General features: G+C 45.1%; 51 protein-coding genes and 1 pseudogene (2 of these 52 cut by a window edge). 41 read left to right on the top strand and 11 right to left on the bottom strand.

What is annotated here, in order from left to right; genetic code table 11:
• From thiC to BK120_RS25135, 13 genes are all read left to right on the top strand, one after another.
• Positions 1 to 737 carry the 3' end of a phosphomethylpyrimidine synthase ThiC gene (thiC, locus tag BK120_RS25195; RefSeq protein ID WP_076270259.1) on the top strand. 1,027 nt of this gene lie to the left of the window's left edge, so the window shows 737 of its 1,764 coding nt (coding positions 1,028–1,764); the start codon falls outside the window, past its left edge; its stop codon occupies positions 735 to 737.
• Entirely contained in the window at positions 730 to 1,797 is a 1,068-nt protein-coding gene (locus tag BK120_RS25190) for a ThiF family adenylyltransferase (protein WP_076270258.1), read from the top strand. Before thiC ends, BK120_RS25190 begins: the two co-directional genes overlap by 8 nt.
• Positions 1,798 to 1,840: 43 nt before the next feature.
• The gene (thiE, locus tag BK120_RS25185; RefSeq protein WP_076270312.1) at positions 1,841 to 2,695 is read left to right on the top strand and encodes a thiamine phosphate synthase; all 855 of its coding nucleotides are present in this window, start codon (positions 1,841 to 1,843) and stop codon (positions 2,693 to 2,695) included.
• A gap of 5 nt (positions 2,696 to 2,700) precedes the next feature.
• A complete protein-coding gene (locus tag BK120_RS25180) occupies positions 2,701 to 3,519 on the top strand; it encodes a thiazole synthase (RefSeq protein ID WP_144376854.1) in 819 nt (272 codons plus the stop codon).
• The gene (thiO, locus tag BK120_RS25175; protein ID WP_076270256.1) at positions 3,519 to 4,667 is read left to right on the top strand and encodes a glycine oxidase ThiO; all 1,149 of its coding nucleotides are present in this window, start codon (positions 3,519 to 3,521) and stop codon (positions 4,665 to 4,667) included. The genes BK120_RS25180 and thiO overlap by 1 nt, the downstream gene beginning before the upstream one ends.
• Positions 4,668 to 4,853: 186 nt before the next feature.
• Positions 4,854 to 5,894, top strand: a complete 1,041-nt coding sequence (locus tag BK120_RS25170) for a FecCD family ABC transporter permease (protein ID WP_076270255.1) — start codon at positions 4,854 to 4,856, stop codon at positions 5,892 to 5,894.
• A 2-nt stretch (positions 5,895 to 5,896) separates the two neighbouring features.
• Positions 5,897 to 6,928 (top strand): FecCD family ABC transporter permease, encoded by a 1,032-nt coding sequence (locus tag BK120_RS25165; protein ID WP_076270254.1) that lies wholly within the window; start codon positions 5,897 to 5,899, stop codon positions 6,926 to 6,928.
• A gap of 157 nt (positions 6,929 to 7,085) precedes the next feature.
• The gene (locus BK120_RS25160; RefSeq protein WP_076270253.1) at positions 7,086 to 12,938 is read left to right on the top strand and encodes a WIAG-tail domain; all 5,853 of its coding nucleotides are present in this window, start codon (positions 7,086 to 7,088) and stop codon (positions 12,936 to 12,938) included.
• Between the two features lie 213 nt (positions 12,939 to 13,151).
• Positions 13,152 to 14,540 carry a glycosyltransferase family 2 protein gene (locus tag BK120_RS25155; RefSeq protein ID WP_076270252.1) on the top strand — a complete coding sequence of 463 codons (1,389 nt, stop codon included), beginning with the start codon at positions 13,152 to 13,154 and terminating at the stop codon, positions 14,538 to 14,540.
• A 64-nt stretch (positions 14,541 to 14,604) separates the two neighbouring features.
• A complete protein-coding gene (locus BK120_RS25150) occupies positions 14,605 to 14,895 on the top strand; it encodes a nucleoside-diphosphate sugar epimerase (protein WP_076270251.1) in 291 nt (96 codons plus the stop codon).
• Positions 14,896 to 14,922: 27 nt separating this feature from the next.
• Positions 14,923 to 15,267 carry an alpha-helical endospore appendage domain-containing protein gene (locus BK120_RS25145; protein WP_076270250.1) on the top strand — a complete coding sequence of 115 codons (345 nt, stop codon included), beginning with the start codon at positions 14,923 to 14,925 and terminating at the stop codon, positions 15,265 to 15,267.
• Positions 15,267 to 15,581 carry a hypothetical protein gene (locus tag BK120_RS25140; protein ID WP_076270249.1) on the top strand — a complete coding sequence of 105 codons (315 nt, stop codon included), beginning with the start codon at positions 15,267 to 15,269 and terminating at the stop codon, positions 15,579 to 15,581. Before BK120_RS25145 ends, BK120_RS25140 begins: the two co-directional genes overlap by 1 nt.
• The gene (locus BK120_RS25135; RefSeq protein ID WP_144376853.1) at positions 15,568 to 15,813 is read left to right on the top strand and encodes a hypothetical protein; all 246 of its coding nucleotides are present in this window, start codon (positions 15,568 to 15,570) and stop codon (positions 15,811 to 15,813) included. Before BK120_RS25140 ends, BK120_RS25135 begins: the two co-directional genes overlap by 14 nt.
• A gap of 81 nt (positions 15,814 to 15,894) precedes the next feature.
• On the opposite strand, the gene BK120_RS25130 is transcribed toward BK120_RS25135, so the two are convergent.
• Positions 15,895 to 16,902 carry a ketoacyl-ACP synthase III gene (locus BK120_RS25130; RefSeq protein WP_076270247.1) on the bottom strand — a complete coding sequence of 336 codons (1,008 nt, stop codon included), beginning with the start codon at positions 16,900 to 16,902 and terminating at the stop codon, positions 15,895 to 15,897.
• Positions 16,903 to 17,063: 161 nt separating this feature from the next.
• Between BK120_RS25130 and BK120_RS25125 the strand changes: the two genes are divergently transcribed.
• Together BK120_RS25125 and BK120_RS25120 are read left to right on the top strand one after the other, a co-directional pair.
• Positions 17,064 to 17,789 (top strand): YhcN/YlaJ family sporulation lipoprotein, encoded by a 726-nt coding sequence (locus tag BK120_RS25125; protein WP_076270246.1) that lies wholly within the window; start codon positions 17,064 to 17,066, stop codon positions 17,787 to 17,789.
• 233 nt (positions 17,790 to 18,022) lie between these two features.
• Positions 18,023 to 19,162, top strand: a complete 1,140-nt coding sequence (locus tag BK120_RS25120; RefSeq protein ID WP_076270245.1) for a hypothetical protein — start codon at positions 18,023 to 18,025, stop codon at positions 19,160 to 19,162.
• A 56-nt stretch (positions 19,163 to 19,218) separates the two neighbouring features.
• On the opposite strand, the gene BK120_RS25115 is transcribed toward BK120_RS25120, so the two are convergent.
• Entirely contained in the window at positions 19,219 to 20,298 is a 1,080-nt protein-coding gene (locus BK120_RS25115) for a glycosyltransferase (protein ID WP_076270244.1), read from the bottom strand.
• Positions 20,299 to 20,516: 218 nt separating this feature from the next.
• Between BK120_RS25115 and BK120_RS25110 the strand changes: the two genes are divergently transcribed.
• Together BK120_RS25110 and BK120_RS25105 are read left to right on the top strand one after the other, a co-directional pair.
• Positions 20,517 to 21,263, top strand: a complete 747-nt coding sequence (locus BK120_RS25110; protein WP_076270243.1) for an NAD(P)-binding domain-containing protein — start codon at positions 20,517 to 20,519, stop codon at positions 21,261 to 21,263.
• Complete coding sequence (locus BK120_RS25105) at positions 21,260 to 22,045, top strand: glycosyltransferase family 2 protein (protein WP_083682419.1); 786 nt, start codon at positions 21,260 to 21,262, stop codon at positions 22,043 to 22,045. The genes BK120_RS25110 and BK120_RS25105 overlap by 4 nt, the downstream gene beginning before the upstream one ends.
• Before the next feature lie 31 nt (positions 22,046 to 22,076).
• Here the strand turns inward: BK120_RS25105 and BK120_RS25100 are convergent, their stop codons facing one another.
• Positions 22,077 to 22,895 (bottom strand): UTP--glucose-1-phosphate uridylyltransferase, encoded by an 819-nt coding sequence (locus BK120_RS25100; RefSeq protein ID WP_076270242.1) that lies wholly within the window; start codon positions 22,893 to 22,895, stop codon positions 22,077 to 22,079.
• 231 nt (positions 22,896 to 23,126) lie between these two features.
• Here BK120_RS25100 and BK120_RS25095 point away from each other — a divergent pair, with 231 nt between their 5' ends.
• From BK120_RS25095 to BK120_RS25075, 5 genes are all read left to right on the top strand, one after another.
• Positions 23,127 to 23,849 (top strand): sugar phosphate nucleotidyltransferase, encoded by a 723-nt coding sequence (locus BK120_RS25095; RefSeq protein ID WP_076270241.1) that lies wholly within the window; start codon positions 23,127 to 23,129, stop codon positions 23,847 to 23,849.
• Between the two features lie 187 nt (positions 23,850 to 24,036).
• Complete coding sequence (locus BK120_RS25090) at positions 24,037 to 25,215, top strand: glycosyltransferase family 4 protein (RefSeq protein WP_076270240.1); 1,179 nt, start codon at positions 24,037 to 24,039, stop codon at positions 25,213 to 25,215.
• Positions 25,216 to 25,440: 225 nt separating this feature from the next.
• On the top strand, positions 25,441 to 26,352 hold the full coding sequence (locus BK120_RS25085; protein WP_083682415.1) for a CgeB family protein: 912 nt from the start codon (positions 25,441 to 25,443) through the stop codon (positions 26,350 to 26,352).
• A gap of 32 nt (positions 26,353 to 26,384) precedes the next feature.
• Complete coding sequence (locus BK120_RS25080; protein ID WP_076270238.1) at positions 26,385 to 27,716, top strand: glycosyltransferase family 2 protein; 1,332 nt, start codon at positions 26,385 to 26,387, stop codon at positions 27,714 to 27,716.
• Positions 27,717 to 27,740: 24 nt separating this feature from the next.
• Positions 27,741 to 28,820: a family 6 glucosyltransferase gene (locus BK120_RS25075; RefSeq protein WP_076270237.1), complete on the top strand. Its 1,080-nt coding sequence runs from the start codon at positions 27,741 to 27,743 to the stop codon at positions 28,818 to 28,820.
• Between the two features lie 79 nt (positions 28,821 to 28,899).
• Here BK120_RS25075 and BK120_RS25070 read toward each other — a convergent pair whose 3' ends face one another.
• The gene (locus tag BK120_RS25070) at positions 28,900 to 29,979 is read right to left on the bottom strand and encodes a hypothetical protein (protein ID WP_076270236.1); all 1,080 of its coding nucleotides are present in this window, start codon (positions 29,977 to 29,979) and stop codon (positions 28,900 to 28,902) included.
• A 221-nt stretch (positions 29,980 to 30,200) separates the two neighbouring features.
• Here BK120_RS25070 and rfbF point away from each other — a divergent pair, with 221 nt between their 5' ends.
• From rfbF to BK120_RS25035, 7 genes are all read left to right on the top strand, one after another.
• Positions 30,201 to 30,992: a glucose-1-phosphate cytidylyltransferase gene (gene rfbF / locus BK120_RS25065; protein ID WP_076270235.1), complete on the top strand. Its 792-nt coding sequence runs from the start codon at positions 30,201 to 30,203 to the stop codon at positions 30,990 to 30,992.
• A gap of 10 nt (positions 30,993 to 31,002) precedes the next feature.
• Positions 31,003 to 32,088 (top strand): CDP-glucose 4,6-dehydratase, encoded by a 1,086-nt coding sequence (gene rfbG, locus BK120_RS25060; RefSeq protein ID WP_076270234.1) that lies wholly within the window; start codon positions 31,003 to 31,005, stop codon positions 32,086 to 32,088.
• Positions 32,089 to 32,102: 14 nt separating this feature from the next.
• Positions 32,103 to 33,023 carry an NAD-dependent epimerase/dehydratase family protein gene (locus BK120_RS25055; protein ID WP_076270233.1) on the top strand — a complete coding sequence of 307 codons (921 nt, stop codon included), beginning with the start codon at positions 32,103 to 32,105 and terminating at the stop codon, positions 33,021 to 33,023.
• 44 nt (positions 33,024 to 33,067) lie between these two features.
• On the top strand, positions 33,068 to 34,951 hold the full coding sequence (locus tag BK120_RS25050; RefSeq protein ID WP_076270232.1) for a glycosyltransferase family 2 protein: 1,884 nt from the start codon (positions 33,068 to 33,070) through the stop codon (positions 34,949 to 34,951).
• Positions 34,952 to 34,972: 21 nt separating this feature from the next.
• Entirely contained in the window at positions 34,973 to 35,653 is a 681-nt protein-coding gene (locus tag BK120_RS25045; protein ID WP_076270231.1) for a putative nucleotide-diphospho-sugar transferase, read from the top strand.
• A gap of 14 nt (positions 35,654 to 35,667) precedes the next feature.
• A complete protein-coding gene (locus BK120_RS25040; protein ID WP_076270230.1) occupies positions 35,668 to 37,116 on the top strand; it encodes a glycosyltransferase family 2 protein in 1,449 nt (482 codons plus the stop codon).
• A gap of 109 nt (positions 37,117 to 37,225) precedes the next feature.
• Positions 37,226 to 38,332: a glycosyltransferase family 2 protein gene (locus BK120_RS25035; RefSeq protein ID WP_076270229.1), complete on the top strand. Its 1,107-nt coding sequence runs from the start codon at positions 37,226 to 37,228 to the stop codon at positions 38,330 to 38,332.
• A 58-nt stretch (positions 38,333 to 38,390) separates the two neighbouring features.
• On the opposite strand, the gene BK120_RS25030 is transcribed toward BK120_RS25035, so the two are convergent.
• Entirely contained in the window at positions 38,391 to 39,326 is a 936-nt protein-coding gene (locus tag BK120_RS25030; protein ID WP_076270228.1) for a GDP-L-fucose synthase family protein, read from the bottom strand.
• A gap of 194 nt (positions 39,327 to 39,520) precedes the next feature.
• On the opposite strand from BK120_RS25030, the gene gmd reads away from it, so the two are divergent.
• The 12 genes from gmd (at position 39,521) to BK120_RS24970 (ending at position 52,746) form a co-directional block, all read left to right on the top strand.
• Complete coding sequence (gmd, locus tag BK120_RS25025) at positions 39,521 to 40,594, top strand: GDP-mannose 4,6-dehydratase (RefSeq protein ID WP_076270227.1); 1,074 nt, start codon at positions 39,521 to 39,523, stop codon at positions 40,592 to 40,594.
• Positions 40,594 to 41,919 (top strand): sugar phosphate nucleotidyltransferase, encoded by a 1,326-nt coding sequence (locus BK120_RS25020; protein ID WP_076270226.1) that lies wholly within the window; start codon positions 40,594 to 40,596, stop codon positions 41,917 to 41,919. The genes gmd and BK120_RS25020 overlap by 1 nt, the downstream gene beginning before the upstream one ends.
• Positions 41,916 to 42,104 carry a hypothetical protein gene (locus BK120_RS25015; protein WP_076270225.1) on the top strand — a complete coding sequence of 63 codons (189 nt, stop codon included), beginning with the start codon at positions 41,916 to 41,918 and terminating at the stop codon, positions 42,102 to 42,104. Before BK120_RS25020 ends, BK120_RS25015 begins: the two co-directional genes overlap by 4 nt.
• Before the next feature lie 349 nt (positions 42,105 to 42,453).
• Positions 42,454 to 46,260, top strand: coding sequence for a phospholipid carrier-dependent glycosyltransferase (locus BK120_RS25010; protein ID WP_076270224.1), 3,807 nt, complete (start codon positions 42,454 to 42,456; stop codon positions 46,258 to 46,260).
• A gap of 105 nt (positions 46,261 to 46,365) precedes the next feature.
• Entirely contained in the window at positions 46,366 to 47,367 is a 1,002-nt protein-coding gene (locus tag BK120_RS25005) for a glycosyltransferase family 2 protein (RefSeq protein ID WP_076270223.1), read from the top strand.
• Complete coding sequence (locus tag BK120_RS25000; RefSeq protein ID WP_076270222.1) at positions 47,360 to 47,806, top strand: GtrA family protein; 447 nt, start codon at positions 47,360 to 47,362, stop codon at positions 47,804 to 47,806. Before BK120_RS25005 ends, BK120_RS25000 begins: the two co-directional genes overlap by 8 nt.
• A gap of 16 nt (positions 47,807 to 47,822) precedes the next feature.
• Positions 47,823 to 48,494 carry a class D sortase gene (locus BK120_RS24995; RefSeq protein ID WP_076270221.1) on the top strand — a complete coding sequence of 224 codons (672 nt, stop codon included), beginning with the start codon at positions 47,823 to 47,825 and terminating at the stop codon, positions 48,492 to 48,494.
• 125 nt (positions 48,495 to 48,619) lie between these two features.
• Positions 48,620 to 48,844, top strand: a complete 225-nt coding sequence (locus BK120_RS24990; RefSeq protein WP_006040330.1) for a helix-turn-helix domain-containing protein — start codon at positions 48,620 to 48,622, stop codon at positions 48,842 to 48,844.
• Between the two features lie 137 nt (positions 48,845 to 48,981).
• Positions 48,982 to 49,230, top strand: coding sequence for a hypothetical protein (locus BK120_RS24985; protein WP_076270220.1), 249 nt, complete (start codon positions 48,982 to 48,984; stop codon positions 49,228 to 49,230).
• A complete protein-coding gene (locus BK120_RS24980; RefSeq protein ID WP_076270219.1) occupies positions 49,227 to 49,610 on the top strand; it encodes a retropepsin-like aspartic protease in 384 nt (127 codons plus the stop codon). The genes BK120_RS24985 and BK120_RS24980 overlap by 4 nt, the downstream gene beginning before the upstream one ends.
• Positions 49,611 to 49,783: 173 nt before the next feature.
• Entirely contained in the window at positions 49,784 to 51,373 is a 1,590-nt protein-coding gene (locus tag BK120_RS24975) for a sensor domain-containing diguanylate cyclase (RefSeq protein WP_256711016.1), read from the top strand.
• Positions 51,374 to 51,435: 62 nt separating this feature from the next.
• Positions 51,436 to 52,746, top strand: coding sequence for a GHKL domain-containing protein (locus BK120_RS24970; RefSeq protein ID WP_076270218.1), 1,311 nt, complete (start codon positions 51,436 to 51,438; stop codon positions 52,744 to 52,746).
• Between the two features lie 53 nt (positions 52,747 to 52,799).
• Here BK120_RS24970 and ptsP read toward each other — a convergent pair whose 3' ends face one another.
• The 6 genes and pseudogenes from ptsP to BK120_RS24940 all read right to left on the bottom strand — a co-directional run.
• Positions 52,800 to 54,530, bottom strand: coding sequence for a phosphoenolpyruvate--protein phosphotransferase (ptsP, locus tag BK120_RS24965; protein ID WP_076270217.1), 1,731 nt, complete (start codon positions 54,528 to 54,530; stop codon positions 52,800 to 52,802).
• Between the two features lie 3 nt (positions 54,531 to 54,533).
• The gene (locus BK120_RS24960; protein ID WP_076270216.1) at positions 54,534 to 54,809 is read right to left on the bottom strand and encodes an HPr family phosphocarrier protein; all 276 of its coding nucleotides are present in this window, start codon (positions 54,807 to 54,809) and stop codon (positions 54,534 to 54,536) included.
• 27 nt (positions 54,810 to 54,836) lie between these two features.
• Positions 54,837 to 56,288 carry an N-acetylglucosamine-specific PTS transporter subunit IIBC gene (nagE, locus tag BK120_RS24955; RefSeq protein ID WP_076270215.1) on the bottom strand — a complete coding sequence of 484 codons (1,452 nt, stop codon included), beginning with the start codon at positions 56,286 to 56,288 and terminating at the stop codon, positions 54,837 to 54,839.
• A gap of 43 nt (positions 56,289 to 56,331) precedes the next feature.
• Complete coding sequence (locus BK120_RS24950; RefSeq protein ID WP_076270214.1) at positions 56,332 to 56,832, bottom strand: PTS sugar transporter subunit IIA; 501 nt, start codon at positions 56,830 to 56,832, stop codon at positions 56,332 to 56,334.
• Between the two features lie 12 nt (positions 56,833 to 56,844).
• On the bottom strand, positions 56,845 to 57,405 hold the full coding sequence (locus tag BK120_RS24945) for a PRD domain-containing protein (protein WP_076270213.1): 561 nt from the start codon (positions 57,403 to 57,405) through the stop codon (positions 56,845 to 56,847).
• A 264-nt stretch (positions 57,406 to 57,669) separates the two neighbouring features.
• Positions 57,670 to 57,671 (bottom strand): annotated as a pseudogene (locus BK120_RS24940) (catalase); its annotated part runs 1,564 nt beyond the window's last position; the annotation flags it as partial.

Here is a 57,671-nt window from a genome sequence, read left to right as displayed (position 1 = left end):
TATCATTCTCGCTCGGTGACGGCCTGAGACCCGGTTCTATTGCAGATGCCAATGACGCTGCTCAGTTTGCTGAGCTGGATACACTTGGTGAGCTAACGAAGATTGCATGGAAACATGATGTTCAAGTCATGATTGAAGGCCCTGGCCATGTGCCTATGCATTTGATTAAAGAAAATATGGATCGTCAGCTGGAAGTATGCGATGAAGCGCCTTTCTATACATTAGGACCGCTAACGACCGATATCGCGCCAGGCTATGATCATATTACTTCAGCAATTGGAGCTGCGATGATTGGATGGTTCGGCACGGCGATGCTTTGTTATGTAACACCGAAGGAGCACCTTGGCCTCCCGAATAAGGAGGATGTGAAGGAAGGCGTTATTACGTACAAAATCGCAGCTCATGCAGCTGACTTGGCGAAAGGGCACCGGGGAGCGAAGCTGCGTGATGATGCATTGTCCAAAGCTCGATTCGAGTTTCGTTGGCGGGATCAATTCCACCTGTCGCTTGATCCAGAGCGTGCGATGGCTTATCACGATGAGACGCTTCCGGCTGATGCAGCGAAATCTGCTCATTTCTGCTCCATGTGCGGGCCGAAGTTTTGCAGCATGCGAATCACCCAAGATATAAGAGAGTATGCCGCGCAAAACGATATGGAAACAACGGAAGCCATTGAAGCGGGAATGAAGGAAAAATCAGATGCATTCAAGGCGGCAGGGAGCAAGATTTATGGTTGATTCTGTTCTTGATGCTTTTGCCGATCGTTATTCGAGGCAAACGAGATTTGCTTTCATTGGAGAGGCAGGCCAGCGGAAGCTGGCCGATGCCTCGGTGCTTATCGTCGGTGTAGGCGCATTAGGCGCTTCGCTTGCGCAGCATATGGTAAGAGCCGGTGTCGGGGAAGTTAGGCTGGTAGACAGGGATTTTGTTGAGCCGAGCAACTTGCAGCGCCAAATGCTTTTTGACGAGGCGGACGCGCTAGCTGTGATGCCCAAAGCAGTGGCCGCTGCCAATCGGCTTCGCCAAATTAACAGCAGTGTAAACATTATGGCGACAGTAGCGGATGTGAATGCACAGAACATCGGATTTCTCGCTGGAGGAGTCGATCTCGTCCTTGATGGGATGGATAATGCAGCGACAAGGCTTCTGGTCAGCGACCAATGCTTTAGACAGCAAATCCCATTTGTTTATGGCGGGGTGGCTGGGGCGCAGGGCATGCAGGCAACATTAATTCCTGGAGAGACAGCTTGCTTGCGCTGCTTAATCGGAGCAGATGATATGGAACAGGAGGCAGATACTTGCGATACGGTGGGCGTACTCGCTCCAGCGGTTGAATGGATTGCATCTATGCAAGCAGCTGAGGCGATAAAATGGCTCACTGGCAATGATTCGGCGCTGCGTAAAACGTGGTTGAGCATTGATTTATGGTCATTTCGAATGCGGGAATCGGAGCTTCCGGCATTCAGTAACGAGTGTCCATTCTGTGGTCAAACGCCTGATGGAGCAACTGACGACAAGCGTTGTTTTGAAGCTGATAGAGCGGAAGACACTCAAATAAGCTCTACCGTATTATGCGGTAGGGATACGGTGCAGGTGACGTTAGGCAAGCCAATTGATTTAAAAGAGGTAGAGCAAGCTTTGAGAGCGCTTGGCTGCACGCTCACCGTGAATCGGTATTTAGTGAAAGCGATGATTACAAGCGGAGAGCAGCTGATTCTCTTCCCAGATGGACGAGTGCTTGTGCAGGGCACAGCGGATGCAGAGAATGCAATTAATCTCGTTAAAACGTTCTTATGAAATGGAAAAAAATGATTTGTTTGATGAAAGGTTGTGTTTGAGAATGAGTAGACAAGGCTGGCGGAACTTCAAGCTCTACGCCATTACAGCGAAATCCAATCACCCTGGTAGATCAGTCGTTGAAGTGATGGAACAGGCGCTGATTGGCGGAGCCCAAATGGTTCAGCTTCGCAACAAAACGGGGACGAGGGAAGAGGTGCTTGAAGAGGCCAAAGCCCTTCGAATACTAACGCGAAAATATAAAGTGCCTCTTATCATTAATGATTATCCTGATATTGTTCTTGAGACGGATGCTGACGGTGTTCATTTGGGTCAGGATGATATGCCAATTGCCAAAGCAAGAGAATGGCTTGGTGCTGACCGCATCATTGGCATATCCACGCATAACCTGCAGCAAGCGCTAACTGCTGAGCAGGAAGGAGCCGATTATATCGGCGTTGGACCCGTGTATCCTACCGAAACAAAGCCGGGCCGTACGGCTGTTACTACAAGTTATGTCAGGGAAGCAGCGCATCATATAACCATACCGTTCGTGGCTATTGGCGGTATCACACTCGAAAATGTTGATGTCGTACTAGCGTCGGGAGCGACACGGATATGCGCAGTTTCAGCCATTGTTGGCCATAATGACCCGGCTGGTGTTTGTCAGGCTTTCTTAAAGAAAATCGAAGCCCACCGTTCTGAATATGTTCTTCCAATTAAGACAGTGAAGATTAATGGACGCGAGGAGCAGACCAGCGCTAAAACAGTGGAAGAACTGGTCGTCCAGCTGGGACAACAACATAAAAAGCTCGTTATTGAGCTTAACGGTATGATCGTACAACGTGCAAGGTGGGCTGAAACTGAATTACTTGGCGGAAGCTCCATAGAACTTGTTCATTTTGTCGGAGGAGGCTGAATATTTTGGGAAATTGGGATCATGAAGATGTCCTTCTTATTGGAGGACATGCGCTGCGGTCGCGTTTTTTGTTCGGTACGGGGCGATTTCCAAGTCCTGCTGTACTGCAGCAAGCGCTTGAAGCGTCCGGTTCGGAGGTGATTACGTTCGCGGTTAGAAGGGTTAATCTAGAGAGTGTGGAGGATGATTCGGTACTTCAACACTTTGAAAATAGACAAATGCAATATTTGCCGAATACATCTGGTGCGAGAACAGCGGAGGAGGCTGTCCGAATCGCGCGCCTGGCGAGAGAAGCTGGGCTTGGCAACTGGATTAAGGTCGAGATCAGCGGAGACCATCGCACACTTTTGCCTGACCCTATAGAAACGCTGCGTGCTACGGAGCAGCTAGCAAACGAGGGTTTTATCGTTCTTCCTTATACATCCGATGACCCAATCCTATGCCGGAAATTAGAGGAAGCAGGAGCTTCAGCAATCATGCCAGGAGGTTCGCCAATTGGATCAGGGCTCGGATTGCTCAATCCCTATAACCTCGGACTTATTGCGGAGCAGTCAAGCGTTCCAGTCATCATCGATGCGGGTATTGGATCAGCGAAGGATGCTGCGGAAGCGATGGAGCTAGGCGCGGACGGCATCTTGGCTAATACGCCAATCGCTAAGGCACAGGACCCGATTATGATGGCTCGCGCGTTTCGATTAGCGATTGAAGCAGGGCGACTGGCATGGAAGGCTGGCCGCATACCGAAAAAACGGTATGCATCTGCAAGTAGCGATTGGGCGGGCTCATTATTTGAAACAGGAGTTAGTGCAGGAGGGGAACAATAATGCCCCAATCGGTAATTATACTTGGAGGCGGCATTATTGGTTTGTCTTGTGCCTTCGAGTCGGCGCGTAGAGGCATGAACGTAACACTTATTGAGCCAAGCGCGCTCGGAGGGCAAGCATCCGGCGCAGCGGCAGGCATGCTTGCTCCATTTTCAGAAAATACGGAGCAGCCCGATCCATTTTTTCAGCTGTGCCTAAACAGCCACCGCAGCTACCCGGCGTGGATTAAAGCGATCGAGGAACAATCCGGCATGTCGACGGAGTGGGTGCAGAGCGGCAGCATTAACATTTTTATGCATGAAGCAGACGTCTTGCCCATACAATCCAGATTGCAGTGGCAAAATGAATGGGGAGCCGAAGTTCAGCTTATTGATGCAGCTCAGCTTAGGAAGCTGGAGCCGATGCTTGCTCATTCGGCAATTGCTGGCGTATTTACGCCAAAGGAGAGCCATGTGTACGCACCAAAGCTTGTTGCAGCGCTTGAAGAAGCTTGCCGGAGGTTAGGTGTCGTCATCTTATCCCATGCGGGTAAAATTGAAGAGGTTGCGGTTCATCATAGCGGGGGAGTTTCTGTCCGAGCAGAAACGATGATAAAGAAGGTTCACGCTGATCGGCTAGTCGTCTGCGCGGGCGCTTGGTCAGGTGAATATGAACGATGGTTCGGACTCTCTGTTCCGATCCATCCCATTCGGGGACAAATCTGTTCTTACGAGCATCAAGAAACTGAAGTTCGACATATGATCTTCTCCAGCCAAGCCTATTGGGTCGGAAAAAGAAATGCTCGGCTCGTATGCGGTGCTTCTGAAGATGTCGCGGGCTTTGAGACGAGTGTGACAGAACGAGGCATCGGCCGCTTAATTCGCAGCAGCAATCAGCTTTTTCCATTTCTTAAAGGCAAAGAAACCGCGCATCGGTGGGCAGGCTTGCGTCCCGCAACGCGAGATGGAATGCCAATGCTTGGGCAAGTAGAGGGAATGCCAGCTGTAATTATGGCCGCAGGTCATTATCGCAACGGTATTTTGCTAAGTCCGATCACAGCTCATATTGTTGCTGATCTATTGGAAGAAAAACAGGGAGAACCGTCGATCAGCAGATTCTCTCCTAACCGCTTTACGACTATTGCTATGAGAGGAAGACTTTCTACTTGATAGGAAGCCGCATGAAGGCAGCACGAAAGATCTAAATTATTGCATTGAAAACATATGAAAAATCTGCTATATTGAAAACGAGAATCGTTATCAGTTGAGTAGGTTTTTTTTTATGTCTGGAAACAGACTTCCTTTTTGAAGCATTTTTTATCAACCAAAGTATACATACAGAAGGGTAGTTTTCAAATGTCTTCTCTATCAAGCAAGAAAGCGCTGGCAGGCACAAAGCTGCGCACACGGCCGCTAGTGGCTACGATTATTTTATTTGGCGGGTTAGCAGCACTCTTATTATCGCTCGCATTATCTATCTCTGTCGGTGCAGCAGATATCAGTCTCTCAACGGTGTGGGATGGCGTATTCCACTTCAATGAGGAAAACATTCAGCATCAAATTATTAAAGAGCTTCGTATGCCGCGTGCGTTAGCCGCTGCTTTGGTGGGAGCAGCTTTCGCTGTCGCAGGTTCTGTTATGCAAGGCATGACTAGAAACCCATTAGCAGACTCAAGCTTGCTTGGTATTAACGCGGGAGCAGGTTTTATGTTGGCGCTTTGCTTCGCTTTTTTCCCTTCGATATCTTATCTTGGTCTTATGTTTGTGTGCTTTGCGGGTGCAGCAGTTGCAATGGGACTCGTATACGGAATCGGCTCATTAGCAAAAGGCGGCCTAACACCTGTGCGGCTTACACTGGCTGGTGCGGCTGTAGGGGCATTGCTGCTTGCTATAACAGAAGGCATAGCGATTTATTATAAAATTGGTCAGGATTTGGCTTTTTGGTATGCTGGCGGGGTAGCCGGAACGAAATGGCTGCAAATTCAAATAGTATGGCCATGGGTAGTTGGTGGACTGCTTGGCGCCATCGTGTTGTCACGATCCATTACATTGTTAAGCTTAGGCGACGATGTTGCTGCAGGTCTTGGACAACGAACGGGCCTAGTAAAAGCAGCAGGCGTCATTATAGTCTTATTGCTGGCAGGTACCGCCGTTTCAGCGGTCGGCTCTATCGGTTTTGTAGGCTTGATTATTCCTCATATCTCACGATTCCTTGTTGGTGTCGACTATAGATGGATCATTCCATGCTCGGCGGTTTTGGGAAGTTTACTTATGGTGCTGGCTGATATTGGTGGGCGATTGATTAATCCGCCTCAGGAAGTGGCTATCGGTATTATAATCGCGGTTATTGGCGTTCCGTTCTTCCTCTATCTTGTAACAAGAATGAAGGGAGAATAAGCATGAATACTTACTTTATTACCGAAACCGAACAGCGTAGAAGAAAACGCGCAGTCCTTGTAATGACCGTGCTTAGCGTACTTATTGTTTTGTCCGTTATCATCAGTATGAACACAGGATTTATTCGCTTAGCACCGCTTGACGTTTTCAAAACGTTATTTGGATCGGGAACGGCTAAGCAGGAGCTAATTCTATTTGATTTCCGCTTGCCGCGGATTGTCATCTCTATATTAATTGGTGCAGGTTTTGCAGTATCGGGCTGTATTATTCAAGGATTATCGCGCAACCCGCTTTCTGATCCAGGGCTGCTCGGTATAAACGCGGGCGCAGGGCTTGCAGTTATCTTGTTTATTTCTTTTTATCCAACGACGGAAAAGGGATCTATTTTTTTGATGCCGTTTCTTGCATTAATCGGAGCATCATTTACCGCATTGCTCATTTTTGTACTTTCGTATAAGAGACATCGAGGGTTATTGCCAACTCGGATGATATTGGTAGGTATCGCTGTAGCGGCGGGTATTAGCGCAGCGATGCAGCTTCTGATTTTGCGTCTTACGCCTGAGAAATATCAGTTTTTTGCTGTATGGATGGCGGGGAGCATTTGGGGAACGAACTGGAAGTATGTGCTTGCACTGCTCCCATGGTTAATCGTTATTTTTCCAATCGTGCAATATAAAGCGAAAGCATTGAATGCTTTAAATTTAGGCGATCAATTGGCAGTTGGACTTGGAGCTCAAGTGAACAAGGAGCGGGCACTGCTGCTTGCTGCAGCGGTGGGCCTAGCTGGTTCTTGCGTCGCTGTCGGCGGGGGCATCGGATTTGTCGGACTCATAGCGCCTCACTTGGCAAGAAGACTTGTCGGTCCGCAGCATCAGGTATTATTGCCAGCTTCAGCATTTGTAGGCGCGCTGCTCGTTATTGTGGCGGATACACTCGCAAGATGGGCATTCCAGCCAAACGAAATTCCAACAGGAATTGTTGTTGCTGTTATTGGAGCACCTTATTTCTTATACTTATTGTCCAGATCGAAATAGTCAAATAGCTGAAAAAGAAACCGCGGAGAGCAGTATGCTCCCGCGGTTTTTGTTTGTTATAAGTCGCATATATACATTTGTCTGTACTCCTTGTAGCGAGCCCATGGGTACCTGCATATATTACCTATGACATTTCAGGTGGAAGAAGGAGAGGACTATGACAAAAAACAGAAAAGGGAAAAGCCCGAAGGGGCGAAAGCCGCTTTTTTATGTTGATAATCCGAATGCTTCCGAGTTAAAGTGGCTAGATGATTTGAACAGGAAGAAGGCCGCTGTTGCACAAGCGCATGCAGCTAAAACATTGATTAAAAAAGAGGAAGAAGAGAAGGAGAAAGCGAGCATTAATGCACTCGCTCTCTTACTCGAGAATCCATTAGAGCAGATGGAGTCGGAAGTTGTCACGGTGGAGGACTCTGAGGAGTTTGAACAGCTAGAACAGCTTATTCAAGTGGAATTAGGGGAGCAAGCGGAACAGCTGGAGCAGGAGCAGCAGGAACAAGTGGGGCAAGTAGAACTGTTTGAGCAAGGGGAACAGCCGGAAAAACTGGAACAACTGGAACAATCGCAAGGAGAAGAGCAGCAGGAGCAAGTAGGGCAAGTAAGGCTGTTGGAGCTAGGGGAGCAGCTGGAACGAAATGAACAATCGGAACAATTGGAACAATCGCAAGGAGAAGAGCAGCAGAAGCAATTAGAGTATTTGGATACGCTGGAACAGCTGCACCAGATTGAAGAGCAAGAGCAGCTCGCTGTCGAAGAGCTTGCCCAGCAGATTGAACAGTTAAGCTTGGAAGAAAAGTTTGAGAAACTTGATGAGAAATTAGCACCGGAAGGTCCTCCAGCTTTTATTTACACGGATGATTTGGTAGACTTTTCGGTTACATCAGAGAAAATTGCACCTGGGTCGATCGATAGCAGCAAGCTGGCAGCAGGCAGCGTGCTGGCAAGCACGATTGCCGATTATTCCATTCACACCATCCATTTAGCTGACGGCACAATCAACTCCGCTAAAATTGCGAATGAATCGATTATGGGCGAGCATTTGGTAAACCACTCGATTACTGGAAACAAAATTTTGGATTATTCGATTTCTGGCAATAAGCTTCAGGATGGCAGCATCTCGTCAGAGAAGCTTGCGGATCGTACGATCAGTATGGACAAAATTGCAGAAGGATCAATCGAATCCAGGCATTTGAAGTCATTGCTCATTACAACAGACCTGCTTGCTGATCAAGCCATTACTGGCGAGAAAATTAAAAGCGGAACGATCCGACCGGAAAATTTGGCTAATGAAGCCATTGACAACTCCAAGCTTTCTGAAGGAGCGGTAACACACTCTAAGCTTCGCGACTCAGCAGTTACGAGTGAGAAGATTGCAGCAGAAGCGATTGAAGCGGAGCATTTGAAGCCTGGATTGCTGCTATCTGAGCATGTCGCAGTTGGTATTATTCAGGGAAAGCATTTGGCCCTCGGAGACATAGCCGCGGAACATCTAGCAGAAGGAGCAGTCGGAACAAGGGAACTGCAGCCAAAAGCGGTAAAAGCAGAACAATTAGCGGACGAATCGGTATCTTCATCTCATCTGCAAGCAGCGGCCGTTCTAAGCTCCCACATTGGAACAGGGCAAATAACAAGTGAGCACATCGCGGATCAGTCCATTAACTCTAGGAAGCTTGCGGATCAATCGGTGTCCACCATTAAAATTGTTGATCATTCGATAACGATTTCCAAGCTTTCTGATCAATCCGTTAATGCTCAGAAGCTCGCGAATGACTCCGTGCACAGCCGTCATTTGGGCTCTGGAAGCATTACATCCGACAAAATTGCTGATGGGCAAATATTGCAGGCGCATCTGACAACCGATGCAGTAAACATGAAGCATATTGCAGCAAATGCAATTAAACGGGATCATCTACAAAGCGGCATTGTTAATGAAGATAAAATCGCGCCATTATCCATTCGTGTTGACCATATTGGTATGGAGGCTGTTGGTACTACTCAATTAGCGGATGCTTCAATTACGCGAAGCAAGCTGGCTGATGGTGCTGTTGATAGTAAAGTCATAGCAAACTTTGCTGTTGAATCCCGGCATCTTCAGGATGAATCGGTAACGTTTCAGAAGCTAGCCCCTGAAGTGTTAAGGTCGTATCATTTTACTAAGGGTGCTGTGACGGGTGAAGCGATTTCTTCTGAAGCAGTGAACGGCATGCATTTAAAATCGGAGATTATTGAAGGACGCCATCTCGCAAAGGATGCTGTAGATAACAAAAAGCTGCAAGACGGTTCAGTTACGAGCAGCAAGCTAACGAAAGGCGCTGTCACGGATCAAGTTATTGCTTCAGGTGCAGTTTTTTCTCATCATTTGGCAGATCATACTGTAAATTCATTAAAGCTGTCCCCTGAATCGGTTACGACGGATAAACTGGCAGATTTAAGCGTCTCGACGGGCAAGCTCGCAGATGGAAGCGTATCGAGTGTCAAGATTGCGTCTCAAGCTATTATGCCAGGGCATCTCGGAGCCAATTTGATTGCTTCCCACCACATACAAGCAGAATCGATTCGCTCGACCCATATTGAAGCTAATGCAATTGAAGCTGAACATTTGGCTGATCAATCGATCGGAAATGACCACCTTCAGGATGGTGTCATTACATCTGCTAAACTAGCTTACGGCGCTGTGCAATCAAAGCAAATAGCAAATGAAGTAGTGCTTAGCCGTCATTTGGGAAATGCAGCGGTGCTTGGCATTCATTTGGGAGAAGGGTCGGTTCATGCCGCGCATTTGGCGGATGATTCGATTACGATTGAAAAGCTGACAGCAAACAGTATTGGATCAGCGCAATTGCAAAACGATTCCGTAGGTGCTGATGTCATAAGCAAAGGTGCTATAGGTACGGATCATATCGCACAAGGAGCCATTACGTCGGGTAAAATAGCGGAATTGTCGATCGGCGCGAAGCAGCTGAAGCCAGGATCGGTAGATGCAACGCATTTAACAATAAATAGTGTAAACGAACATGCATTGCAGGATGAGTCGGTGACGAGTGCAAAGCTGGCTCAAGATGCCGTCTCAAGCGAGCATGTACAGCTCGAATCACTTGCCGGCAAACATTTGAAATCCGATTCGATTCAAGGCTATCACGTTCGCAAGGGCACGATTACACTAGCTCATTTGGCTAATGATGTGCTTGTGTTTGATCGAATTGCTGACAATAGTATTTTGGGAAGAAAGCTTAAAGAAGGCTCTATCGACAGTAAGTTGTTGTCAGCCGACAGTGTAGGGACGGAGCAGCTGGCAGATGGAAGTGTGACGGCGTCGAAGCTGAAGCTAGGCGGCGTAGGAACGGAGCAGTTGTCGGACGGAAGCGTAACGACATCGAAGCTGGAACTAGGCAGTGTTGGTTCGGAGCAGCTGGCGGATGAAAGTGTGACGACGACGAAGTTGGTACTAGGCAGCGTAGGCACAGATCAGTTGTCGGATGGCTGTGTGACGACATCGAAGCTGGAACTAGGCAGTGTGGGTACGGAGCAGTTGGCGGACGGAAGTGTAACGTCGTCGAAGCTGGTACTAGGCAGCGTGGGGACGAAGCAGTTGTCAGATGGCAGTGTGACGAAAGCGAAGCTGGAGCTGCGCAGTGTAGGTACGGAGCAGTTGTCAGACGGTAGTGTAACAAAATCGAAGCTGGTGCTTGGCAGCGTAGGCTCGGATCAGTTGTCGGATGGCAGTGTGACGACATCGAAGCTAGAGCTACACAGTGTAGGTACGGAGCAGTTGGCAAACGGTAGTGTAACAAAATCGAAGCTGGTACTTGGCAGTGTAGGATCGGATCAGTTGTCGGATAGCAGTGTGACGACGACGAAGTTGGTACTTGGCAGCGTGGGTACGGATCAGTTGAAGGATAGCAGTGTGACGACAAAGAAGCTTGAGCGAGGCAGCGTAGGTACGGATCAGTTGTCGGAAGGCAGTGTGACGACATCGAAGCTGGTACTAGGCAGTGTAGGCTCAGATCAGTTGTCGGATGGCAGTGTAACGACGACGAAGCTTTTACTAGGCAGTGTAGGTACGGATCAGTTGGCGGATGGCAGTGTGACGAAATCGAAGCTGGAGCTGCGCAGTGTAGGTACGGAGCAGTTGGCTGATAACAGTGTAACAAAGTCGAAGCTGGTACTAGGCAGTGTAGGCTCGGATCAGTTGTCGAACGGCAGTGTGACGACGACGAAGTTGGTACTAGGCAGCGTGGGTACGGATCAGTTGGCGGACGGCAGTGTAACAAAATCGAAGCTGGTACTAGGCAGTGTAGGCTCCGATCAGTTGTCGAATGGCAGTGTGACGACGACGAAGCTGGTGCTTGGCAGCGTGGGTACGGATCAGTTGTCGGATGGCAGTGTGACGACATCGAAGCTTGAGCTAGGCAGCGTAGGTACGGATCAATTGTCAGATGGAAGTGTAACTACTGCAAAGATTGCGTTAGAGAGCATAGGTTCGGAGCAGTTAATGGATGGAAGCGTGACTGCATGGAAACTAGCGTTTGGAAGCGTTGGATCAGAACAGCTGAATGACGGAAGTGTGACAACAGAGAAACTGGCGTTTGGAAGCGTAGGCTCGAATCAGCTGTTGGACGGAAGTGTGACGTCAACGAAGCTGGCATTTGGCAGTGTAAATTCGGAACAGCTGACGGACGGAAGTGTGACGACATCGAAGCTGGCTTATGAAAGCATAGGTTCGGAGCAACTAGCAGATGGCAGTGTGACAACATCGAAGCTGTCGTATGGAAGCATTGGTTTAGAACAACTGATGGATAGAAGTGTGACATCAGCGAAGCTTGCATATGGAAGCGTTGGTTCAGAACAACTGACGGATAGAAGTGTGACATCAGCGAAGCTTACGTATGGAAGCGTTGGATCAGAACAGCTGTCTGACGGAAGTGTGACAACAGAGAAACTGGCGCTAGGCAGCATAGGTTTGAATCAGCTGATGGACGGAAGCGTGACATCAACGAAGCTGGCATTTGGCAGTGTAAATTCGGAACAGCTGACGGACGGCAGTGTGACGACATCGAAGCTTACGTATGGAAGCGTAGGTTCGGAGCAACTAGCAGATGGCAGTGTGACATCATCGAAACTGTCGTATGGAAGTATTGGTTTAGAACAACTGATGGATAGAAGTGTGACATCAGCGAAACTTGCGTATGGAAGCGTTGGTTCAGAACAACTGACGGATAGAAGTGTGACATCAGCGAAGCTTACGTATGGAAGCGTAAGTTCAGAACAGCTGGCAGACGGAAGTGTGACGGCAGCGAAGCTGGCGCATGACAGCGTAAACTATGAACAGCTAATGGATGGAAGTGTGACAACTTCAAAGCTGGCTTATGGCAGTGTAAATTCGGAACAGCTGATGGACGGAAGCGTGACAACGACGAAGCTGGGAATTGGCAGCGTAGGTGCGGAACAGCTGACGGACGGAAGCGTGACAACGACGAAGCTGGGAATTGGCAGCGTAGGTGCGGAACAGCTGACGGACGGAAGCGTAACTTCAGCGAAGCTTGCTCTAGGCAGTGTAGGAACGGGGCAAATTGTTCCGGGAAGCATTACCGCAGAATTGTTGGCACCTGGAATATTGCTGAGCAATGTAGAGGGTTCAGCTGCAAATCAAGTAGAGCAGATTGCAGATGGCTCAATTACTGGAAGGCATATTCAAGAGCAATCCATTGGCCTTTCAGCACTGCAATTTGCACCTGTAATTACTAACGCGAGCCAAGGCATTGTAAAGCAGCAATTTGGGCTTGCGCCTTACAGCTTTGCTGCGCAAGCAGAACAAGTAGAGCTTATCATTCCATTTGATGAGCCGTTCTTGGATAATTATTACGTGCTAACCGTAACAACTGACAACCCGGCCTGCTACGCTGTAGTTCATTCAAAGGCTGCGGATCATGCAGTTATTCTCATCATTCGTACACGCATCAGTCAAGAGCCAGTTGGCCATCTCAACTGGATTGCTATCGGTAAAGGATAAGACGTATTAAAAAGGAGATTGCCTGTAGGTGTAAAATACCGAGGGCAGTCTCTTTTTATACACAATTATAAGACAACTCTAGCATTATGTTGTCGCAGCATTTTATACTCATTCCTTGATAAGCAGTACACTTGCCGTTGCAGATATCTCTTCAAAACATACTATATGATGTTGATGTAAAAAAGATCAAATGACGGATTGGAGAGGTTATCGATGAGACGCAAAAAAAGACCGGTCCGACGTCTCAAAAACAATGTTAGCTTGCGCAGTACAGCGGAAAAAAGAGTAGAGAGATATAGGCTGGGTATGAATGAAGGCTATGAGGAAGGATTGAAAGCCGGCATTGAAAGCTATGATTCTTATTTCGAAGGAACTAGCATCATCATTCCCAGTCATAATGAGGTTGAATCGGTAAAAGCATGTATCGAAGGCATAATGGATCATACTGATTTGCCTTATGAAATCATCGTTATAGATAATGGATCTTCAGATGGCATCGAGCATTATTTAAGACAACTAGACGGCCAAGTGCGGTATCGTATTTTAGCAAAGTCGGCAGGCTTCACAGGCGCTGCAAATAAAGGTTTAATGATGGCTAAAGGGACGACTATTTTGCTGCTAAACAATGGGATGCGACCGACTGAAAATTGGCTCGACAATCTATTAATATGCTTGAATAGCGATGCTGGCATCGGAATGGTAGGCCCTGTCTCTATCGGTCTAACTGGCAAACAAAAGATGGAATTTCATTACGTTGATTTGGAAGATATGCATGAACTTGCGAGATTAAATAATGCTAGTGATTCATCGAAATGGCATCAAACAGAGCGGTTAGCTAGCAGATGCCTGCTCTTTCGGCGCGAGCTGCTGGAGAAAGTGGGCTTTCTCGATGAAGGCTGCCAAGAGTCGCCGTTTGAAGCAGAAGATTATGGCTTGCGAGTGAGATTGCAAGGATATTCCTTGGTTTACGCGCGCGACGCCTATATTCATGCCGAACGAAATGATGAGGAGCTGGCGGAGTACAACGCTAGAGAGTCCGAGGCGTTTGAATCCAAGCATTATTTTATGAACAAATGGAGCGGCTTGGATGAGAAGTTTTTGGACCGGGAGGGAACTGACTTTGAACGTCAAGCCAAGCTTCCTGAATGGGAAGCGGGTATTAGACCGAAGCTTGGGGAGTCGGTTTTTTATCCTCAGCAAATGGTCGTAAAAGGTTTTGGAGAAACAATTTATTGGATAGAGGACAGTGTTAGACGGCCCATTCATGGATTGTGGGAGCAGCCAGTTAAACGCGTATCTCAGCTTGACTTGTGTCGTTGGCCGATCGGTGAGCCTATCGAGGTGGATGTAGTCATTTCACGTAAGGGCTCGCTATGTTGCGGTGATAGCAACGAACTCCAAAATGGCAGCATTTATATAAGTGAGAACGGAAGCAGCTTCTATCTTGAGAATGGCAAGAAACGTATTATTATGAGTCGCCTTGCTGCCGATGGCTGGGGCTTGCAGACTGGGCATAAAGAGAAGCTTTCCGAAGCGGAGCTTCGTATGATTCCCGACGGCTTGCCCTTGATCGCGCCGATCACGCTACGTCAAGCGTTGTAACAAAAGGGAAGTATCCACTGCTGCGGAGCACGCATATGATGTAGGAGCAAGGAGGGAAAGTACGATGCAAGCTACAATTACGGAAATTATGCAGCATATGTCCCACGGCAATGTTCAAATGGCACGAATGCTAGAAGCAGAACGGCATGTAACGGTTCGCTTATCCGAAATCGTGCAGGCGCTTCCAGACGAGCATCCGAATTTAGGAGGTTTATCTGGCATTCTGGAAAATACGCAAGCGGTGGGTCAGAATATCGTTGCATATTTGAATAGTATCGCAGATTTTCAAGAAACGATTGCTGCTCAGCTTACCTATGTTGTGCGTGAGCTTAAGGAAGCAGACGGGGAAGAATAGAGAGCAAATAAGGAGGTCTAGCTTGCAATGGATCGTGATCAAGCCTATATGCGAATGCTTAGCTCAACAGCTAATATGCAATGGAATATAGCAATTATGCTGGAAGCCAAAGCGGCTGAGGCAGAGAAGATGCGAGGCTGGATATGTAATCATGTGCATACCCACACCTTTAATTCGCACCAAACGCAGCTAGGCCAGTCTATTCAAATGCATGATCAGGTGATTGAGATGATCGATGGAATCGCGAAGCTTAATCAAGGAATCGTGTCTATTATGAAGGCCGTGCTGCAGCAAGAGGAAGAAATGTCAGAGAGCTATGGTGATTCATTGTCTTCACTGGGCAAGGGCTTCACCTTTGGTGACAAAAACTGATGGAAACCTTGGGATCTGAACGTGAGGCAAGAGCGGCTTTTTTAGCCTCGCTTGCTAGAAGCCAAGGCGCGCTTGCCCGTATATTAGAAAGTATCGCTGATGTGTCTGATGCTTCACAAGGAACAGTTAAGCTCCTTCGGGACAATGTAAGATCGCTTACCGAGCTACAGGAAACGATTGCTGAATCGGTAACAAGCCTAGCTTGGCATAGACGGGTAAAACAGAAGGGTAATCCAACGAATCCATGGATTCAGCCTGAGCTGCCCATCTATGGCGTTCATTGGTCAGGGGGAGAGGGGATTGTTGAACAATAAGAGCAAAACACGGAAAAGTGAAACTGCAAGAAGCCCTCGCAAACGGACAGCAAGAAGAAATACGACAAGCAAAAAAACAATACAACGTAGAAAACAAGTACCGAGGAAACGATTTGCCCATAAGGAAACTGAACGAGCTGGACTTGGGCAAACCTTTAATGATGGCTATAACACAGGGTTTGCAACGGGTTTTGAAGATGGACATCAAGCAGCATACGAGAGTCAACCCTAAATGGCTGTAGAAAAACAGCCCTCTACACCATCGGTTCCAAGTGGAATGTAATCGATGGAGTATAGGGCTGTTTAGCATGTTCTAGAAGGACCAGCGAAGAACGACGCCAGCTTGAGTTAATCCGCCTCCAAAGCCGTATAAGAGTAAAAGATGTCCAGGCTCAACGAAGCCGGATTTCACAGCCTCGTCTAGGGCAAGCGGAATGGATGCAGCGGATGTGTTGCCATATTGTTTTATACTCGATAAGGTTTGTTCAAGCGAGAAGCCTGTTCTTTCGCAAAGCGATTCTATAATTCGCATATTAGCGCTATGAGGAATAAACCAATTGATTTCTGCTGGTGTATATCCGCTCTTCTCCAATAGCTGCTGAACACCCTCGGCTACATGACTAACCGCCCAGCGATATACTTCCCGGCCGTTTTGCACGATTAAACCATTCGTTTGTATATCATGCTCACCAATTGCGGATGCTAAACTGCTGCGATAAAGCAGATGACCACGGGCACCATCTGTTTTGGTGTATACTGCTTCGATATCGCCATGTCCGTCATGCGAAGCTTCCATAAGAATTGCGCCAGCCCCGTCGCCAAACAAAATACAGGTCGTACGGTCTGTATAGTCCGTAATTTTGGATAACGTTTCTGCGCCAAGCACTAAAATTTTGCGATGCGCTCCAGATAACAACAAGCCATTCGCTAATTGAATGGCAGCGGCAAAACCAGCACAGGCTGCTTGAATATCGGCTGCACCTGCATGGCTGATGTTGAAGTGCGACTGCACCTGAGAAGCTACGCTCGGGAAGACGGCATCTGGCGTAGAAGTAGCCACGATAATGTAGTCAACATCAGTCACGCTTACGCCGTAGCGTTCAATCATATTATGAACAGCTTCAAAGCATAGATCGCTGGTGAACTGACTGTCTGAGGCGATATGACGCTCCTTGATGCCGGTTCGCTGCATGATCCATTCATCGCTCGTCTCCACAAGCTTCTCCATATCTGTGTTTGTTAAAATCCGTTCAGGAACGTAAGTGCCTATCGCGGTAATGACGGCATTCGATTGAATGGCTGATGGTTTTATTTTGTCCATACAATGCACACTTCCTCTCAAAATTAGTACCAAGTACTAGTATCTGATACTAATTTACTTCATCCCTTTTGCTTTGTCAATGCAATGAATAGCGAGTCCAGAAAAGGCGAACGCTAAGGAAGGGTCCGGTGCCTAAACAAAACAAGTTGGAGGATGGCTAAATGCGCAAACAAATCGCTGCTTTGTCTGCAGGTGTGTTGCTAAGCACAATGCTGGCAGGCTGCATGGAAAATCACGGTGAGCTTGGAAATAAAGACATCCGCTCGAACAGTATCCGTTATGATGCAAATGGAAATTTATTAAAAAATAAACGATTCGCCGATGACCAAATGAATGAGAAAAATCGAGTAAATGGACGCAGGCTAAACAGCAATAATGTCATCGGCTCGCATAAAAATTATAGAATGCAAATGAATGAAAAAATGGCTAAGGAGATCACAGATCTAGGTGTAGTCAAATCTTCATATGTGATGATAACCGACCATAACGCATACGTCGCTGTTTCATTAGATGAGATTCAGCCTAAGGTTGAATCCAAAATGCTAAGTCGAACAAATAGTGGGTATATGGGGAAAGAGGGCGTGGAGATTAGCCGGCGAATGAGCACCCTGTCTACAGGAAACCATATGCTTACGGCGCAAGTAAAGGAACAAATTGCGAGTAAAGTGAAGCAATTAAATCCGAGCATTGAACATGTATATGTGTCAGCTAATCCTGATTTTGTTGGGCGGATGAATGCGTATATGAATGATGTGAAGCTTGGGCATCCTATACAAGGCTATATTGCAGAATTTAATGCGATGGTCGAACGAATTTTTCCAGCGCAGACTGTAGAAAATAAGATGAAGAGCAAAAGCATCAAAGATAGACGCATGATTTACGACTAAAGGGCAGGTAATCGTAATGAAAATACAAAAAACGGCTGGAGGGTTTCAATCTCTGAGCCGTTTTTATTTTGGAATGGCAATGGGTAAAACTATCAAATGATCTTCACCCTATATTTAGACGGATACTAGGGTTTCCTATGAAACAAGGCAATCATAGGATATGACAGGAGAGGAGATGGTCGTACTGCCATGAATGATAATAGACTAGTTATAGCTAGATTGGGAGAGGCATTATGATTTTTGGGTCGGTTATACATGCAGAGCAAACAGCCAAAGCGATAATGATGGCCAAATCCATTAAGAAACATATGCCTAATGGCAAGGTTATCATTGGTGTGATGGAGGAAACTATGCCTAATGCCGCTGTTGGTTGTCCTTATTTTGATGAGGTCGTGCTCATGAAAGATACGGATGCATACTCCAATATGAAAAAGTTTTTTTTCCAGTACACTCTTCAAGAAGCACAGCGGGCTTGCAAGGCTTTATTGGTGAACTATATATACAAAAAGTATACGAATGAGATAACTATCCATTACTTGGATGCGGATACATGGGTCGTTTCGCCGTTTGAAGAGCTTGCAGACGGTTTCAATCAGCATCCCATTACTTTGATTGGAAAAGTCATTGATCCTGAGTTTCTGGATTTGGACTGGTTGACTGAGGTTAGGAAAAACGGGATCTATGATTCAAGCTTTATGAGCTTTAAACGTCATTCTGTTACGGAAAGCTTCCTGAAATGCTGGCTCAAGCTTAGTGAAAATAATTGTTATTATGATCAGGCGATCCATAATTTTATCGATCAAGGATGGCTGGATCAATCGCACACACTCTTTGATGGTGTCTTTTCCTTGCGTAATGCGGGCTATCAGGTCTCTCACAGCAACCTTATGGAGAGATGGGATATATCCAAAACTGCCTCTCATACGTATTCCATTGGTAATAAACCACTGCGCTCTATTCGAATATCCAATAATTTTGAGCTGGCGATCTCATGGATCGAGCATGAGAAGGGGCAGCTATACGGAGAACTAATCGAAGAATATAGAAATGAATGGATAGAAGTAGAACGAAATACAGCGGCGAGCTCAACCTGGAGCTATAGTCACTTCACTAGCGGAGAAGTGATTGCAGATCAAACGAGAGGAAAGTTTCGCATGCATTACTATGACAATTCTGAAGTTGAAAATCCATTTTTGCTTTCAAATGGGTACTTTCATTCAGAAGCGTCTAATATGGATGTGGCGGATCAATCGATTCCGTATTCCGAGGACGAACCAGATCGGATAAAGCGTCGAAATAGTACGGTGAAAAAGAGAAGAGCTCGGCGCAAGCTAAGGAAGTTTATCCGTAAAAAACGTCGTCGTTCGAATTGAACTCAGATGGAATGAAAAAAATGCACCCGTTAGCCTAGGTGCATTTTTTTGCATTCTTATTTATTTAATCTTGCACGATGCTTCGTGTAACCAAAGTTTGCTTCAACATATTGAATCGCTCTTCTCACTTGCCTCTCGTAAAGCTCAGAGCTTGACATCAACCGATCGATTTCATTCGTTACATTGGAAGGCTCAGCATAAATGGCGGCTTCGCCAAAAAGCTCCTTGTAGCTTGGAGGAAGAATAACCGGCACGCCAGCAGCCATCGCCTCAAAAATAACGCGGCCAAACGCTTCGACACAATTGGGATGTGTGTAGTAAACAAAGACGTCGAGACCTGCCAAAAAAGACTTTGGCGAACGCTTTCCAAATCCGAGCACATGCCAATTTTGAGGCAGCTTTCCTAATATCCGACGCGGTGTTCTAGCACCGCCAAGAATGTGTATTTCATATTTTGATGAAGCGGGATAAATTTTTAGAAGATCCGTTCGATTGGAAGGCCATTTCACATAAGCATCTCTGGAGTGTCTGCCTATTTTGATCACGCCTCTGTGAGAAGGACGGTTTTTCCGTCTCCACTCCCTCGTATTAATGATGTTGACCCAATCTGCAGAAGCTAATTTAATGTTCTTCAAGTCACCTGCATGGTGCTTAAAAAGCGTTTTTCTCACTTGAGGGCCGATTGGATGCCATGTGCTGGATTTTCCGAAAAATTGTTTGACCCGCTGTTCGCAGCGACTAATGTTATAGACTAACTGGCCGTATCTGCCATAATCCTTTCTTGGGGTTTGATTGACGATGACGTGTATTCTCTTTGCCGATACGTTCGGTTTATATCTTCTTCTTACATGAAGAATTCGTGGATGTCTAATAATTAGAGTATCACAGGTAGCTCTGGCGGTTGTATTCAGCATTCGAATGCTCCGCCCATCGACCATACGCTTGATTTTGGGGTTAATTGTACTTTTTCTACTTCTTGGCTGGCCGGACATGTGAATCAGTCCTGTTGTTAAGCCTGCTCTTTTTTGAGCTTTCATTTCTTCAATGTTGGACGAGGTTGTTCCACCCGGCAATCTAAAGTCAGACATCATAATGACGTCAAAATGTCCACTGCGCTTGCGGTATTTTCCAGCCATCTCGTTACCCCTCTCGAAGCATTTGCTTGCTGCAGATTATCGATAGCATATGCGGCATTTGAAAGGAAGGTATAAGGCGAATACATGGGAAGTGGAAAATTGGGCTGTAATCAAGGTGGCCGCATTTTGTAGCCATACTGTCCAAACTATTAATAAGTTGTTTCATATACTATCTAAGCTGATTAAAAATTACTAGAGAGAAGGCGAGAGATTAGAATATGAGCGATTTGCATAATCATAACGCGAATGAAAAGCAGAGAACGGTAGCTATTGTGGGGCTTGGTTATGTGGGTCTGCCACTTGCTCTGCTTTTTGTTCGCAAGGGTTTTTACGTTGTTGGAGTTGATTTGGATAGAAGAAAAGTAGAGTCTATTCAATCTGGGAAAAGCTATATAAACGAAATAAATGATCAGGATATAGAAGAAGTGAATTTGTCTGCCCGTTTTACCGTTTCAAATGAGTTTCATCTAATGGATGCTGCTGAAGCGATCGTTATTTGTGTACCAACGCCTTTAACTATGCATGGAACGCCTGATTTGAGCTATTTGACGCAAGCAGCCAAACAAATCAGCAGCAGACTTAAGCAGCAGCAGCTTGTCATATTGGAAAGCTCAACTTACCCGGGAACTACGAGAGAAGTGCTCCTCCCTGTTTTGAATCAATCCGGGCTTAACGCAGGGATTGACTATCATATCGCTTATTCGCCTGAACGGGTAGATCCCGGAAATAAACATTTTGATGTAGAGAGTATTCCGAAGGTAATCAGCGGCGTAACGCCAGGCTGCTTGGAGCTAAACGCAGAAACACTTTCAAATACAGATTGTGTTATCATTGCTACCGATCATACTTCTTTGCCGCTGCAGCTTGTTTTAGAGCATGCTCCGTTTGTATATGACACCCGAAATGTAGTCAAAGGCATCACGGGCAAATCAAGAATCGTCACGCTCGGAGGCGTCGGATCATGAGAGTATCACTAGCTGTTTATGACCGAGTAAGGAGGAACGATGCAGCCGGCATGGATAAGGAGCATTTTTCCGGTCAGGGGAGGATGACCTCAGGTGTAACCGTAGTTACAGCAACGAATAAGCCACTCTTTATGCAAAATCTATTCACTAACTTCAAGTGTCAGCAATGGAGGGTGAAGGAGATGATCGTGCTGCTTAATAACGATGGCATGAACATTGAACGTTACAAAAAACAGGCCAGCAGCTTTGGAAATGTATCGATATACAAGCTGCCGGCAAAATGGTCGCTTGGGAAATGCTTAAATTACGGAATTAGCAAAGCCCAATATGAGATTATAGCCAAATTCGACGATGATGATTACTACGCACCAAATTATTTGACTGAGGCGATGCTGCGACTTGAAAAAACGGAAGCGGATCTGATAGGGAAAAATAAGTTTTATATGTACTTTAAGCATTCTTCAAAGCTGATGCTTGCAACGATGCCTAGTAAAAATAGAGTAGCAGGAGCGACGATGCTGTTCAAAAAAAAGTTGTATCCGGACGTTTCATTCAAACATCTTCGCAAAGGAGCGGATATGAGGTTTCAGAAGGACAGCATCAAAAAAGGCTATAAGCTGGCTTTCACAAGTCCCAGCCATTTTGCAGCAATTAGAAGAGCCAATCAGAAAATGCATACATGGAAGGTTACGAAAAAAACGATTCGATTGCTTCGTGCCAAAAAGATTGCGCAGACGAAGCAATACCGAAGCATAGTCAATCAGACCAGCAAACAAAAATAAGGATGGCAGCGGCCTATCCTTATTTTTTGCTTTATTGCTTCCGCTTTTTATGGAGCTGGTATGCACGCTGTTGAATTTTTAAGTAGTCATGCTCGATGCTCGTATCGTACCAGCGTTCCTTGTATACATATCCGATCGCTTTGCGTGTCATGCCCATCTGATTTAAAGCATCGGTTAATTGAATCTCTCCGCCTATTCCAGGTTTCGTTGTTTTTAATAATTCGAAAATGCCAGGTTCAACAATATATCTTCCCATGACCGCGAGCTGGGACGGAGGATCATATGCCGGCTTCTCTACTATGGAAGCGACCTCGTAAATTCGGCGCTGAACTTGAACAGCAGACGCCACGCCGTATTGAGACAACAGTTTGGGGTCAACCGATTGCAGTCCAATGACATTGGTTCTGTGCTTCTCGTAGTTTCGAATTAATGGTAGGAGTAAAGAGTTTTGATGCAGGTTTATTTGATCCGGCAGCATAACAGCAAAGGGCTCGTTTGCAGCAAATGATTGTCCAAGCGAAACGGCATGCCCAAGACCGAGCGCTTCATATTGACGAATATATTGAATATTGACTTTGGCGGGAGCAATGATAGGCAGCATGCTTTCTTTGTGAATCGTACGCAAATGAGCCTCCAGCTCCATCGAACGGTCAAAGTAGTTCATAATTTCTGTCTTATTGCGAGATAATATAATTAAAATGTCGGTAATTCCTGCATCGATTGCTTCTTTAACTACATAGTCGATTGCGGGTCTGTTTCCAATGGGAAACAATTCTTTGGGTATAGCCTTGGTTATGGGTAAATTGCGAATTCCATAGCCTGCGGCAGGAATGATCGCTTTTTGAATCAATTGCATCACCTCTAGTTTTGATTGTCTCTCTAAATCTAGTTTATTAATAAAATATAGATTTGAAGCTTGTCCTTCTTAAAAAAGGCAGCCGTACAAGCCCCTTTATCGTTATGATTTTTGATCAACAGCGTCCAAATCTTAGCGCATGTGGTTATCCATCCACTCTTAAATCTTTTAAATTCATATACTTATAAGGGAGTTTCAGTAGAGTGAGGGAAGGTGGACTGCTGGATGAAAGGCGTTATACTGGCTGGCGGGTCAGGTACGAGACTTTATCCGCTAACGAAATTTATGAACAAGCATCTATTGCCAGTCGGAAAGCATCCTATGATATATTATGCGATTAAAAAGCTGGCGGATGCAGGGATTAAAGATATTTTGCTCGTTATAGGAAAACAATCAGCGGGCTTGTATGTTGATTTTTTGGGGAGCGGCCACGAATGGGGCGTAAATCTCGTTTTTAGAGTGCAGGATCAGTTTGGCGGTGTTGCTGAGGCATTGGCTTTGGCAGATGGGTTCGTATCTGCGGATGAAAAATTTGTCGTTTTGCTAGGAGACAATTTGTTCGAGGATTCATTATCTGAATATATGGTTTCTTTTGAAGCATCATCGGAAGAGGCGAAGGTATTACTTAAGAGAGTAGCGGATCCAGAAAGATTTGGCGTTCCGAGAATGGAAGGCGGGCGTATTGTATCCATTGAGGAGAAACCTTCGAATCCCGGCTCTAATTATTGTGTAACGGGTATTTATATGTACAACGCCGATGTTTTTAATGTAATCAAGACACTGCGCCCTTCGGGGAGAGGGGAGCTTGAAATTACCGATGTAAACAACTTTTATGCGGCGAGGGGGACACTCAAGCACAGCATCTTGAAAGGGTGGTGGCATGACGCGGGTACGTTCACTTCGCTGCAGGAAGCGGGATTGCGTCTAGCGGATGAGAAAACAGAATAGTAGGCCAGCTAGACTGCGACATGACCTGTGTCCCAGTCTATTTTTTTGCAACGATTAGGAGAGATGAAACTTCATGGTAACAGACGCCGTGGCGGTAAAAAGGATCAAACATACTATGAGATAGGGTTGAATGCATAGAGTCACCAAGTATACCGCCATTACAGATATAAGGGAAGGAAAAAAGATTATGAAATTGAAAAATCTTAAGGTCCGACCTAAGATGATGCTGAAGCCAAAAAGGAGAATTGGTAGAAAAAGCCGCTTGGTCAAAAAAGGAAGGAAAGAATGGCGGGCAGGATCGATAAGCAGCCAGTCAGAAGGCTACAAAGCTGGATGGAAAGACGGCTATCGCGACGGCCGCTGGATTGCTGTAGTAGGCGGCGTCTGTAAGCCGAAAATTGCATATGTCATCCCAGGATGCTCCATTTCCGGTGGTGTAGCGGTTATTCTTCAGCATGCCAACCGCCTGAAGCAGCGCGGTTATGATGTCGTATTAGTTTCCCTGGATGGAAATACGCAGGTTAGCTGGCATCCTGTTGAGGTGCCCATCGTCACAGAATCCCGCGCTCCTGCGGATCGAGATATTGTGATTGCGACCTTTTGGGCTACACTCGGCGCTGCAAGAAGAATAGAAGCAAAGAAAAGGTTTTATTTCATTCAATCGGATGAATCCAGATTTTATTCGCCATCGTCGGAGCAATCGAAGCTGGCCTATCAAACGTACAAAACGAATGATTTTACGTTTTTGACGATGGCAGGTTGGTTGCAGCGCTGGCTGCAGCGTACGTTTAATAAGCAAGCGATCTATATTCCTAACGGACTCGATACCTCACTTATGTATGAGGCAGAGCCGCTTGCACCAAAAGGCAACAAAGTTAGAGTATTGCTCGAGGGCCCCATTAACGTTCCTTACAAAGGAATGAGCGATGCTTTTGCGGCAGTGCGAGATTTGAACTGTGAGGTTTGGTGTGTCAGCTCGTCGGGGCGTCCCGCTGCATCTTGGCGCTGTGACCGCTTCTTTGAGAGTGTGTCCTATGAAACGATGAAGCATATTTACTCTAGCTGTGATATTTTGCTCAAAATGAGCAGGGTTGAAAGTTTCCTCTATCCTCCACTTGAGATGATGGCTTGCGGAGGCGTTCCAGTCGTTGCTGATGTAACGGGGACGGATGAATATCTGGTCAATCATTATAATAGCTTGGTCATTCCAAATGACATTAGAGCAGCAGCGAATGCAGTACAAAGTTTGATAGCAGACAAGTCTCTGCGCGAACACCTAAGAGCTGGCGGGAGCGAGACGGTAAAGAAGTGGGAATGGGATCGAAGCATAGATTTGTTGGAGCAAGCGCTAATTAGAAATGTATAGACAGTATTCGTTACAGAAAGAGGTGAGATACTTCTGAAGCAGAAACGGAAAATAAACATTTCAGCAGCAAGCGAGTGGGATGCGGGACGCGAATCTGGCTGGAAGCATGGTTACCATGTGGGTACCTGTGAAGCGTTAATTCAGAAAATACCGAGGTCCGCAAGCGTGCTGCGATCTCTGCGAGTATTATATGTTCGTGCGGGATTAAGAGGCCCTTTTCCAGATATGGACCAGGCGGTTACGGATGCTCTCAGAGGTATGGTCAGCGAGCTGATCATCGCATCTCCACCCGATAATCTTATTGATCTGGCAAGCAGGAGAAGACCGGATTTAGTGCTCGTATTGCATGGTACTCAGGTGCCCGTCCACCAAATAAAAGGCATTCGGTCGATCGGCATCAAAACAGCGATATGGCTCGTCGATGAGCCCTATGTAACCGATGTTACAACGGTCATTGCCCCGCAGTATGAATGGTTATTTACCCATGAGCTGGCTGCTATTCCAATGTATAGGCAGCTCGGCTGTCAGGTTCATTATTTGCCGCTGGCAGTTAACCCAGCCGTGTATAAGCCCAAATATGTACCCGCTCATTATCAAAGCGATATTTGCTTTATTGGGAATGCCTTTCATAACAGAGTCAGATTAATAGATCGAATTGCTCCTGCCCTAGCCCTGCGTGATACAAGAATTATCGGCTTGTTCTGGAAAAGGCTTAAGCGTTACAAAAGCCTAAGCAAAGGCATCCGCATTTCTTGGATCAGCTCAGAAGAAGCAGCGAGCTATTACAATGGCGCCAAGATTGTTATCAATATTCATCGTTCCCATGACGACAAGGTGCATAACAAAAATAGCCGCAACCTTCCCGGCTTGTCGATCAACCCTCGTACGTATGAAATTGCGGCTGCCGGAGCTTTTCAGCTTACAGATGTTCGTCAGGACTTAAGCGATTTTTATGTACCGGGAACTGAGCTTGAAACGTACTCTTCACCAAATGAGCTGGCTGATAAAATTGCCTATTTCCTGCAGAACGAGCAAAAGAGAAACCAAATCGCATTAAGAGGATTTATAAAAACGCTGGAGCAGCATACCTACGAGAAGCGGCTCAGCCAGCTGCTTCAAATCGTCTTTCCATCATGATAGCTAAACAAGAGCGTGGGAGGTGAATCGAGATGCGCAAGCGATATCCGCGCAGGCGTATAAAAGCAGTCCGTAAAATAAAGCGAACCAACTTTCAAGCGAGCTATGCGGCTGGTTATCGGGATGGCAGGGCGAGTGGAGCAGCAAGCTATCAGCAGCCTTTTGAAGGCACAAGCATTATTATTCCAACCTACAACCAGTTGAACTATTTACGAAATTGCATAGAAAGCATTCATAAATATACGCCGCAGTCTTACGAAATCATCATTATTGATAATGGCTCAACAGATGGAACGGCTCCCTATTTGAAGTCGCAAGCAGGGCGATTGCGCTATAAAATTTTTCAAGAGAACTTAGGTTTTTCCGGCGGCGTCAATCAAGGTCTGATGATGGCAAAAGGTACGTCGATTCTCATTCTTAACAATGATACGATCGTGACGAAAAACTGGCTGTCGAATTTATTGTCGTGCTTGAACAGCAGCCCGTCGATTGGTCTTGTTGGTCCGGTAACCAATTATTTGTCGAATGATCAAAAGATTGATGTCAGCTACAAAAACATGAAAGAAATGCAGCAGTTTGCCCAAAATTACAATCATATTAACCCAGTACGATGGAGAAAAACGAATGCCATAATGGGCTTTTGCTTGCTGTTATCCAGAGAGGTGCTTCAGAGAGTCGGGTATATGGATGAGGGATATGTCATTGGGACCTGCGAGGATGTAGACTTTTATCTTCGGATACAATTGCTTGGTCTGGATCTAGTCATTGCGGAGGATACATTCATTCATCATTATGGCAGTGTGACGATGCGTTCGTTTCTGGACGCTTCCTTGCTTAATAACGCTTTTTTTCGTGAAAAATGGGGCGACTGGGATCAGATCAGCAGGCTGGAGTCGGTAATGAACTCGGCATCCCCTAATGAAAAGAGAAAAGGAACAAACTTTTACCCTAGCCATATCGTTGTTAAAGGAACCGATTCGAATGTGTATTGGGTAGAAAATGGATATCGATATATCGTGCGGTCTTCAGACTTAATGCATGTGGATGCAGTAAGATTGCCGCAGCTTGATTTATGGAACTGGCCGATAGGAGGGGACATTTCGATTGCAGTGCTGCAGCAGAGAATAGCTGCATTATCGGCGCTCACAACCAGTTTCGCTGAAGGCAGTTTAGTGAAAACGCAGGACGGCGAAATGTACCAGATTATACAGGGCAAGCTGCACCGGATGACGACAAAATATGCTTATAAGGCATGGGGACTGGAGCAGCGTTATGTTCGTCCTTTAACGCAGGCCGACAAAAACCAGTATTCGGAAGGCTTCCCTATTATAGCTCCTCCGATCATTAAGGCTAATAATATATAATTTCAAGTTTAGGAGGACGGTAGCATGCTGACGAAACGAAAAAAAAGTACAGCCATTAAAAAAACGAGCGTAAAAAAAACGTTGAAAACCGGCGGGAAATTAAGCAGCCGCAAAAACAAGTATGGTGTCAAAAAGGGGAAACGGCGCGGTAAAACATTAAAAAAGGGCTTGAGGAGCGGTGCAAGAGGGAGAAAAAGAAGCGGTCCGTTTCACACGGGTTATGAGCAAGGGTATAGAGAAGGGCATTCGAAAGGTTTTGAGGATGCGCATCAAGAGTCTTATATGACCAATCAAGGTGCTGTCCTCTCGCAAGCACAGCCAGATAGCGCAAATGCATCGCCTTATCTGACTACACAAATGCCGAGTGAAGCGGAAATTGCGAGCGTAGCCGGATCTCGAATCGGGATTCTTTATATATGCACAGGGAAATACAGTATATTCTGGGAAAACTTCTATCGGAGCGCCGAAGCTTATTTCTTGCCGGGCTACCAGAAAAACTATTATGTATTCACAGATGCCGATCACATCGTTGATGAAGAGAGATCAAACATTTTGAAGATTCCTCAGGATAATCTTGGATGGCCGGGCAATACGCTGCTGCGATATGCGATGTTTAGAAACGTATTGCATCAGCTGCAGCAGGAATGTGATTTCGTATTTTTCTTTAATGCCAATATGCAATTCGTTGATGTCGTAAGAGAAGAAATATTGCCGATGCATGAGGGCATCGTTGCGGTTCAACATCCAGGCTTCTACAATAAAGCGCGCCACGAGCTTGATTATGAGAAAAATCAACAAAGCTTAGCCTATATTCCAGAGGGCGAAGGAAGCTACTACTATATGGGTGGGTTGAACGGCGGCCGAACGGAGCACTATACGAATCTTATTCGTGTTCTGGATGAAAATATTAGAACAGATATGAATAATGGGATCAATGCCGTTTGGCATGACGAATCTCATTTAAATAAATATTTAATCGACAAATCTCCTAAAGTGATGAATCCATCCTATGGTTACGTGGAGGGCCAGCAGCTTCCGTTTCCAATGAAAATATTAATTCGCGATAAAAACAACTTCGGCGGCCATAGCTTTTTGAGAAGCTAGCGGCATAAAAAAACGTAAGCGTTCGGGTTTTTCCGAGCTGCTTACGTTTTTTTGTGTGGATGAATGACAGGAGCAGCTATTAAAAGATGTCTACCTGCTCGTGGCATGCGGCTGGGATGTAGTTCGCATATTTGTTTACGTTTATACGATCACCGTTCTCAAATAACAAAGCAAGCTCTTGCGGCGAGTTTTCCTTATTGCTTCCTGCGCGGTTGTCATACACATTCTGAACGACGTTGAGCGGGTTGCAAAACGCTAAGGATACTTCGCTGCATGCTAGAAATTGGCGTCCCTCAGACAGCTCCTGCGCACGTCCTGCCATACATCCTTCAAGTGTATTGGGGTTAGAGAAATCCAAGTTTTTCAGATGCGGAAGAAGATTAGTTGTGCGGTATACCGAGCTGGAAACTTCAATCGGATAACCGAATTCATACTGCGCCGATGTCCAGTCAAACTTGCGATAGCCATACTCGATAATGTGGTGCCATGGAATAGACTGTTCGGCACTCATCGTATAGCAGTAACGGATGTTTGGTCCCAGTCTTAAGGAAAAGCCAATCAAATCGTTGTGTGCAGCTAATGTGTTCATGACGGACTGCAACGTGAAATCGCGAACGAACATGCAATCATCCACGATGAATAGAACATAGGCATAGGGTTCCATCGAAGCGATAACCTGCTCTTTGAATTGCTCCTCTTTAATAAATTGCACCATCGGGTATTCGTTTTTGAGTCGTTCATATTGTGATTCATAAAAATCGCTCGATGTCTTGTAAAGGACCCTCATGTGAAAATTGGAAATATCGAGGGCATGCAAATAAAGCGATCGCAGTGCTGCATCCAGCTGGAGGGCTCGATCCTTGCTGAAAATAATACCCGTCAACGGTATTAAAATAGGCGCTGCCCCTCCGTCGCTTGGTTGTTCAACAAGAGAAGAGGCAGGAGCAGTAGGAGCTATTGGAGCAGCTGGTGCTTTACGGGCGAGGATGCCGCGCTTCCATCCTCTTGCTCGTTTGTTTATTCGATTTGACCGCAGCAGCTTCTTTCCCTTGCGAGAAGCTCTGCGACGCGTATTTGCGGACGTACGATTTGTTTTTTTACTTTGTCGTTTCATCCGCTTATTCGCAGCTGGTTTTCGTTTGACAACGGTTTGAGACAAACGTTATACCTCCTTATTTTCAAGAAACCTCGTTCAATGTATTCTATGTCGATAATTTGGCATGGTACGGGCAATTGATAGTCATGGAGCGCCTGTATTCCATTGCTTGATCGCATCTATTAAATTTTCACAGACTGGGTATTCATCAGAACAACAAACTATCGAATGAATAAACATAGGAAGATGGCAAAGTATATTTGAGAGAAAGAGAGGATGTTTCTATGCGGACGATAGATAAAAATACGAAAGTGGTCATTCTAGCAGGCGGGTTCGGCACTAGAATAAGCGAGGAGTCGCTCATGAAGCCAAAACCGATGATCGACATTGGGGATAAGCCAATCTTATGGCATATCATGCAAACCTATGCGCATTACGGCTTTACGAATTTTGTGATTTGTTTGGGCTACAAAGGTTATTTCATCAAAGAATATTTCTATCATTATTTTTTGCATCACTCGGATGTGACCTTTGATTTATCGAATCGAAACGAAATGACAATTCATGAATCTTCCATTGAACCGTGGAAAATCACGTTGGTCGACACCGGCAAAGAAACGATGACGGGCGGCAGGCTAAAACGAGTTCAGCCGTATTTAGGAAACAAGACTTTTATGCTGACATACGGCGACGGGGTTTCGGACATCGATATTGGCAAGCTGACAGCTTTTCACTGCTCTCATAACAAGCTGGCTACAGTAACGGCTACGCAGCCAAGCGGCAGATTTGGCGCTCTCGATATAAAGGACAGCAATAAGGTCATTGATTTTATGGAGAAACCGAAAGGCGACGGGAGCTGGATTAATTCAGGTTTTTTCGTAATGGAACCGCAGCTGCTTGATTATATTGAAGGCGATCATACAAATCTAGAGATGGACTGCATGCAGAAGATAGCTAATGATGGACAGCTTATGGCTTATAAGCATGAGGGGTTCTTTCAGCCGATGGATACGCTTAGAGATAAAAACTATTTAGAAGATTTATGGAAATCAGGAAAAGCGCTATGGAAAAAATAAAGGAGTGTCCATGATGAATCCAAGCTTTTGGCGTAATAAAAAAGTGTTCATTACTGGACACACCGGCTTTAAAGGCAGCTGGCTTTGCTTGTGGCTGGCAGCGATGGGCGCCAAGGTGACTGGTTATGCGTTAGCGCCGCCGCAGCAGCCTAATTTATATGAGCTTTGCAATATCGATGCGATGATTCAATCCGTTACCGGCGATATTAGAGATTCAGCAAGGCTGAGCAAGGTTTTGTTAGCTGCTGAGCCTGATATCGTTATTCATATGGCAGCTCAAGCTCTGGTTAAGCCCTCCTACGAAACGCCTGCTTATACTTTTGAAGTCAACGTCATGGGTACGGTTAATCTTCTTGATGCGGTAAAGCTTGCTGTGGAGAGTGGAGCGGGCATTAAGGCGGTTGTTAATGTAACGACAGATAAAGTGTATGAAAATAAAGAATGGGCATGGGGCTACAGGGAGAGCGATAGGCTGGGCGGTTATGATCCATATTCAAACAGTAAAGCTTGCTCGGAGCTTGTTACAGCCTCTTATCGCAATTCCTTCTTTCATAGCAAGGATGAGAAGGTTCACGGTGTCGGCATTGCAACGGCAAGAGCGGGCAATGTCATCGGGGGCGGAGACTTCGCTCAGAATCGATTAGTTCCAGATATGGTTCGTGCCTTCATGGACGGCAGTGCGGTAAGCATTAGAAACCCTCATGCGATAAGGCCTTGGCAGCATGTACTTGAACCTTTAAGCGGATATTTGCTGCTTGCAGAGAAACTTTATACGAACGGATCAGAGTATGCGGAAGGCTGGAATTTCGGGCCTCGCGATGAGGATGCAAGGCCGGTAGGCCTGGTTGTAGAACAACTTGGTGCGAAATGGGGCGGCGTAGTGGTGCAAACGGATACAGGCAAGCACCCGCATGAAGCCCATGAGCTGAAGCTGGACTGTTCGAAGGCAGAGCGGCGCTTAGGCTGGAAACCAAGATGGAGCCTTGATCAGGCTCTGGATAAGGTCGTTGAGTGGACGCTTGCCTATCAAGGCAACGAAGATGTTCGGCAGGTTTGTTTGAAGCAATGGCATGAATATGCCGGGAAAACAAGCTGAGGGGGGGGACATCAATGATAGATAGAAATTCCCATGCAGCCTTAACCGCTTTAGTCACCGGAGCCACGGGTTTTATTGGCTCACACCTCGTTCGAAAGCTTTTGGCGGAAGGGGGGAAGGTGCACATTATCGCTAGAAATGATTCGAGCCTTAAGCAACTGGGGGATGTCCAGGGTGCTATCACCATACATCGGCATGATGGAACGATTGACAGTATGTTCGCAATTGTCGAGTCTGCTAAGCCCGATCTTGTTATTCATTTAGCATCCTTCGCCACAGTTACGTATGCGCCAAGACAGGTAGAAGAGATGCTGACAAGCAATATTATTTTCGGTACGCAGCTAGTGGAGGCGATGTTGTCGCAGCACGTTTATGCCTTTATTAATACGGGAACCTTCTCGCAGCATTTTGACAATAAGCTTTATAGTCCAAAATCGCTGTATGATGCCTCGAAACAAGCGTTTACGGATATTTTAGCTTATTATTGTGAATCGTCGCCGTTACGTGTAATTACGCTGGAGCTGTTCGATAATTACGGTCCAAACGATACGAGATCCAAAATCATTTCGTTGCTGCTGAAGGCAGGGAAGGAACAAAAACCGCTTGCGATGTCACCTGGAGAGCAGCTGATTGATATTGTACACATTGATGATGTTGTTGAAGCTTATATGCTCGCAGCCCAGCAGCTGCTAAATGAAGGGGCAGTTAAGAACGAGGTTTATTCCGTATCTTCACAGCAGCCCATTCCACTAAAGGAGTTGGCAGGCATTATCGAAAAAATAATGGATGTACCGTTACAGGTGAATTGGGGAGGACGACCCTACCATCCGCGAGAAATTATGATTCCATGGAACAAGGGGGCAGTCGTGCCGAAGTGGAAGCCAAAAATAACATTAGAGGAGGGAATTAAAAGATTAATAGAGCAGCAGCAATAGGAATGAGAATAGCTTGCTGCTAAAAATGAGGAGGGTAAATAAAGATGAGAATTTTGCTTTGTTATGAGGCGGTTGAGGCAGCTGCGGGCAGTAAGGCAGCCGGTCAGCTCACCGCTGTGCTCCATGATTTACTCGCTCCAATAGGCGCAGTAACGCTGTTCAATGCCTCATTTTTTGATGAGAGGATAGTGCAAGGTCAAAGCTACGATCTGTATGTAGGCGGCCCCTATCATCTCTTGCGTATAAAAGGGCTATGCCATATAAAGAAAAGCATATTGATAACGACAGGGTTGCACCCACATGAGATCAACCACAGCACGACTAGATTAAAGGCTGGCCATAACCTGCCAGATGATGTTTTCCATGAGACTGCTGCACCGAATGTTGACGAGCTGGAACAGTCTATCAAACTAGCTGATTTCATTATCGGAATCGGAAATATTGAAACCTACAATTCTTACATCAAACGCGGACTGCCAAAATGGAAAATAAAAATGCTGTTAGGCGGGATTGCTGCTTTAGATCAGCCCAATACGTTGCCATCTTCGGAAAGTGTAAAAACGGGGCAAAGAAGAGTGTACACGTATAGCGCTCCAAAACTCGGATTAAACAATGGTTTTGAAGCCGTCTTTCTACTCTTCTCGAGTTCAGATATCGCGAGTCAAAATTTGGAGCTGCATGTTGTGGGGCAGCCTGCAAATAAGTTTTTCAACAATAGGCTGCTGCAATTAAAAGCTGTGCTCGGCGATAAGCTGTTTGTTCACAGGGATGAGCTTAATGATGCCCAGAGCGCAGAGCTGCTCTCAAACACTGATTTTATCGTTTACCCCTCGTTAGGCCAATATGATTCTACGATTTTACAGGGACTAATCCACGGCGCTATACCGCTTGTCACCGCGCAGTCCGGCATCGATTTTTCACCCATCGGAGTATTCGACCCATTGGATCATTTGCAGCAAAAACAGCTGCTGCAGCGCACGCTTCAGCTGAGCGATCAAGAGATTGTGTACTGGAAAAAGAAGACGATTGAATATGTAAAGGAATATCACCTTCCTTATAAGCAGGTGCTGGATAAGACGATTAAGGATTGCCTGAACGGGAATTTATATCCGAAAATAAGCATTACGCTGCCTGTTTTCAATAAAGAAGCTACGATTGTTCCCCTAATAGCGGAGCTGCACCGTGCTGTGAGCGAATATAAAAATGCTGAACTCCGCATTATTTTCGATGGCTGCTACGATCAAAGCGAATATGTGGTGAAGCAATTTTTTCAGACCGTTCAAGTGGATTACAGTATTGCTTATGAAACGACGCCAAACATTTTTGAGATTAAAACGAACAACATCGGCTTAAAAAAATCATCAGGTGCTTATTGCGTCATTTTGCAGGATGACAATTATGTTTACGATAAAAATATCTTTTACGAGGTTGTACAGTTTATGGACAAAAATACGAGTTGTGCCATTGTCGGCTGCTTATCCGGCGTTAACTTTTACCCGAGAGGAACGATGCTTAGCGGACCTGGGCAAATCTCATGTTCTGCAAACGAGGTGTATTGGAGGCAGGATGAGAAAGCAGATCCGAATTTGAAAAATCGTGTTTTTGAAGTGGATGCTTGCATGCGCGGACCGCTCGTCATTCGAAAATCATTTTTGGAGCAATATGGATACTTGGATGAATGCTACGCGCCTTTGTATCAAGACGACATGGATATTTGCTTTCGGGCTAAGCATTACGGCTATAAGGTGTATTGCATGATGTCTGATGTAGAGAACCGTTCTTTGACAATGGCCCATTACGATACAGGGATGAGCAGGATGTTCCAGGAGGTGATGGAGCGAAATACGAATATTTTTTATGCAAGATGGACGCCGAGTACAAACAAAGATTATGCATGGATTCATCGAACTCGCGTTGATGGATCATAGGTTAGAAGGAAGTGGTCAAGAATGATTTATTTAGTAAGTTTTGCATCGCCGGAATTTCAATCCTATCAAGATAGATTAAACGCGACTGCGCTGCAATTTGGCGTTGATCGTGTCATTTCATATCATCCAAGCGATCTCGAAGGAACGGCTTTTGCTCGTAAGAATGCAGCAATTTTTCAGCATGAGAAAGGCTTTGGCCTATGGTGCTGGAAGCCGTACATTTTACTGGACTCTTTATCGAAAATGGAAGAAGGAGCGCTGGTGCTCTATTCGGATGCGGACACGCGGTTTACCAGTCCACTGTATCCGCTATTTGCCCACTGCGCCGATAACGGCGGATTTGCTTTTTTTAAAACAGCCTACTATTTAAATAAAAGCTGGACAAAAAGAGACAGCTTCGTGCTCATGCAGTGCGACAGCTCGGGTTATTGGGAAGCGGAGCAGGTTTGGGCTGGATTTTTTATGTTTTACAATAATGAGAAAAGCAGAAGCCTTTTAGAAGAATGGCTGTTTTATTGCCAAGATTATAAAGTGATTTCGAATGCAGAAAATAGCAGCGGCCTGCCGAACTTCCCGGAATTTATCGATCATCGTTACGACCAGTCGATTCTTTCGCTGTTGACGGTTAAATATAGCTTGCCAGTGACAAAGGATATGTATCATTACTTTATGTTGCCAGACAGGAAAGTTACACCAGAATGAAAGGAGCTTGCCCGATGAATGTGAAGGTCAGCATAGTAATTCCGTGCTTGGATGAGGGTAGATTTATTGAACAAACCATCGATTCCTGCTTAGCTTCTTCCTATTCGGAGATTGAAGTAATCGTCGCGGATTATGGATCAACAGAGCCAGCGACAATCGATCTATTAAATCGTTTAAATAAACCAAAGACGAGAGTCATTTATGAGCGGGGTAGCGGACTCCCAGCTGCGAGGAATGCGGGGATTAAGGCAGCACAGGGCGACTTCATCGTATCGCTGAATGCAGATGATTTGCTCCATAACAGCTTTCTTGAGAAGGCGATTCGCCTGCTTGAGCAAAATCCAATGGCAGGCATTGCTTCGCCAGGCTATCATACTTTCGGGGCTGTTCATTATAGCTGGGAGCCGCCGGTCTTTCATTTTGGCCGCTTGTTAGCTGAAAATATTATATGCATAAGCGCTCTCTTTCGGAAGCAGGCTTGGCTTGAAGCTGGCGGCTATAACGAGGGGATGACGGATGGTTATGAGGATTGGGACTTTTGGATTTCGCTTTCGAAAAAGGGCTGGACCAGTATAGCTGTAAATGACGCCCCGCTGGCTTATCGTGTATTAAGCGCCGATTCCGATGGTTCCAAGCATGATCTGCTCAGTAAACAAATTGTGAGTAACCATCCAGAGCTGTTTCATGAAAACCGATTGGATAAGCTATGGCTCAGCTGGCTGCGCGACGAATGGGAGGTTAGGAGAATGCTGCGCAGGCGGCTTGGTCAAGATATTGAGCTCGCGCCAATCGTAAGCATCGTTATTCCCTGTTACAATTACGGCCAATATGTGGAGGAGGCCGTAGATTCTTGCTTAAACTCGACCTTTCAAGAGATTGAAATTATTGTCGTAAATAACGGCTCTACTGACCCCTACACGATCGATGTTCTGCAACGCCTTCAGCGGCCAAAAACGAGAGTCATTCATGTGCAGACGAATATCGGTCTGCCGTATGGACGAAACGTTGGCATAAGCGAAGCAAGAGGGAAATATATATTGCCCCTTGATGCGGACGATAAAATACAGCCTACTTTAATTGAGAAGGCTTACCGCATATTAGAAGCGAGACCGGAGGTTGGGTTCGCGACTGTCGGCTTAGAGTATTTCGGCGATCAATCGTGGGTTTGGATTCCGCCCGAATTTGATTTTAACCGCTTGCTTTCTGAAAATATTGTTTGTGTCACCTCGCTTGTTCGCAAAAATGCTTGGTTATCAGTAGGGGGTTACAATGAAGCGATGATACACGGCTATGAGGATTGGGATTTCTGGATTTCGTTATGCGAGAGGGGCTGGCGTGGGACTGCCATTCATGAAGCCTTGTTATTATACCGGCGTCATGGCCATTCGTTGTCCTATGATGCGGGACAGAAGCATACGATGATTGTTCAGCAAATACGAGCGAATCATCCGAGCTTATACTGAAACAGCGACATGGTTGAAAGAACGATGAAGATGCCCTAAGGCTTTTGTCCAAACCATCTGCATCTATCATTCATTGTATAGTAGTGAGTGTGTAGAAGGAGGCGGGAAGGTGCCAAAGGTAACGGTTTTGATGCCGGTTTATAACGGTGAATTGTTTTTGCGTGAAGCAATCGAAAGCATTTTAAATCAGACATTTCAAGATTTTGAGTTTTTAATTATTGATGATGGATCCAAGGATCAGAGCGCCGCAATCATTGCCTCTTACTCGGATACAAGAATCCGTTTCTTTAGCAATGGATCAAACTACGGACTTATTTTCACGCTGAACAAGGGGCTTGTTCTTGCTCAAGGCGAATATATTGCTAGAATGGATTGTGATGATTTTGCTTTTCCTGATCGTTTGGCTAGGCAGGTTGAGCATATGAATCAATACCCGGATATCGGCCTTTGCGGTACAGCGATAAAATATATGCATACCGATATTTGGGTTAAGCATCCAACCGATCATGAGGACATTAAGGCAGGGCTTTTGTTTTATTGCTCTCTAAATCATCCAACGGTCATGATGCGGAGCTCCGTCGTTAAGAGCTACTCGCTTTATTATGACTATCAGAGTCCCCATACGGAGGATTATGAGCTGTGGACGAGAATGGCGCAATTAACCCGTATCACGAATATACCTGATGTTCTGCTTCATTATCGCATTCATAGTGAGCAAATAGGCGCGAAGCATAATGCGGAACAACAAATGATCGGGAAAAAAATTGTATTCAATCAGCTGATTCAGATGGGGCTTCTGCCTACGGAGGATGAGCTTAATCTTCATATGGACGTATGCGAGAGACGTTTGCAGGCAACAGACGGTTTTGTTCAAGGGGTGACAAGCTGGTTCGATAAGCTTCGGGCAAAAAATATAGAAACGAACCATTATTCCCAGCAGAGCCTTGAAAATGTGTTGAATTCGTATTTTGCTGAGGTTTCAAGCTATTATCATGCTAATCTGCCAGTTGCCAAACCAGCTCCAAGCATAAGAAGAACGAAGCCGTTAAGAAGAAACGGACGTAAAAGGTTAGGAAAAAAAACAACCGGCATACGAAGAAAAAAAAGTAGTAAAGCCGCATCAAGCAGGAGAGCTGTCAGCCGGAGCAAGCGTAAGGTGAGTGTCCAGCCACGGAAGAAAGGGAGCGCAATAAAAGGAAAGAAGCGGGCATCATAAAAACAAAAGCCACAGCGACTATGGGTAGTCACTGTGGCTTTTGTTTATATAACCGTATTTATTGCTGATCGATATACCATTTCACGGTTTTCTCTAACCCTTCCGGCAGATCCGTCTTCGCCTTGAAGGAGAATAGCTGCTCTGCTTTGGATGTGTCAAGGCATCTTCGCAGCTGCCCGTCGGGTCTGCTTGCATCCCATCGTATATTTCCGGTGTAGCCTGTTTTCTCCGCAATTAAATGAACGAGCTCTTTGATTGAGATTTCGCGGCCTGTGCCAATATTGACAGGCTCTTCGCCATTAAACTGCTCTGCGGCTTGCAGAATAGCTGTTGCAGCGTCCTCCACATATAAAAACTCTCTTGTTGCAATTCCTGTGCCCCAAACCTCAATGTAATCAGCATTCTGTTCTTTCGCCTCTAAGCATTTGCGAATAAGCGCAGGAATGACATGCGAGGTTTCCAGATCAAAGTTATCTCTGGGACCATACAGATTAACGGGTAGAAGGAAGATGGAATTAAAGCCGTATTGCTTGCGATAAGCTTGAGACTGAACGAGCAGCATTTTTTTGGCTAAGCCATAAGGTGCGTTTGTCTCTTCAGGATAGCCGTCCCACAGCTCTTCTTCCTTGAATGGAACATTGGCAAATTTGGGGTAAGAGCAAATTGTTCCGCAGGCTACAAACTTCTCGACACCGTGGAGGCGCGATGCCTCTGCGAGGTGGATGCCCATCGACAGGTTGTCATAAAAAAAAGAACCTGGATTTGCGCGATTGGCTCCAATCCCGCCTACTTTTGCGGCCAAATGAATGACGATATCCGGTTTATAGTCTTGAATAACGGACATACATGCGGCCTGGCTAGTTAAATCATATTGCCGGCTCCTCGGTACAATAACGTCTGCTGCATCGTATTTAGCAAGCAGCTGGGTGACATGCGAGCCTAAGAAGCCGGAGCCTCCGGTGACCATAATTTTTTTCCCTTTCAATTGACTCATTATCAGCCTCCGACCTTTCCTATTTAACCTGAATATATAATTCTACTTATCAGATTATGTAATCGGCTCTTAATGTGAGCATGTCTTTGCCTATTTATAGAATAGAGTTTGAGAAGCTTCCATTACGTCCATACCAATTCGTTTGAGAGACATACTATGTTACTAATTGGGATGATAGGGAAGGGGCAGATGCTTTGAAGATTGCTTTTGTAACAGGGATTACGGGACAAGACGGCGCATATCTAGCTGAATTGCTGTTAGATAAGGGATATATTGTACACGGATTGCAGAGAAGAAGCTCTCTGCCGAATACCGGAAGAATCGACCATTTGTTGAATGATTCCAGCATTAATGAACAAAGATTTTTTCTTCATTATGGAGACCTAACGGATTCTTTAAACATAGTGCGAATTATTGAACAGGTGAAACCGGATGAAATTTATAACTTGGCAGCGATGAGCCATGTTCATGTCAGCTTCGATACGCCAGAGTATACAGCCAACGCAGATGGCATCGGAACGCTGCGCATACTGGAAGCTGTACGACTGCTCGGGCTTACGCAAAAAACAAAAATTTATCAAGCCTCAACATCAGAGCTTTACGGGCTGGTTCAACAAATTCCGCAGCATGAGAAAACACCGTTTTATCCTCGCAGTCCTTATGCAGTTGCCAAGTTGTATGCCTATTGGATCACAGTAAACTACCGCGAGGCCTACGGCATGTTCGCGTCCAACGGTATTCTCTTTAATCATGAAAGTCCTTTGCGAGGAGAAACATTCGTTTCACGCAAAATTACGAAAGCAGTGGCACGCATAGCGCATGGATTGCAAGACAAGGTTTACTTAGGAAATTTAAATGCGCAGCGAGACTGGGGACACGCAAGAGATTACGTCGAGGCGATGTGGCTGATTCTTCAGCAGCGCGAGCCGGAAGACTTTGTCATTGCAACAGGATACACGACAGAGGTTAGAGAGTTTGTTCGTCTTGCTTTTGCCGAGATCGGTGTGGAAATAGTATTTAAAGGGGAAAAGGAAGAGGAAGCGGCCTATGTAAAGGCATGCCATAATCCTGCCTATTCGCTTCCGGTCGGCAAGGAGGTTGTTGCCGTGGATGCCAAATATTATCGGCCTACCGAGGTTGAGCTGCTGCTCGGAAGTCCTGAGAAGGCAAAGAAACAATTAGGGTGGACACCTAAATACGACGTTCAAGCGCTTGTTAAAGAAATGGTTATGCAGGATATGAATGCACTAAAAGGAGCGCGAGGCTAATGAAAATAATTTTGCTCTCGGGAGGCTCCGGAAAACGATTATGGCCGCTCTCGAACGGCTCGCGAACGAAACAATTTTTAAAGGTGCTCAAAGGGGAGAACGGCGACCGAGAATCGATGGTTCAAAGGGTGTGGAGACAGCTGCAAGAGGCTGGTCTTGAGGCTTCATCCTATATCGCCACATGCTCCTCTCAGGTGGATTTGATTAGAAGCCAGATTGGCAACCAAGTTCCGATCATCGTGGAACCGGAGAGAAGAGATACCTTTGCGGCTATTGCTTTGGTTTCCGCTTATTTGAATTCAATAGTGAAGGCTTCTAAGGATGAGATCGTATGCGTGCTGCCTGTAGATCCCTATGTGAATGCCGATTTTTTCGAAAAGATCAAAGAATTAGAGCTGGTTTTGAAAGGAACGAATGCGGAGGTTGCCTTAATTGGATCACGTCCGACTTATCCTTCTGAGAAATATGGCTATATGATTCCATCTCCTATGAATCTCGCATCACAAACTAATAATAGCATCGTGATTACAAGCTTTGTCGAGAAGCCGCCAGCGCTGATTGCCAAGGGGTTAATAGACAATGGTGCACTATGGAATTGCGGCGTGTTTGCCTTCAAGCTTGATTATTTGCTCTCGCTTCTGCGCGATCGGAATTACCCAACCTCCTATCAACAATTATCCCGCCAATATGCTGCGCTGCCCAAAAACAGCTTTGATTATGAAGTGTTGGAAAAAGCGAAGCAGCTCAGAGCCATCGCATATGAAAATGAGTGGAAGGACCTCGGCACATGGAACACGCTAACGGAGGAAATGGATACGAATGTAATTGGGCAGGGTCTTATAAGCGACGATTCGAACAATACGCATGTGCTTAATGAATTGGATATCTTGGTGACGGTGCTTGGTTTATCGAATATTGTTGTAGCAGCAAGTCCGAATGGCATTCTCGTATCCGATAAATCTGCGAGTCCCCGCATTAAGGAAATGATGCAGCCTATCGATCAGCGATTGATGTACGAGGAGCTCCGCTGGGGCTGGTATCGCATTTTGGACGTGTTTAAGCTGGAAGACAACCGAGAGACGCTCGTGAAAAAAATTGTGGTTCATACAGGGGAGCATTATGTTCCGGGTCCATTGACCTCTCGAAGGGTTATATGGACCGTTCAAGCCGGCAAAGGCGTAGCGATTGTGGATGGCAAGCCGCTAAACGTCGCTCCCGGGGATTGCTTGGAAATGGAGTCGACTACAAGCTACAGCATAGCCGCTTTAACGGAGCTTACTTTAGTGGAAGTACAAATTGAGACGACGAGCGGAATGGACGTATGACATTTAGTAAAAGGATGCTGGTCTTATCCATCATCGACAGCTTGCTGCTCCTCGGAAGCTGGATGTTTGCTTTTTATTTGATTTATGGCGAGCTTCTGCCTCAATTATATTGCTTGGGCACGCTGAATGTTGTAGATAATACGATTAAGGCTGAAGTGCAGCGATTTGTATTCATCTCTACCTAAGCTATGTGGCGGGAGGCATGATCGGCGAGAAAAACGATATCGTTGTCGCGGATATAAGAAAACCTTCAGAAATTGTAGGCATAGCCGATGGAACGGGTGGTATGCTGCCTCCATCCTCAAGCTGAATCGAGAGTGCTTGCATGCAGAAAAACATACATTCCATTGTGGCATTTCGCGCATCCCATTAGGGATGCTTTTTTATTATCGCTGTCGACTTTTCCGTCGTGCTAAAAAAGCGGTGGAAATTTCACTTTTTCATTGACCATGAGGTTAATATCACATAGAGTTAAGTTGTATTTCATTATAAAATGGACAACTTTATTCCAAATATGAGGTGGAAATCGGAACGATGATGAATATGTTTAGTCGCGCTACAATAACCATCCTTCTCCTAACCCTTCTCTGGCCAGCGGCAGTATCAAACGCAGCAAGCAATCTGCTTAACAATGCCGGTTTTGAAAATGTTGCGGAGGGAGCGCCTTCAGATTGGACGCATGATGCGTATTTGAAGGAAGAGCAAATTACTTCGTATACGATTGATAATACCGAAGCGCATACAGGAACCTATTCAGCCGTGCTTGAGAACAAGCAAGCTAATCACTCGCGGTGGACACAGACGATAAAAGTAAAACCAAAAACAACATATAAATTTTCTGGGTACGTGAAGACGGAACAAGTAGGCTTGGATGCAACAGGGGCTCTATTTTTCGTTGAAGGCGTAGCAGTAACTTATCCTGAAGTGAAGGATACAAATGGAAAATGGGCATACGTTGAGTTTTATGCGAAGACGGGCCAGGACCAGAAGAGCATTACGTTCAGCGCTAGTTTAGGCGGATACGGGAGCATTAATACCGGGAAAGCCTATTTTGATGACGTCAGTGTAGAGAAAGTATCTAAGGCGCCATCCGGTGCAGAGGTGTTCAGCTTAGTCCCTACGGAGACAAGCCAAGGAACTGAAGCATCGACTTCGGGCGGCTCAGTCCTTCCGCTTATTTTGTTTGGCGCACTGTTTACCTTGTTTTTTGCACTTATCTATAAGAAGCTGTTTCGAGATCGAAGCTGGCTTGACGAGAAACAACATTTACATAAAACCATTCTTGTATTCGTGTTTCTCGGCGCGCTAATTTTGCGGCTTTGGATTGCTGTTTCAAGCAGTGGTTATGCGAATGATATCGCTTTGTTTATGGCTTGGGCTGACCAAGCTGCGAAGCAGGGGCTTTCTGGATTTTACCATTCGGGAATGTTTGTAGATTACCCTCCCGGCTATATTTATATTCTGTATGTATTAGGTTTAATAAAAGATATGCTGTCGCTAGATTCAGGATCAAATGCGGCAATGCTTCTATTTAAGCTCCCGGCGATTTTAGCCGATTTGGCTGCTGCTTATTTCATTGTCCAAATAGGCAAGAAGAAAGCAGGCTATTCGATAGCGTTAGGATTAGCGCTTCTTTTCTTATTCAATCCAGCTATTATTGTGGATTCTGCCGCATGGGGGCAAGTGGATTCAATATTTGCGCTGGCACTCGTGCTGGCTATTCATGGACTGGTCGAAAATAAAATAGAGCGCGCTTCGGTTTTGTTTGCTATTGCAGCGCTTATTAAGCCGCAGGCATTTATATTCATGCCGGTGCTGCTGTTGTGGTTCGTATATCGGAAAGATTGGAAGAAGATTCCGGTCAGCGCATTTTACGGCTTAACTACATTTATATTGCTCGCTTTGCCTTTCTTCTGGGGCAACACCGGCTTGTCGGGCCTCATTAAGCTGTATTCAGGAACCTTGTCTTCTTATCCGTATGCGACGCTAAATGCATTCAACTTCTATGCGTTAAGCGATGCGAATTGGAAGCCGATTAAAGATACGTGGCTGCTGTTTTCGTTCAAAACATGGGGGAATATCTTCATTTTTGCAGCCGTAGCGATCTCTGCTTTTTTTGCACTGTTAAAGCGAGACAATGAATCGTCAAAGCGCTCTTATTTTATAGCGATGGTGCTTATCGTTGTCGTATTTATGGGTGTAACGAAGATGCATGAGCGTTATCTGTTTCCAGTAATGCTGCTTGGAATTTTTGCTTTTATACAATCGCTCGATCGCAGGATGTTGATGGTGTATTTCGGATTTAGCTTGACGAGCTTCATCAATATTGCTTATGTGCTTGACTACAGCAAAGTGAGCACGAACGTGCCTTTTAATGGAATTGTTCTATTGTGCTCGTTAGCAAATGTTGGATTGATGCTTTACTTGTTATATATCGGATATGATAATTATGCACGCGGAAGATTGAAGTCTATCGCCCCGCTGCTGGAGGAAGAACGCAAACAGTCGGATCACAAGACACTAAGAGCTTTCAAAGCTGAAGCGATCTCAAGAGTGAAGCAAGAGAATGAACGATTCGTGCGCAAGGATTGGATATGGATGGGTGCGATTACGCTAATTTATGCGGTCGTCGCGCTATTCCAGCTTGGCGAGATGAAGGGGCCGACAACCGCATGGCAGCCTTCGACCGTTGGTCAAAGCTTTTACGTTGATTTGGGCGAGGTCAAGCAGCTTGATCGCATCAACAGCTTTGGCGGAGTTGGAACAGGAAAATACAAATATGAATTTAGTCAAAATGGGACCGACTGGGACAATCTCATGGAAGTCGACAGCAGCCATGTTGCTGTATTTACTTGGAACAGTCAGCCCGCGGCGCTCGCAGCTCGGTATGTGAAGCTTACGACGGTTCAAACTGGCTTCTCTATGCATGAGATGGCTATTTACGAGCAAGGCAACCAAATACCGTTATCAATCGTCGGTATTAATGATGAGCAGGCGAAGGATGCCAAACGAGGCAGCGTACCTTTGCTCTTTGATGAACAGAAGCGCGCGAAATATGAAGCGACTTATATGAACGGATCTTATTTTGATGAAATTTATCATGCCCGTACTGCTTATGAGCATATGGAGCATATTGTAGCTTACGAGAATACGCATCCACCGCTTGGCAAAATTATAATTGCGATCGGTATTAAGCTGTTTGGGCTTAATCCGTTTGGCTGGCGTATTGCCGGCACGCTGTTTGGCATTGCAATGCTGCCGTTAATGTATGTATTTGCGAGAAGGCTGTTTAAAACGACTGTTTATGCTGGTGTGGCGACTGCCTTGCTAGCAGCAGATTTTATGCATTTTACGCAGACTAGAATTGCAACGATTGACGTTTACGGCGTGTTTTTCATTATGCTAATGTTTTATTTCATGCACAAATATTATTCCTTAAGCTTCTACAAGGTAAAGCTGAGCGCTACTTTGCTACCGTTGTTTTTAGCCGGTCTCTTTTTTGGAATCGGTGTAGCTTCCAAATGGATTGTGCTCTATGGGGGCGCAGGCTTAGCTATTATGCTCGGTTTATCTTTATTTGATCGTTATAAGGAGTATGCAGCTGCCAAGCGGGTTCTGAAAGAGAACAAGAAAGAGTCTGGCTTTAGCCAAGACAAGCTGCAGCATATTATAAACGTATTTCCTCGATATACGATCATAACGCTTGCAGTATGTCTCGTATTTTATATCGTTATACCGCTTGCGATTTATGCGTTATCCTACATTCCCGTGTTGACTGTAATGGATGAAGGATATACCTTAAAAAGTCTAGTGGATTATCAGAAGCATATGTTCAGCTATCATAGCAAGCTGGTATCGACGCATCCATTCTCATCCTCATGGTGGGAGTGGCCGTTCATGAAGAGGCCGGTATGGTATTACTCAGGCGACAATATGGCAGCAGGTATGAAATCCACAATTGTAGCGATGGGCAATCCGCTTATTTGGTGGGCAGGCATTTTTGCGATGGCAGCGACGATATGGATGAGTATCAAGCGGAAAGATAAAGCGATGTATACGATATGGATCGCGTTTCTAGCGCAATATGTGCCTTGGATGCTTGTAACAAGGCTTACGTTCCTTTATCACTATTTTGCAATGGTGCCGTTCATTATTCTGAGCTTGGTCTACATGTTTAAAATAATCGAAGAGAAACGGCCAAACTTTAAGCTGATTCGAAATGTTTTTGTGGCAGTAGCGATATTGTTGTTTGTGATGTACTATCCTGCGCTATCCGGTATGACTGTAAAGACCTGGTATGTAGAGCATGTTCTGCGCTGGTTCCCAAGCTGGTTATTTTAAAATATAAGAAAGTATATCGTTTTCTCATACTGTTCTTATATTTCACCGTCAAAGCTACTTCAGCGTCTAAGGAAGGCGTTTTTGCTTGAAGAAAGGGGTATCTGGATGAAACAATCGGCTGTAAAATACAGTGTTATCGTTCCTATGTACAACGAAGAAGAGGTTATCGAGCATACGTATGAGCGGCTGAAGCTGGTCATGGACAGCACGAACGAGTGTTATGAGCTTATTTTCGTCAATGATGGAAGTAAAGATCGTACGGTCGAATTAGTTTCCATGATCTGCGATTTCGATCCAAATGTCCGAATGATTAATTTTTCACGTAATTTTGGTCATCAAATCGCGATTTCAGCGGGGATGGATTATGCGCAGGGTGATGCGATCGTCGTCATTGATGCGGATCTACAAGATCCTCCAGAGGTCATTATCGATATGATCGCCAAATGGAAGGAAGGCTTTGAGGTTGTTTATGGCAAACGTCTTAAGCGCAAGGGCGAGACGATGTTCAAGAAAATAACCGCTAAGCTGTTTTATCGCACGCTGCGCAGCTTAACGAATGTGGATATTCCCGTAGATACGGGGGATTTCCGTTTAATCGACCGGAAGGTATGCGATGTGCTGCGCGGCTTGAAGGAAAAAAATCGGTTCGTTCGCGGCTTGGTTAGCTGGATCGGTTTCCGTCAAACGATGGTTGAATATGAACGGGAAGAACGTTTTGCAGGCGAAACCAAATATCCGCTGAAAAAAATGATTTCTTTTGCCATAGACGGAATAACCTCCTTCTCTTATAAACCATTGAAAATTGCCACCTATGTTGGCTTTACATTATCAATTACGAGCTTTTTGTATTTGTTAGTCGTTATATTCCAGAAGCTGTTTACGGGCACCACGATTGCTGGCTGGGCTTCCATTGTGGCAGTTAATCTTTTGTTTAACGGCATTATATTGATGCTCTTAGGCATAATTGGGGAGTATATAGGCCGGATTTATGAAGAATCCAAAAACCGCCCTTTATACATCGTTCGCGAAGCTCAAGGGTTTCCTGCGAAAGAAGACAATCAATCTTCAGAGTCTGCTGAACAAGATCGGGTTAAAAAATATGTCTAACGCAACATCAAAACGAGCAGCTAGAGGATTCATCGCACAATTTGTAAAGTTCAATTTAGTTGGACTTCTTAATACGTTAATCGATTTTCTGATGTTCACACTCCTCATTTGGTTTGGTGCGTATTATTTACTTGCACAGGTGATCGCATACGGAGCTGGAATGATTAACAGCTATGTGCTAAATAGCCGATATACTTTTAGGAAGAGGGAAAATGAAGCTACAAGCCCGCAGCAGCTAAATAGAGGTATGAGATTCATCGTATGGAACGGCATCATACTAGGTATTACTTTACTGCTGCTTATGGCCTTGAACGAGTGGTGGGGTTTGAATGAGGTCGTCTCAAAGCTGATTGTAACGGTGGTAACCGTTGCGCTTAACTTTTACGGAAGCAAGAAATGGGTTTTCGAGGCGAAAGGACCACAGACTGAGGCCAGCTAGCGGAAGGTGGGGAAAAATGAAAAGAATACTCTCTTATGCATTAGTGATTGTAGGTATTCTCATATTGCTCTATCCAAAAGCGAATGAATGGTACGAGAACCGTCAGCAGGATAAGCTGATGGCTACTTGGGATGAGGCGAGCTTTGATGTGAGCGCAGAGCAGCAAGCGCAGCAGCAATATGAGCAATTAACGGATCTTTTCAACGAGCAATCCGCAGCGACCGAGACGCCGATTCAATCACCGACGGATGCAGCTACACCAGAAGCAACCCCTACAGAGGCGCCAAAAGCACAGAAGATTGCACCCATTGCAACGATTAAGATTGATAAAATAAAGCTTAAGCTTCCTGTCGTTGAGGGAGCCACCCAGAAGAATATGAAATCGGCTACTGCTCACTTAAAGGAAACAACTGCAATAGGCAAAGTCGGCAACGCAGCTATAGCCGGCCATCGGATGCGCTCTAAAGGAAGGCTGTTTAATCGGCTTGGGGAAGTTGAGGTCGGAGATAAAATCGTCGTGGATACAAAAGATGAAAGCTTCACATATACCGTTTATAAAGTATCCATTGTAGATCCGACAGACGTATCTGTTCTTAATTACAACAATAAAGATAAGCTGCTGACTTTGATCACCTGTGATCCCATAGTAAACCCCACGCATCGGCTCATCATTCATGCAAAAATATAATGGGCAGCAGAGCCCATTTTCCCTTCATAACAGCACCAATGGTATCGCCCCTTCATAGTATAAGTTGACTGTATCCCTTAACCTTGTTAAACCATAAAAACCCGCGCAAGGAGGGGTGACAAACATTGAAGGGTAGCGACCATAAGAGCAAGTTTTTATTGACGCATCGTGAACGCGAGGTATTCGAGCTGTTAGTACAGGACAAGACAACAAGAGATATTGCACAACAACTATTCATCAGCGAGAAGACCGTCCGCAACCATATTTCTAATGTCATGCAAAAGCTGAACGTAAAAGGTCGTTCACAAGCGGTTGTCGAGCTAATCAAGCTTGGTGAATTACAAATCTAACATAGCAACCTAATCGGACGGCACTGTGACAAGGTGCTGTCTTATTTTTTGATTTAATAGTTGCATGGATTTGGACAATGGGAGATGATTTTTTATGCTAAAATAAATACATAAATGACAGTAGGAGGGATGTAACGATGAAATGGCAGGAAGTCAGAGAATTGTTTCCCGACCAATTTGTTTTGCTTTCCATACTTGAATACAAAATACAAGAAGATAAAAAAACCGTAACGGAAGTTGCGCCAATAAAGACGATTCCGACGGAAGATGCGAACAAAGCGTTTTTTAGCGCAGAGCCTGGAAGTATTGTTTATCACACATCGAATGAGGATTGTGTAATCCATTTGCGTAAGGACCCGCTATTGCGAGTGAGGCGTGGTTCATGAAGATGAATGATGACGGACAGCTCCTAACCACTACAATCACTCTTTGTTATCGTGGGAAAACGTTACAGATCAGCGATATTATTATAGATACAGGCTCATCACACACGGTTTTCAGCCCTGATATCTTGGATACTATTGGAGTAACATATGAAAATGGAGACGCCGTTTATGAGGCATATGGCATTGGTGGGACCGTTCCTTTTTATACAAAAGTAATGGACTTTATCCAGCTTGATAATCTTAAAGCAGAGCAAATAGAGGTAGATGTTGGTATGCTTCCCAACTCTCATAAGGGGTTGCTAGGACTGGATATTCTAAAAACACATGGTTTTATTATGGACATGGACAAGCTTGAGCTCTACAAGCCTAATTCTAACTAGCAACCTAATCGGACGGCACTGTGACAAGGTGCTGTCTTATTTTTTTAAAATCGATTAATGGGCAATTATTGAAATTGATTATCTAATTATGGAAAATAAACCAGCTAGGAAAGAGGTATTTGTCGAATCTCGTCGAATAATTAGTAATATCATAAATCAAAGAAGGTATCGCTGTGTCGCTTTTACATGTAAAACAAGCTATCCAAAAGAGAAAAGTGAGCCTGACGACGCTAATGATTGGTTTAGTCTCTGTTTCGGTTTTGCTCATGTTAACCATTTTGCTTTTTGCATCCTACCAGTCCAAGAAACAAGCGTTGTATGAAACAACACTTACACTTAATCTTTCAACCGCATCAAAAATGAGCATGACAATGGATTCATTATTTGAGTCGATGCGAAGCAGTCTTAAAAACGCGGCAGACTTTTATTCTTTGAATAGTGATATGAAGCAATCAGATTCCGGAAAATATCTTGATCTCATTCGCAATAGCAGCAACTATTTTAATTCGATTGCCGTAGTTGATGAGAATGGTATCATGCGTACACTGTCCCCTTCATCGATTGGCAAGGCAGGCGAGCCTATAAAAACAGCCGCTGCGAAGGAAGCATTGGCCTCACGAAAGCCATATTTGTCAAAGCCTTATACGAGCGCGACAACGAATAATCTCATGGTATTTATTAGTGAGCCTTTGTTTGATCAAAAGGGTGTGTACCGGGGCTATATCGGTGGAAGCCTCTATTTGCAACAAAATAACGTTCTAAATATGATATTCGGTAATGATAACCTTGACCATAACGGTTCCTATTTCTATGTAGTAGGTTCAGATGGCCACTTGATGTATGATCCTGATAAAAGTCAGATCGGAAAGGATAGTACCTCGAATCTGATCGTTCAGAAGTTGATTAAGGGGCAGAGTGGACAAGAGCTCGCCGTAGATGAAGATGGTGTGAAATGGCTTGCTGGTTACTCCTACGTCCCCGAGAATCAATGGGGGATCGTTGTGCTTTCACCAATAAGCATCGTGAAGGAGCAGTTGAACAATCATATACAAGCGATCCTATTATACACGCTCATACCCTTTATTCTTTTGATGCTCGTGACGACCTTTCTTGCCCGCCGATTGGCTAAACCTTTTGTAACGCTTGCGAATATCGTCAGCAAAATGGGGAAAGAAGAAGTTTCCATACCCGCCATGAAGCATCATTGGAACAGAGAAGCCGATTTATTAACGAGCACGGTCATACTTGCTATGAACGGTATTAAAACGGAAACCGATCGGTTGACACAAGCGGCTATGACGGATGCTTTGACCGGATTAAATAATAGAAGAACGTTAGAAACGATTATGAAAAAATGGATAGAAGAAAAGAAGCCTTACTCCATTGTCGTCCTGGATATTGATCGCTTTAAAACCATTAATGATACATATGGGCATCAGGAAGGTGACAGAGTGCTTCAGCATTTGGCTGACATTGTCAGGTTTTCTGTAACATCTGATGACCTTTGCAGCCGTTATGGAGGGGAAGAGTTCGTTGTCCTGCTGCCGAATGCCGCGCCGGATGCTGCCTTTGAAACTGCTGAGCGAATTCGTACAACGATGGCAAGCAGCGAAAATCATCTGAAGCAGATGGTTACCGTTTCGCTTGGCGTAGCTCAGTTTCCTTCCCATGCACAAACAGCAGATGAATTATTTTCACTTGCAGATCAAGCACTATATAAGGCCAAGCACGCTGGAAGAAACCAGACGGTAATGGCTGACTAATATGCCGCCTCTGAAATTTCTGATTATTATCAATTATTGATGTACTGAAAAGGATTAAGCTAATGAAACCAGACCTAGTGTATACAAAAAAAAGAATGATTTATTTTATCGTTTTATCCATTGCAATCATAAGTATGCTTGTCGGACTTAAACTCATCTCCACCTATCACTATACAACGAAGTCAGCGGAGATCACGCTGGCGAAGCAGTATACGGAAATCGCTACGGATGCAGCAAATGGTTTAGATAAAGTTGCTTACAAGCAATTTCTACTAACCAAAACGGATGATGAGAATCGTAAAAAAATAAAGCTGTATTTGGAGGAGTATCGGAAACGTATAAATGCGCTCTATATTTATATTCTGCTTTTAGATGATACCGATGTTTCCAAAGTAATGGTTAACGCATTTCCGTCTCATATAAAAGATATACCGATTGGTTTTCCTTGTACCGTTCCTTCTAATCAAGTGGAGATGGCTAAAAGAGGGTTAAAATATTCCACAGGAGTGTTACATGATAGGATAAGCGAATCCTATATGTCCGTCGGGGTTCCATTCTTTGATGAGGATGGCACGGTGCTTGGTGTTGTGGGGATCGATATCGCTGCGAAGGATTTAGGCCATGTGGGCAAGTATGTTGTTCAAAATAATATGTTTATTTTCGGAGTGGATGTCCTGTTTGCTTTATTGCTGCTAGCTGGTGTCTATGTGCTTAACAAATGGTACAAAGCCAGGCTTCATCAGGACATGCGTGAATCTGAGAAGGTATACATTTCCGAGTTGGGCAAAATTGTAGAGACCATCAAATCAAGTCGTCATGATCTTATGAATCATCTCCAGGTGTTGAATGGATTAATGGACATCCGAAGGTATGATAAGGCACATGATTATTTAAAACAGCTAACCGAGGAATCCAAAACGCTAAACCTGTCGCTGCATATAAAAAATCCGATTTTAATGGTGCTGTTCCAGAGCAAGAGGGAGCTGGCGCATTCGAAAAATATAATTATAAGCTTCGCTACAGATTATGATGCATTCGATAAAATAGAATCGATGGACTTAGTCAAATTATTTTCTAATTTGTTGGATAATGCGATTGAAGCGGTGGAATCAAATGCTGGGTATATAACGCAGGAGATTCAAGTGCAATGTAAAGCGGAACATGGAAAATATATATTTATAATCGAGAATCCAGCCGTGCTTACGGATGAGGAGCAGAAGAGCTTCTTCCAATATGGTTTTACTACGAAAGCAAAGGGTTCTGTTTTACGAGGAAACGGTCTCTCTATAGTAAGGAGAACGGTGGAGAAATATAAGGGTGAGCTTAAATTTCAATATGAAGAAGGCAAGGTTCGTATTCAAATCCGAATCTAAATGAAAGAGGCTGTACCGCATTCTGATGCAGTACAGCCTCTTTTGCAGAAATTTTATACTATTCCAGAAACATGCTGCTCCACATAGGCTTTAACCTCTTCAGCTGAGCTTAGTGCTAGAACGGCCTGCGCTATCTGCTTCATTTCCTGCTGAGATAGATTTGCGAGCAAAGCGCGAGCAGGAAGTATTGCACTTGCGCTCATACTAAACTCGTCTAAACCTAGACCGAGCAGGATCGGCAGTGCATGCTTCGAGCCCGCCATTTCACCGCACATCCCCACCCATTTGCCATGAGCATGAGCGGCTGCAATAACACGATTAATGAGCTGTAAAATAGCTGGATGAAGCGGGTCGTTTAGATAGGAAAGCTTAGGATTCATACGATCTGCAGCAAATGTATACTGAACTAAATCGTTTGTTCCGATACTGAAGAAATCAACTTCCTTGGCGAATAAATCCGCTAGCAGAGCCGCTGCTGGAATTTCGATCATGATGCCGGCTTCGATCCCAGCGTTAAAGGGAATACCTGCTTTGGTCAGTTCCTGCTTTGTTTCTTCCAGCATAGCTTTAGCTTGGCGCCATTCACCCAGTGTAGCAATCATAGGGAACATAATTTTTAAGTTGCCGTATGCGCTGGCCCGCAAAATCGCCCGAAGTTGTGTCTTGAACATATCCGGTCGATCCAAGCAGATACGAATGGCACGGTAACCAAGGAAGGGGTTGTCTTCCTTAGGCAGGTTGAGGTAATCAATTTCCTTGTCTCCGCCAATATCTATCGTTCGGATGACGATAGGCGCATTGCCTCCAAACGCTTCTGCTGCTTTGCGATAAGCTTCAAACTGTGTATCCTCGGAGGGCAGCCCAGCTGTGTCCATATATAGAAACTCGGTACGAAAGAGTCCGATGCCTTCAGCTCCTGCCGCAGCGGCAAGCTCTGCATCCTTAACTAAGCCGATATTAGCTACAAGCTCAACCTGTACGCCATCGCTGCTTACGGAAGGCTGATTCATAAAGGTTTGATAAAATTGCTTGCTTTCAAGCTGCTGCTTTTGCAATTGTGAATATCGAGTTAACGTTTCATTATCCGGGTCCACGTAAATATGACCATCTGTCCCGTCAATAATGACGGTTTGGCCGTTTTTCACTGCCTGCTCCATGGAACTGCCGATTCCGACAATAGCAGGAATGCCGATAGACCTTGCAATAATGGCAGAGTGGGAAGTGCGCCCGCCTGCTTGCGTTGCGAAGCCAATCACTTTGCTTGGATCGAGCTGAGCCGTATCCGAAGGTGTTAAATCTTCTGCAAACAAAATGATAGAACCTGACTCATCATTCAAGGATGTTGATGAAATGCCTTGCAGCTTGTGTAATACACGTAGGCTTACGTCACGAATATCGGCTGCTCTTTCCTTCAAATAGGGATCATCCAGCCCTCCAATCATTTCTGCAATCTCTTCAGAGGTGTTGAAAAAGACGAATTCTACATTGATCCGTTCGGATCTGACGATCTCTTTCGAGCGATCGATGAGCTCTTCATCCTCGAGCAGCATCAGATGCGCTTCAAATATTTCTGCCTCATGCTCTTTGTTCTGAGCAATCAGCTTGGCATGGATGGCTTCAAGCTCTTCATGAGTTGAAGCAATTGCAGCTTCAAAACGTTTAATTTCATCGTCCAATTGATTGTCTTCCAAGTGAACCTTCTCGATCTGGAGAGGTTTTGTTGACAATACTTTAGCTACGCCGATCGCATATCCAGGAGATGCGGCAATTCCTTGAAGCATCATCTCTTATTGCCCCTTTTCTGCATGCGCCTCAATAGAGACAAGAATCTCTCCGATAGCTGCTACAACAGCCTCAGCGTGCTCACCCTCAGCAGAAACGGCAATGCTGTCTCCAAGTTTTGCCCCAACGGAGATGACATGAACTAGACTTTTGGCATTGAAGCTTTTGCCATCCTTCTCTAGTGTAACTGTTCCTGTGAATGCCTTTGCTGCTTCAACGATCTTGCGTGCTGGTCTTGCATGTATGCCAAATGGATTTTGTATAACAAAGCTGTTTTTCATCGTTTTTCACTCCTATTATGGTTGTTGTTACATTATTTTTTTGATTTCGTCTTTCAACTGTTCGGACTGCGTGCCGAATATAACTTGCACGGCGCCTTTGCCTAAACGGATAATGCCTGCTGCGCCCATGCCCTTGAGCTGTGTATCATTGACAATCGATTCATCCTTCACGACTAAGCGAAGACGTGTAATACAAGCATCTAGACCGACGATATTTGAAGATCCGCCGAGCGCATGCAGCACATTTTCTGCTTTACTGCCAGATGCGGCTGCAGTCTTTTCTTTGTTATCGGCTTTGTCCTCGGCCGTCTCATCTTCGCGACCTGGCGTCTTAATATTGAATTTGACGATGATAAAGCGAAATAAGAAATAATACACGACGGCAAAGGCAAGGCCCACCGGAATAATAAGCAGCGGATTCGTCGCGAGCTGATAATTGATCGCATAATCAATAAAGCCTGCTGAGAAGCCAAACCCATGCCTAACCTCCAGCTGGTAGAGGATGAAGCCGGATAACCCTGTTAAAATGGCATGAATGACAAATAGAAACGGTGCTGCGAACATAAAAGCAAATTCAAGCGGTTCTGTAATTCCTGTCAGGAATGAAGCGAATGCCGTACCAATAAATATGGAAGCAACGAGTTTGCGCTTCTCTTTGCGAGCTGTGTGGATAATCGCAAGCGCGCCTGCTGGCAGTGCAAACATCATAATCGGGAAGAAGCCAGTCATAAACATGCCCGCTGTTTTGTCTCCAGCGAAAAAGCGATACAAGTCACCGTGCACTACTTTGCCTGTTGCATCTGTATAGTCGCCGATTTGGAACCAAGCGATGGAATTAATAACATGATGCAAGCCGGTAGGAATAAGCAGTCGGTTTGCTGTAAGAAAAACAAAGGAGCCGATTCCGCCAAAACCAACGACCCAGCGGCCAAAAGTATCCAGCGCCATTTGAACAGGACCCCAAACAAGACCGAGCAAGAGAGCAACGATAACCATAACGAGCGAGGTTATGATAGGGACAAATCGTTTGCCGCTGAAGAAGCCAAGCCAGTCGGGCAGCTTAATCGTATGGAATCTTTTATATAAGTACGCTGAAATCAAACCAGCAATAATACCGCCAAGGACGCCCATGTTGAGTTCAACATCTTTTCCAACGATGTTGGTAAAGACGAGCGGCACTTTAATTTGAACGGTTACAAGCACTTGGTACGCGATAACGGCAGCCAGTGCGGCAACTGCATCACCAGCAAGTCCAATGGCAACACCGACGGCAAATATGAGCGGTAAGTTATCGAAAATTGCGGCGCCGCCAGCAGCAAGAAACGGTGCGATGTATTGATTAATAAACTCTCCTGCGCTACCCATGTGAAAGTCTTTTACATAGTCAATATTACCGAAACGAAGCAGGATGGAAGCCGCTGGAAGAGCGGCGACTGGAAGCATTAATGCTTTACCTATTTTTTGTAGGAAGGCCAGCATAGTTATTCGTCCTCTTTTCTTATGCAAGTGTAGGGGTGCTTCTTTAGCCGTTCATAGCTGCCTTGAGCAGAAGCTCCTTGCCAGCTGTGACAGAACCGCTGGTGATCAAATGCTCCAACTGCTTCACATCATCCTCGTTTGCGACAACAATAGGTGTGATGGATGGATAACCTGCAGCTTCGATTTTGGAGCGATCAAATGTTATAAGTGCATCACCGGCTTGAAAGGTGTCACCTGAAGCTACATGCGCCTCAAAACCATCGCCATTTAGAGCTACAGTATTGATACCGATGTGAATGAGAAGCTGCAGGCCTGATGCATGCTCAATAATAATGGCATGATTGGTATGAATAAGATGAGATACAGTACCATCGAAAGGTGCGACGATTGTCCCTTCAGACGGCTCAATTGCAAGTCCGTCACCCATATGTTTGCCTGCGAAAGCTTCATCAGGAACAGCGGTTAACGGCACGACCTTTCCTGACAAGGGTGCTGATATTTCAATTGTTTTTTGTTTTGACTTTCCAAAAAGTTTAGATAGCATAATAATATCCTCCTAGTGTTGGTCTGCTTGTTTAATAAGTTGCCCTACCGGTACATTGTGAATTCCAGAATAAACATGAAACGATAAAAACCCTATTTCTTCTTCCGGGATGCCAACATGGAATTGCTCACTAATCCACTCAGCCAATTTGGCAGCAATTTCGAACTCTAAAGGAAAGCTCTGTTTCGTCTCGTTTAGAAAGGGATTAACAATATCCATGCCATTGTGAAGTCGATAAACAGCAAATTGGATGTGGCTCGGCAGTGTGAAATATAGTTTCGGGTTTACTTCGACACCCGTTTTCTGTTTGATGTAATCGGCTATTCGCTCTGTCATATCAATGATGGTTGGATCGATTTCTTCAAGATACGTGTGATATTTCTTCATTTGTTCGGAATCGTCCAAACGAAATCGTTTTTCTATTCGGTTATCGGTTCGATCAATGATTTGTCCGGCTTTAAGACTGAACCCTAATCCTTTGCCAAAAATGACGTATTCTTTCTCCGTTTGCACATCAATTGTTAATAACACATTGTTGCCGATTGCGCGTTCAACCCGAAAGGCGCGAGCCATACTTGAAATCCCTCCTTTGTCATTAAGGTGCCCATCTGGCAAAAAAAAGAGCCAAGAAAAGAAAACCGTTCTAAAAGGAAATTAGAAGGTAATCTGTTCTTGGCTCATGCCTCTTTTAGTGAGTAACACGCCAATTCCATATGATTGATCGTTTTAATCGATAAAATGATGTTTAACACCATTCATTTGAATATTAACATCATAAGAATGTAAAACGCTTTCGTCAAGAGGATATTCACTTGAAAAATATCACTTTCATCATTTTC

Source organism: Paenibacillus sp. FSL A5-0031 (assembly GCF_001956295.1).
Classification (GTDB): Bacteria; Bacillota; Bacilli; order Paenibacillales; family Paenibacillaceae; genus Pristimantibacillus.
Note: the sequence above shows the minus strand (reverse complement) of the source record. Positions and strands in the feature narration are given on the sequence as shown.

Coding starts and splice junctions, on each gene's coding strand:
- BK120_RS25190 (WP_076270258.1), top strand. CDS start 730: ATGGTTGATTCTGTTCTTGATGCTTTTGCCGATCGTTATTCGAGGCAA.
- thiE (WP_076270312.1), top strand. CDS start 1,841: ATGAGTAGACAAGGCTGGCGGAACTTCAAGCTCTACGCCATTACAGCG.
- thiO (WP_076270256.1), top strand. CDS start 3,519: ATGCCCCAATCGGTAATTATACTTGGAGGCGGCATTATTGGTTTGTCT.
- BK120_RS25170 (WP_076270255.1), top strand. CDS start 4,854: ATGTCTTCTCTATCAAGCAAGAAAGCGCTGGCAGGCACAAAGCTGCGC.
- BK120_RS25165 (WP_076270254.1), top strand. CDS start 5,897: ATGAATACTTACTTTATTACCGAAACCGAACAGCGTAGAAGAAAACGC.
- BK120_RS25160 (WP_076270253.1), top strand. CDS start 7,086: ATGACAAAAAACAGAAAAGGGAAAAGCCCGAAGGGGCGAAAGCCGCTT.
- BK120_RS25155 (WP_076270252.1), top strand. CDS start 13,152: ATGAGACGCAAAAAAAGACCGGTCCGACGTCTCAAAAACAATGTTAGC.
- BK120_RS25150 (WP_076270251.1), top strand. CDS start 14,605: ATGCAAGCTACAATTACGGAAATTATGCAGCATATGTCCCACGGCAAT.
- BK120_RS25145 (WP_076270250.1), top strand. CDS start 14,923: ATGGATCGTGATCAAGCCTATATGCGAATGCTTAGCTCAACAGCTAAT.
- BK120_RS25140 (WP_076270249.1), top strand. CDS start 15,267: ATGGAAACCTTGGGATCTGAACGTGAGGCAAGAGCGGCTTTTTTAGCC.
- BK120_RS25130 (WP_076270247.1), bottom strand. CDS start 16,902: ATGGACAAAATAAAACCATCAGCCATTCAATCGAATGCCGTCATTACC.
- BK120_RS25125 (WP_076270246.1), top strand. CDS start 17,064: ATGCGCAAACAAATCGCTGCTTTGTCTGCAGGTGTGTTGCTAAGCACA.
- BK120_RS25120 (WP_076270245.1), top strand. CDS start 18,023: ATGATTTTTGGGTCGGTTATACATGCAGAGCAAACAGCCAAAGCGATA.
- BK120_RS25115 (WP_076270244.1), bottom strand. CDS start 20,298: ATGGCTGGAAAATACCGCAAGCGCAGTGGACATTTTGACGTCATTATG.
- BK120_RS25110 (WP_076270243.1), top strand. CDS start 20,517: ATGAGCGATTTGCATAATCATAACGCGAATGAAAAGCAGAGAACGGTA.
- BK120_RS25105 (WP_083682419.1), top strand. CDS start 21,260: ATGAGAGTATCACTAGCTGTTTATGACCGAGTAAGGAGGAACGATGCA.
- BK120_RS25095 (WP_076270241.1), top strand. CDS start 23,127: ATGAAAGGCGTTATACTGGCTGGCGGGTCAGGTACGAGACTTTATCCG.
- BK120_RS25090 (WP_076270240.1), top strand. CDS start 24,037: ATGAAATTGAAAAATCTTAAGGTCCGACCTAAGATGATGCTGAAGCCA.
- BK120_RS25085 (WP_083682415.1), top strand. CDS start 25,441: ATGGACCAGGCGGTTACGGATGCTCTCAGAGGTATGGTCAGCGAGCTG.
- BK120_RS25080 (WP_076270238.1), top strand. CDS start 26,385: ATGCGCAAGCGATATCCGCGCAGGCGTATAAAAGCAGTCCGTAAAATA.
- BK120_RS25075 (WP_076270237.1), top strand. CDS start 27,741: ATGCTGACGAAACGAAAAAAAAGTACAGCCATTAAAAAAACGAGCGTA.
- rfbF (WP_076270235.1), top strand. CDS start 30,201: ATGCGGACGATAGATAAAAATACGAAAGTGGTCATTCTAGCAGGCGGG.
- rfbG (WP_076270234.1), top strand. CDS start 31,003: ATGATGAATCCAAGCTTTTGGCGTAATAAAAAAGTGTTCATTACTGGA.
- BK120_RS25055 (WP_076270233.1), top strand. CDS start 32,103: ATGATAGATAGAAATTCCCATGCAGCCTTAACCGCTTTAGTCACCGGA.
- BK120_RS25050 (WP_076270232.1), top strand. CDS start 33,068: ATGAGAATTTTGCTTTGTTATGAGGCGGTTGAGGCAGCTGCGGGCAGT.
- BK120_RS25045 (WP_076270231.1), top strand. CDS start 34,973: ATGATTTATTTAGTAAGTTTTGCATCGCCGGAATTTCAATCCTATCAA.
- BK120_RS25040 (WP_076270230.1), top strand. CDS start 35,668: ATGAATGTGAAGGTCAGCATAGTAATTCCGTGCTTGGATGAGGGTAGA.
- BK120_RS25030 (WP_076270228.1), bottom strand. CDS start 39,326: ATGAGTCAATTGAAAGGGAAAAAAATTATGGTCACCGGAGGCTCCGGC.
- BK120_RS25020 (WP_076270226.1), top strand. CDS start 40,594: ATGAAAATAATTTTGCTCTCGGGAGGCTCCGGAAAACGATTATGGCCG.
- BK120_RS25015 (WP_076270225.1), top strand. CDS start 41,916: ATGACATTTAGTAAAAGGATGCTGGTCTTATCCATCATCGACAGCTTG.
- BK120_RS25010 (WP_076270224.1), top strand. CDS start 42,454: ATGATGAATATGTTTAGTCGCGCTACAATAACCATCCTTCTCCTAACC.
- BK120_RS25005 (WP_076270223.1), top strand. CDS start 46,366: ATGAAACAATCGGCTGTAAAATACAGTGTTATCGTTCCTATGTACAAC.
- BK120_RS25000 (WP_076270222.1), top strand. CDS start 47,360: ATGTCTAACGCAACATCAAAACGAGCAGCTAGAGGATTCATCGCACAA.
- BK120_RS24995 (WP_076270221.1), top strand. CDS start 47,823: ATGAAAAGAATACTCTCTTATGCATTAGTGATTGTAGGTATTCTCATA.
- BK120_RS24985 (WP_076270220.1), top strand. CDS start 48,982: ATGAAATGGCAGGAAGTCAGAGAATTGTTTCCCGACCAATTTGTTTTG.
- BK120_RS24980 (WP_076270219.1), top strand. CDS start 49,227: ATGAAGATGAATGATGACGGACAGCTCCTAACCACTACAATCACTCTT.
- BK120_RS24970 (WP_076270218.1), top strand. CDS start 51,436: ATGAAACCAGACCTAGTGTATACAAAAAAAAGAATGATTTATTTTATC.
- ptsP (WP_076270217.1), bottom strand. CDS start 54,530: ATGATGCTTCAAGGAATTGCCGCATCTCCTGGATATGCGATCGGCGTA.
- BK120_RS24960 (WP_076270216.1), bottom strand. CDS start 54,809: ATGAAAAACAGCTTTGTTATACAAAATCCATTTGGCATACATGCAAGA.
- nagE (WP_076270215.1), bottom strand. CDS start 56,288: ATGCTGGCCTTCCTACAAAAAATAGGTAAAGCATTAATGCTTCCAGTC.
- BK120_RS24950 (WP_076270214.1), bottom strand. CDS start 56,832: ATGCTATCTAAACTTTTTGGAAAGTCAAAACAAAAAACAATTGAAATA.
- BK120_RS24945 (WP_076270213.1), bottom strand. CDS start 57,405: ATGGCTCGCGCCTTTCGGGTTGAACGCGCAATCGGCAACAATGTGTTA.